Genomic DNA, 56318 nt, shown 5'->3' on the forward strand with positions numbered 1-56318 from the left:
CGCCTCCTCGACGAGGGCGAGCAGCACCTTCTCCGCCCCCGACACCTGCCCGGTGTGCGAGACGAACAGCGTCCGCTCCATCGCGCTCATCCCCTGCGCGCCTTGAGGATCGCCCACGGCCGGATGCCGTCGGTGAGCCGCAGCGGCTGGGCGAGCGCCAGCACCAGCGCGGCCGCCAGCGCGGACACCACCGGCCAGGGCAGCGGCGTGTGGGTGGCGACGAACTGTCCCGTCGCGGCGACCGCCGCCGCGACGCAGGCGAGCCCCAGCATGGCCCGCACCGGCAGCAGGCCGCGGATCGGCACGACGCGCGCGATCACGATCCACAGGGCGACGACCATCGCCGCCATGGTGGCCACGGTCGCGACGGCGGACCCCTCGAACGAGTACCGCGGGATCAGCACCAGGTTCAGCCCGATGTTGAGCACCAGGCCGCCCGCCGCCACCAGCGGGTACGAGCGCTGGTGGCCGGCGGAGGCGAGCAGGAACAGCCCGAGCAGCACCGGCGCGGTGAGCGCCGCGGCCACCACGAGGAGCTGCGCCGCGAAGGTCGACTGGCCGAACCGCTCGCCGTAGAGCAGTTCGATGACCGCGTTCGCCGAGGGCCAGAACGAGGCCACGGCGACCGCCCCCATCAGCCCGAAGGCGATGCCCGCGTCGCGGCTCCGGCGGCGGAACACCTCCGGACGGGCGGGCCAGGCGGCCACCAGCAGCGTGCTCACCGGCGCGACGACGGCCAGCGCCATCGTGTCCATGATGTCGGAGAACTTGTACCCGATCGAGTAGAGGCCGACCGCGTCGAAGGTGTCCATCAGGCTCAGCATCAGCACGTCGATCTTGGTCAGCGCGATCGTGAGCGCGAAGCCGATCGCCAACGGCAGTGCCTCACGCAGCATCTCGCGCCAGCGCGCCACCTCGATGCGCCGGGCCGGGCGCACGCCGAGCACCTTCCGGTGCACCCCGCGCGACTTCCAGCTCAGGGCCACCAGCTCGTTGACGATCGCCGGGATCACGAACACCAGCAGGTACGGGGCGAAGATCGCGGCCAGGATCGTCAGCGCGAGCTGGACCGCCTGGCCCAGGCTCTCCGCGACCGCCACGTAGGTCAGCCGGTGCCTGCTCTGGAAGAGCACCGAGAGCGCGTTGCCGGGGGTCGCGAACAGCACCACCAGTCCGGCGATCGCGGTGGCGCGCACCACCTCCGACGGATAGCCGAGGATCAGCACGTAGGCCACCGCCACGACGTACCCGACGACGCCGAGCAGGGTCCGCAGCGCGACGAAGGACGAGGCCGTCAACGCGACCTCGTCCGGGTCGTCGTCCATCAGGCGGGCCAGGACCACCCGCCCGACGCCCAGGTCGGTGACCACCGAGAGCAGCCCGAGCAGGACGAACACGAAGCTGAACTGGCCCCACTCGTCGGCGGAGAGCGACCGCGCGACGACAACGCTGCCCGCCCAGCCCATCGCGGCGATGGCGACCCGGCTGGCGAGCACCGTCGCGGTGCCGCGGGCGGCGGCGCGCGCGTCGGAGGCGATCTCCCTCGGCGCCGTGGTCACCAGCTCACCCCGGCGTCCCGGTAGGCCCGCGCGGTGCGCTCGGCGGTCCGGGCCCAGGTGAGCTTTCCGGCCACCCGCACCGCCTCCGCCGTCAGTTCCGCGCGCGCGGCCGGCTCGTGGATCAGCGGGCGCATCGCGCTCACCCAGTCCGCCGCGCGCAGCGAGTCGACGAGGACCGCGCCCGCGCCGACCACCTGCGGGAGGGCGCCGACCGCGCTGGCCACCACCGCGCCCCCGCACGCCATCGCCTCGACCGGCGGCAGCCCGTAGCCCTCGTACTTGGACGCGTACGCGGTCACCGTGGCGGCCGCGTAGAGGCCCGGCAGATCGGCGACGTCGACGTAGCCCAGCCCGATCGCGCCGGTCGGCGCGTCCGGCCCCCGCGTCCCGGCACCCGCCAGCACGCACGGCACCCCCAGCTCGTCGGCGACATCGGCCACCAGCCGGACGTCCTTCCTGGGCTCGACCGTGCCCACCTGCAGGACGAAGCGCTCGGGCAACCCGAGCCGGGCCCGCAGCCGCTCCACCTGATCCGGTGCGGGCGGGCGGGCCCAGGGTGCGGGCGCCAGCTCGACGACGGTCGCGGTCCGGCCGCTGACCGCGTGGATCCGCTCGGCGGTGAACTCGGAGACCGCCAGCAACACGTCGGCCCGGCGCAGGGCGCTGCGCACCAGCAGCGACTCGCCCGCCGCTCGCAGCCGGCTCGACGCCCACGGCACATCGAGCACGGACAGGTCGTGCACCGTCGACACGGTCACCGCCCGGGTGGCGATCGGCAGGTCCACGTCCAGGCTGTGGAACAGGTCGCAGCGGCCGATCGGCAACGCGCCGAGCGCGGCCCGGACCGCGCCGCCCGCGACCGGTCGTCGGACCGCGGTCACCGCCGCGGGCAGCTCGCCGACGGCATCGGATTGCACGAGCGCGGACAGCTCCGCGTCGCGCAGCTCGGGTGTCAGCGCGGTCAGCAGCTCACGGGCATAGGTCTGGACTCCGCTTCCCCCGGGGCGGAGGGCAAGGGCTCCGAATCTGATCTGTGTTGCGCTGCTGCGCATCCCACCACTCCCAACAGAAGCCAAAAGTAAAGGTCGAGCGGAAAGATCTCGAAGTAGGTCGCCACCACGCTGGCGGTCATCGCCGCGACGACGGAGGCGCTGACGCCGAGCGCGAACGCGCCGTCCCGGCCGGGCAGCTCGCGCCCGAGCCGGGTCGTCCACACCAGGGCGGTGATCAGCAGCGCGAGCACCAGCCACAGCCCGATCGGGCCGAGCTCGAGGAGCATCTTCACGTAGTAGTTGTCGGGCTGGTAGTTCGGCGAGGTGTTCGTCATCTCGGCGCCGTCGGCCAGCAGCATCCGGTCGGCGGCGGACCCGCTGGCGCCCAGCCCCCGGCCGAGCGGGTGTACCGCGATGCTGGTGAGGATGTCGTTCCAGCCCTCGCCGCGTTCGCCGAGGCTGCTCGAGGAGAACAGCGCCCTCGTCACGCCCACCGGGACGAACGGGAGCGCCATCGCGGCCAGCACCGCCGTGCCGCCGAGCACCACCAGCAGGACGCGGAAGCGGAGCACCGCGAGCCAGACCAGGCCGACGGCCAGGCCGAGGATGCTCGCGCGGACGATGGACGTGGTCATGGCGAACGCCATGATCGGGGTCAGGCACAGGAACACGGTGTTGCGCACCCGCCGCGGCTCGGCCAGCGCGACCGCGCCGCCGACGAGCAGGCTCAGCATCACGTAGAGCCCGAAGGCGAAGGGCTGGTTGAAGGTTCCGAAGGTGCGGAAGAAGCCGCCTGCGGCCCGGACCTGCTGGCCGTACTGGTACCCGAGCTCCACCAGGTAGGCGGGTCCGATCACCTGCTGCGCCAGGCCCGCCAGCGCGGCGAAGGCGCCCATCGCCATGATGACGGTGACGAGGTGATCGCGGTCGCGGGCGTCGAACGGCGCCAGCCAGAGCACGCCGACCACGACGAGGTAGAAGAAGGTCACCTTGATGGCCACCAGGCCCAGCACGCCGAACGAGACGAGCGCGGAGACCGAGCCGAGCACCGCGAGGATCGCGAGCGCGGGCCACCAGGGCATGTGCACCGGGATCCGGCGCGCGCCCCGAGGGTCCGCGGAGCGCGGGCGGCGGAGGAACGCGCACGCGAGGGTGAGCGCGATCAGCGCTTCCTTCCAGATGGTGAGCGAGGCACCACCGGGGACGATGGCCAGCACACCGTGCAGGGGGGTGAGCGCGGCGAGGAACAGCAGTCCTCGTTGCGGGCGGGCGTAGATCAGGGTCGCCACGACGGCCGCGACGATCAACGCGACGCCGCCCACCAGGGCGAGAGCCAGCGACATCCCTACCTCCCCCCATGCATCGCGACCTGGCGCGAACCCGTGATGTCGGCGGATCCGCGCAGACCACGATCTCACACCGGCGATCGCCACCCCCAGGTCAACGGGCCGTGACCGCCTCCGGCCCGTGTCCCCCGCAGTAACCTCCGCCACATCCCGCTCCTGCGCTAACGCCCAGTCGGGATCGGTCGATATGGTTCACGGCGGCGTCGGGAGGGAGATCGCACGCCCACCGGAGTTTCGGTCTCGGGCGATGGTGTGATTTCAGGCGATAGGGGGGTTCGATGTCGGCATCCGTCCACGTCGACCGGATTCGGAACGTGCTCGAGAAGTTCGGTCGGCTGCCGATCACCATTGCCGAGGTGGCCGCCGACGACGATCTCTACGACAAGGGCCTGACCTCGCACGCGAGCGTGAACGTCATGATCGGGCTCGAGGACGAGTTCGACGTCGAGTTCCCCGACGCACTGCTGCAGAAGTCGACCTTCGCGAGCATCGAGTCCATTGCGGCAGCAGTGGACTCGCTGCTCGCCGGATGAGCGGTCCGGTGGACCGGTCGGCGCCCGTCGACGCCCTCGACGGTCTCGACGAATGCGTGCGGGTCGCCGCGGTGTGGGCGGACGAGGTCGACCGCGACGCGCGGTTCCCGGCGGAATCCGTCGCGGCCCTGAAGTCCGCCCGGCTCCTCGGCGCCGCGGTGCCTGCCGCCCTCGGGGGCGCCGGGCTCCCGCTGACCCGGCTCGCCGAGGTCACCCGCGCGCTGGGCCGTTCCTGCGGCTCCACGGCGATGATCTTCGCGATGCACCAGACGCAGGCGCTCAGCATCGTCCGGCACGGCCGCGGCGAGGCGATGCGGGAACTGCTCAGCGCCATCGCGGCCGACCAGCTCCTGGTCGCCTCCGCCACCACCGAGATCGGCATCGGCGGCGACGTCCGCTCGAGCGGCTGCGCCGTCGAACGCGACGGCGACCGGGTCCGCCTACAGAAGAACGCGCCGGTGATCTCGTACGGCGAGTACGCCGACGTGGTGCTGGCGACCGCCCGCCGCACCGCCGCCAGCGCGCCGAACGATCAGGTCCTGCTCGCCTGCCCGAGGTCGGACACCACGCTGACGGTGGCCGGCACCTGGCAGACGATGGGCTTCCGCGGCACCAGGAGCCCCGGCTTCCTCCTCACCGTCGACACCGGCGCCGACGCGCTGCTGAGCGATCCGTACGCGGAGATCTCCGCGCATACGATGCTGCCCACGGCGCACGTGCTCTGGTCGGCCGCCTGGCTCGGGATCGCCGACGCCGCCCTGCGCAAGGCCAGGCGATCGGTGCAGACCGCCGCGCGTCGCTCGCCGGGCACACCGCCGACGACCGCGGTCCGGCTCGCCGAGCTGGTCGTCGCGCACCAGCAGCTCGTCGACACGGTGTTCGGGGCGGCGGCGCGGTTCGAGTCGCTCGCCGAGAACCCGGCCGCACTCTCGAGTGTCAAGGTCGCGCTGGAGTTCAACACCGTGAAGGTGAGCTCCTCGATGCTGGTCATCGACCTGGTCGGTCGCGCGCTGACCATCTGCGGGATCGCCGGGTACCGACTGGACCACGAGCTCGCGATGAGCAGGCACCTGCGCGACGCATACGGCTCCGCGGTGATGGTCAGCAACGACCGCATCCTGCACCACAACTCGCAGCTCGTCCTCGTGCACAAGGGGGACTGATGCAGGCCCCGAACCCGTCTCCGCTGGACAGCGCTCGCGAGCGCTTCCGCGCCGACCTCGTCGACGCGGGACTGCTGATCCCCACGGCGGTCCCCGGGTTGTACGGCCGCTCGGGCGTCCTCGAGTCGATCATCGACGCCGTCGACGCCCGGATCCGGCGGGCGGGCGCGGGCGCACACGGGTCCACCGCGCGCGTGCTGCGTTTCCCGCCGGTGTACCCGCGCGAGGCGTTCGACCGCACCGACTACATCGCCTCCTTCCCCAACCTGACCGGGTCGGTCGCCACCTTCCGCGGCGACGACCGCGCGCACGCCGAGCTGCTGGCGACCCGGGCCGAGGGCGGGGACTGGGACCACTTCCTCGAGCCCGCGGGCACCATGCTGGTCTCCGCCGCCTGCCATCCGGCCTACCCGACGCTCACCGGCACCCTGCCGGAGGAGGGCGCGCTGCTGGACGTGTACGGGTACTGCTTCCGGCACGAGCCGGCGATCGACCCGGCCCGGCTGCAGGCCTTCCGCATGCACGAGTTCGTCCGCGTCGGCACCCCCGAGCAGGCCCGGGCGCATCGCGAATCCTGGCTTCCCCGTGCGCTTTCGGTGCTCACGGAGCTCGGGCTCGACGCGGTGGCGGCGCCGGCGAACGATCCGTTCTTCGGCCGGGCCGGCCGGATGCTCGCGTCGAACCAGCGGACCGCCGAGCTCAAGACCGAGCTGCTGGTCCGGCTGTACGGGGACCTCGACGAGGGCACCGCGGTGGTCTCCTGCAACAGCCACCAGGATCACTTCGGCTCCGCCTTCGGCATCGACACCGCCGACGGGGCGGTCGCGCACAGCGCCTGCGTCGGCTTCGGGATGGAGCGCATCGCGCTGGCGATGCTGCGCACCCACGGCCTGTCCGTCGAACACTGGCCGGCGCCGCAGCGCGCGCTGCTCGCCGTGGGGTAGACCCGATGTCATTTCACGCGGGCGCCGGCGGGGTCCATCCCACCTGGTTCGGGCCGCAGGGCGCGCCGCTCTTCGGTCACGTCCATGTCCCCGAGGGCGGTCGGGCCCGCGGCGGCGTCGTGCTGTGCCCCCCGATCGGCATGGAGCACGTGGACTCGTACCGCGGGCTCGCCTACCTCGCGCAGCAACTGTGCGCCGAGGGCCTGCTGGTGCTCCGCTTCGACTACCACGGGTTCGGCGACTCGTCGGGCCACCAGGACGCGGCGGACGCGGCCTCCCGGTGGCAGGACAGTGTCTGCGCGGCAGTCGCATTCGTGCGGTCCTGCGGGGTGGACCGCGTCGCGCTGACCGGCCTGCGGGTGGGCGCCCTGCTCGCGGGGGTGGTCGCGCGGCAGTGCGGTCCGCTCACCGCGCTGGCCCTCTGGGATCCGGTGATCCGGGGCCGGACGTTCCTGCACCAGCAGCGCGCGCTGTACGCGATCAGCTTCGGGGCCGACGATCCCGCGGACCCTCGCGTCCCCATCACGGGGGCGGTCCTGCACGCGAACGCCGCGTCCGAGCTCGCCGGGCTGGACCTGCTCGCGGCGCCGCTCCCCGACCGGGTCCCGGTCCTGCTCGCCCGCAGGCCCGAGGACGCCACCGGTTCGAGGCTGCGGCGGCTGGCGGAGCGATCCGGGGCGGACGAGCTCGCCGTGCACGGGCAGGAGAAGTTCATCGAGCCGGGCGGCTTCGACGTCGTGGTGCCCACCGGCGACGTCGACGCCATCGGCCGCTGGCTCGCCGACCGGTTCCCCGCCGCCGCCGTGCCGGTCACCGTCGCGGCCCACGGTGACGCCCTGGTCGACGGCGGGCCGGTACGAGAGACGGTGTCGCGCCGCGGGTCCGACGGCCTGTTCACCATCGAGACCGCGCCGGTCGGGTCCGGCCCGGGAGGACCGACCGTGCTGCTCTACGCCACCGCCAACGAGCACCGCATCGGGCCGACCCGACTCTGGGTGGAGCTGGCCCGCGACCTCGCCGCGCTGGGACTGACCGTCGTCCGCTTCGACCGGCGCGGCACCGGCGACACCGACCCGGTCGCCGGCGCCGCCCCGGCGCCCCTCTACTCGGCCGCGCAGATCGCGGACGCGTCGAACGCGGTCCGGTCCCTCGCGGCGCCGCCGGCGGAGGTGCTGGTCGCCGGACTGTGCTCCGGGTCGTGGGGCGCGGCGCTCGGCGCGGCCGACAACGGTGTTCGCGCAGCCGTTCTCGTGAACCCGCTGATGTGGGCGACCCGGCCGATCGCCTTCACCCGGCCCGCACCTCCGTCGACGGCGGCAGGCCCGCTCGCCGCGGGCGGGCGGGCCGTGCGCCGCGCCGCGGTGGCGGTCCGGAACGTGGCGCGCGCGGCGATGCCGTACCGGCTGTGGCTGCTGCTCGGCGAGCTCGGGCTCACCCGGGTCCCGGAGGTGCTGTTGACGCGGCTCGCGGCGGCGGGGGTGTCGACCACCGTGCTGCTCGCCCCGGAGGACACGGCCGTCTTCGACAGCAATCGCGGGCCGGAGGGGCTGGCCCGGCTGCGCCGCCGGGGCTGGCCGGGCCGGGTGCGCGCCTTCGAGGCCGGCAATCACTCGCTCTACGACCTGGGGCTGCGGGAACAGGTTCGCGGGGAACTGATGTCGGCGATCACCGACGAGTTCGCGATGTCACCGTCCCCGGCGGTGTCCCGGGTGGCCTCGACCGGGTTGTGACGCCTACTCGCGGATCGTGATCGGCGCGGACACCCCCGAGTTCACCGCGCGCACATGCCCCTTCGGCCTGCCCGCACCGGCGATCGGGTGCAGCCGCAGCTCCCGCGAGGTCCCGGGCGCGAGGTGGAACCACGAGTCCTGGGCCCGCCAGCCGGTGGCGTCCACGCAGACGAAGGCCGCGGCGCGGGTGGTCTCGACGCGCAGCATCCACTCCCCCGCCGGTCCGGCGGCCGCCTCCGCCCGCAACCCGACGTCGCCCGCGTTCTCCAGCGGGCGCGGGCCGGGCAGACGGACGTCGCGGGCCAGTTCGGTGCCGCCCGGGCCGTGCAGCGTCGCGGTCACGCCGTGGTAGACCTGCGGCCCGAACCGGTGCGTGTAGGACACGTCGGTGAACCGCCCGATCAGCGCGTCGATCGACCAGTGCGCGGAACCGTGTGCGGGGAGGGAGATCTCGCGTTCGACGAGCAGCGGCGCGGCCCCCGTCTGCGAGTGGGCCTCGATCCGCAGCGTCGCGTCCAGGCGGGCGGGTCCGTCGTGGTGCACGTCCACCCGGATCCCGTCCATCCCGTCCTCGGTCAGGGTCACCGCGGTCGGCGCGGCCGCCCGCGCGAGGGCGTACCAGGGCGCCTTGGGCCCGCCCGACGAGTCGAGCAGGCCCCAGCCCGCACCGGGTGTCAGGTCCCGCAACGCCAGCACCAGCGCGCCCGCGCACCCCGAGTCCCGGCGTCGCCAGTAGCCCAGGCACTCCGACACCGCGTCGGCGACCGCGGCCCGGCCGAGGTCGAGATACCGCTCGGGGTCGGCGTGGCGCACCGAGGCCGGGTCCTCCCCGAACAGCTCCCGCACGTAGTGGTCGCGCACGTCCTCGAAGTCCCAGGGCGCGCCCCGATCCCGCGGCACCGCGGCCTTCCAGGCGGGCAGATGCCCGGCCGCCGCGGCGGACCCGAATGCGGCCTCGATCGCCGCCCGCTCAGGCGGGGTGGCGAAGGCCAGGCACTCGGCGGCGAACCGGACCCGCGCCGAGCGCACGTCCGAGACCGGGCGCCGGTATCCACCGACCCCGAAGTAGTGCGCGACGCCCACCGAGACGTGGGTCGGCAGCTCGCCGGATGAGGGCGGGCTCCACGGGCTCGACGGGAGGTAGGGCGTGCCGGGCAGCAGCTCTCGCACCGCGGCGGGCAGCACCTCGTCGAGGGCGCGGATCGTGCGGTCGGGCGCGGGCAGGCCGACCATGGTCGGCTGCTGCTCGGTCTCGCTGCCGCCGCTGACGACGGTGAGCGCCGGGTTCGCGCCCACCGCCGCGGCCAGCGCCGCGACCTCCCGTCGGAGCAGGTCCTCGAAGCGTTCGTCGGCGGGCGGGTCCACGGTCGCGAGCATCACGTCCTGCCAGACCAGGATGCCCAGTTCCGCGCACAGCTCCCAGAATTCGGGCTGCTCGTAGGCGAGGGTGCCGGTGACGCGCAGCATGTTCAGCCCGGCGTCGCGGACGGCGGTCAGGGTGCGGCGGAGCTCGTCGGGCTCGGCGACCAGGCGGACCGGGTCCGGCGGCACCCAGCAGGCGCCGCGACAGAAGACCCGCCTGCCGTTGACGTGGATCGCGAACCCGTCGTCGGCGGTGTCGAGGTCGACGGAGCGGAATCCGGCCGTGCCCCAGTGTGTGTCGAGCTCGCCGACCACCACCCGCACCGGGTACACGACGGGTTCGCCGTGCGTGTGTGGCCACCAGGGCCGCGCGCCGTCCACCTCGACGGTCGCGTCCAGCAGGGAGTGGTCCCCCGACGGGTCGGGGGAAAGCCGAACGACGGTGCGCTGCTCGCCGATCCACACCTGCGCCTCGGTCGGCGCGTGCCGCATCCGGATCTCGGCCCGTAGGTGCACCCGGGAGGCGTCGCCGTCGATCCAGGCTCGCATCGACCGGTCGACCATGGCGTCGCCGGCCAGCAGCCGGACCGGACGCCACGGTCCCACCGGGGCGGGTACCTGGCCGTACACCGGGGCCCGGCCGAGCATCGTGGTGCGGACCCAGCGGAGCCCCTGCTCGGCGACCATCGAGGACCGCCACCGCCCGCGGGGCCGCCGGGACCTCAGGTGTTCGGTCAGCGAGGCGAACCGCAGTGCGACGGTGACGGTATCGGCGTGGTCCGGGATGTCCACTGCGAGCGGCGCGAACATCGACTCGCCTGCCGCGCGCAGGGAGCCGTCGACCCACACCTCCGACAGCGTCGCCAAGCCGTCCGCCTCCAGTCGCAGCGGCCCCTCCGCGCCGTCGACCGGTACCCGCGCGACGAACCACCAGTCGGTGTCGTCGTAGCCGCGGCCGTGGGCGGCAGAATCGCCATCCCCGGCCCGCACCGCGGCGGCGGCCGTGCCGGGAACCTGCGCCTCCATCCAGTCCAGGTCGTCGAATTGTGTTGCGGTGAGCTCTGTTCCGGGTGCCACCTCCGCGCAGCGCCACGTCGCCCCGCGCAGCAGGTCGCGTCCCGCGGTCACAGCACCAGGCCGAGCCGGTCGATCGCGGTGGCCCAGTGCCCGGCCATCGAGTCCAGCTGCTCGTCGAGCGAGGCGGCCCGCCCGCGCATTGCCCGGGCCAGCCGGAACTGCGCGGTCTTGGCGCCGGTGGCGACGGCCGTGAAGGCCTCGGCGGCGTCGGCGGCCCCGGTCCGGCCGCGGGACTCGAGGTAGCGGCTCAGGTCGGCCGCCAGCTCGGCGCTCGCGCCGCACTGACGCAGCGTCCCGAACGACCAGAGGTGGAACTGTTCGGGGTCCTCGTCGACCAGCCACTCCACATCGGCGAGCACCTGCCCCCCGAGCTCGGCGACCGGGTTGCCCGCCGGGCGACGCGCGAAATGCCGTGCGATCAAGTCGATGTCGCGGTCGCCCTCGTGTGCGGGGCGGCGGACCAGGTCCGGGTCGAACCGGATCTGCTCGACGTACGGCGCCAGCGCGGGCGCGGGATCGACCAGGCCGAACGCGCCATCGAAGTCCTCGCCCGACAGCTCGTGGTAGCCGCTGTTGTGGAAGTACTCCATCCGGCGGGCGGCCCGGTCCACGAGGTTCGGCACCACCGTGGTCTTGGTGTGCTCCCGGCGGTAGCTCGTGCCCGCGGTGTCCGGCAGCCAGTATCCGTCGACCTCGACGGTGGAGAGCATGCCGTCGGCGAGGTTGTCGACGACGTGATCGAGGACGGGGCGCCAGACGTTCATCTCGGCCACTGAGATGCCGTAGAGCTCGCGCAGGTCCTCGGGCTGGAACTTCACGAAATCCCATTGCCTGCCGTCGAACCCGGCGCCGAGGACGAACGCGGTCGCGGGCACCGGGTCGGCGTCGAGCGCGTGCAGGACCTCGACCCACAGGTCGACGTAGCAGTTGGTCTCGGAGAAGATCCGCTCGTTCGAGTGCATGGGGTGGGGGCGGTAGCCGGGCACCGCGACGTCGAGCACGCCGGTGGTCCGGACCGCGGCGCCGGGGGCGAGCCGGCGGACGGTCACTGCGTCGGCGCCTTCACGAAGTTCAGGTAGGCCTTCGACGGCGTCGGGCCGCGCTGGCCCTGGTACTTCGACCCGACCGCGGCGCTGCCGTACGGGTTCTCTGCCGGGCTGGACAGCCGGATCAGGCACAGCTGCCCGATCTTCATGCCCGGCCACAGCGTGATCGGCAGGTTCGCCACGTTGGAGAGCTCGAGGGTGATGTGCCCGCTGAAGCCGGGGTCGATGAACCCGGCCGTGGAGTGGGTGAGCAGCCCGAGCCGCCCGAGGCTGGACTTGCCCTCCAGGCGCCCGGCCAGGTCGTCGGGCAGCGAGCAGAACTCCAACGTCGAGCCCAGCACGAACTCGCCGGGGTGCAGCACGAACGGCTCCCCCTCCGCCGGCTCGACGAGGCTGGTCAGCTCATCCTGCTGCTGAGCAGGGTCGATGTGCGTGTACCGCGTGTTGTTGAAGACACGGAACAGTCGGTCCAGACGGACGTCCACGCTGGAGGGCTGAACCATCGAGTCGTCGAACGGATCGATGCCCAGTCGCTTGGTGGAAATCTCGGAACGGATGTCACGATCGGATAGCAGCACAGCTAGAGGTTAGCGGTCTGCTAGAGTTGCCGCTCGCAGGGTCTTGCAGTGCCTCATCGGGCGCAAAACCCCTGCATGCCGATGTAGTTCAATGGTAGAACATCAGCTTCCCAAGCTGAATACGCGGGTTCGATTCCCGTCATCGGCTCAATCAATCCACCATCAATCGTCAACCAGCCAATCAGTTCCATGGCCTGCGCGCCACCAGACGCGAAGGCCAATCGGTGAGGGCAGCGACCGACCGCTCGTCGCTACCGATGACAGTAGATTCCCACGCCGACAGAGCAGCTCAGGACCGCAAGACTCTCAGCTGGACTCGGCCCGATCTGCCTGGGTCTCTGGTTCGTTCGGCCACCATCGTCCATCATCATCGACCGTGCATTTCGCGGCCTCCGCGTGATGCCGAGGGTCTGGAATGAGGCCACTCGCGATCCCCATCACGATCATCCGCGGAGATCGGTGTTGCTGATGCCCGGAGATGCCGCCACCGCTTCGCGGATCTGTACCGGGATCGGAGTCCGACCACGACGCATCCGGTCGAGCAAGACGTCCCGCTCATCCTCGGTGATCAACCCGGCAGCCCACTACGCCTCCGGCGAGGCGAGCCCCACCTTGATCCACGGCTGGCTGGTCCGGCCTCACTTCCGCCAGAACAGGTGGTGCGTCACGCCGCTCGGGCTGGACACGACGTCCTGGTGGAACCGGTCGAGCAGCTCATCGGGGGACTCCCACAGCCGGGCCCCGGAGCCGAGCTTCGTCGGCGCGACCGCCACATGCAAGGTGTCGAGGAGGTCGGCCTCGAGGAACTGCCGGATGATCGTGGCCCCACCGCCAAGCCGGACGTCCTGGCCCTGCGCTGCCTCCTTCGCCTGGGCGAGCACCGCGGCCGGGTCGCCGTCGACGAAGTGGAACGTGGTGTCGGAGAGCGTGAACGACGGGCGCTTATGGTGCGTCATGACGAACACCGGCGTGTGGAACGGGGGCTCGTTACCCCACCATCCCTGCCACTCGTGGTCCTGCCAGGGCCCGCGCTGCGGCCCGAACTTGTTGCGGCCCATGATCTCGGCGCCGATGTTGCGGGTGTGGTCCCGCGTGAAGTAGTCGTCCAGACCTCGGCCACCGGGCTCGGAGCGGTTGATGGGCGGGTGGTCGGTGGCAAAAGCCCAGGCGAGCAAGTTCCCCGGATCGGCATGACCGAACGGCTTCTCGAGGCTCTGGCCCTCGCCGGCGCCGAACCCGTCGCTCGAGACGGTGAAGTTCTGGACCCGCAGCAACTGGCTCATGTCGCTCCTCCTGTTTCGCACTTTCTGATCATCTGACGAACGGTAGACCAGCCGGGCCAGGAAAACTCATCGCCGCATCATGCAGTTCTCATCGGGCGCCCACAGCCGCGTGCCGGGCGACGACTCCCCGTGGTCATCCCCGGTGCGGCCGCGTACCCCTCGCCCGGCGAGCATCCAGCGGAAGCGGGGCTTCCGGCCCTTGCTTTCGCCGCGGGCGGCCGCAGCCTCGTGGGCCAGCGTCCGGTTGGCCACCAGCACCTCGATCACCTGGCCGTGCGTCAGCTCCGCCCGGGGATCGGGCGGGCAAAAGGGGCATCGACGATCCCCGCAACATCCAGCCGGCGCAGAGGCTCGGCAGCGACGGGCAGAGCACCCAAACGCTTGGTCCCCACGGACTCGATCATTCACTCCAATACGGGGGCGTTCCGTTCGTGGCCGCGGGGACGGGGGCCGAGGAGCGGGACTGCGAAAAGCGGCGCTGAGCCGATCTCTGGCACGGGACGCCATTCCAGGTGGCACCTGAAGCCAGCTACCGCAGATAATTTCGCGACTCAGACACCACGAGACAGGCTGTCAGGCCAGCAAGCGGACGAGGGTTGCCGCAGATAATGCGCCGTAATCTCGGCAGGCCAGCCGGCGAGCGCCCGGCCGAACGTGGTCTGGTACGCCGTCCGCATCGCATCCAACGCTCGGGCGGGAACAGGTCGTCGGTGTTCGAGTCCCGCAGCCGCTGCGCTTTCTCTTCCGACAGGTAGTCGACGATGTCCTCGTGCGTCGGGTCGAGCAGAACCAGCCCGGTGACCTCGCCGGGAAACCGCTTCGCGTAGAGCCGCGCATACAGGCCGCCGAGTGAGTGCCCGACCAGCACGTATGGGCCGGGTACAGCAGCAGCGTGCAGCAGCTGATGCAGGTCGTCGGTCACCTGTGTGCCGCTGCGCGGGAGGTCCACCGTTTCGCTCCAGCCCGTGCCGAGCCGGTCGTCGATCACGCTGGTGGTGAACTCCGCGACGAGATTGTGGACGTTCCAGTAGTAGAGGCTGAACATTCCGCCACCGGCCAGGAACACCACAGTCGGCCCACCGGCACCGGACCGGTGCAGCAGCATCGCGCCATCTTCGACCTCGAAGCGCCTCCCCAGCGGGGCTTCTGACAACCACACAGCGCGAGCTCTCCTTCGAAAGCCCGATCGACACCTGACCGCCAAGCTGACCGTCCCAACAACCTGGAACCCATCCAGATTTGTGTGATCTGGAGCCCTCGTCAAGTGTGATTACCGACTGGTCAACCTATCCAATCCACATACATCCCAGCGCGAACCGGCATAGGTGAACACCTCTCTCTAGTCGTCTCTCCATCTCTCCATGCGGCGTTCACCCATTAGCGCCCGTTGTGTTCACCTATTGGGCACGCGGGGTTCGGAAGTCGATTCAGGGCTGGGCCCCTCTGGTTGCCCGAAAAGCCGAACTGCGTGGCGGCACAGCCGAACTGACCGATATCCACTAGGCGGCGCACGCCTAGGGCTGCGACCGTCCAAGCCCGATCGCTAGAACCCGTGGTGGCGGGTTATGTGGACGTACCTAGGGATGCTGCCACGGCAGTAACGGCCGTGGCGGCAATCCCGCGAAGCTCGCCATCGGTTGCCCCCGCTCGATTCATGACCGCAAGGGCCTGGTTGGTGGCCACGACGAATCGCGCCAAGTCTTCGTAGCCTGTCGCGTCCCTGCTGCCACCAATCAGGCTCGCCTGAACTCGCTGCCGCTGGCGTTCGAGCAATTGCGCCACCTTGCTTCTGGCGCCCAGGCTGAGCGAACTCGCGTTTGCGGCCGAGAGTGCGACGAGGCACCCTCCGGGAAGCGTTGGATCGGCGATGCGTGCGAGGACGACGTCGAAGAACGCAGCGATGGCGGCGGCAGGATCGGTCGGATGTGCGGCCAGTGCCGACTCGTACTGGGCCCCGAAGATGGTTGCATAGCGGTCGAGCGCGCGTTGGAAAAGTTCGTCTTTGTCGCCGAAGGTCCCATAGATCGACCCCCGACCGAGACCCGTTGCCTCACTGAGCAGGTCGAGTGACGTCTCTGAGTAGCCCCGCTCCCAGAACACCTTCATTGCCTGATCCAGCGCCGTTTCCACGTCGAATTGCTTGCGTCCAGCCATTGCTTGCCTCCTGCCGTCAGGCTAGCAATCTTTGACTGACCAGTCCAACTATGCTGGACTGGTCAGTACAGGATGTGCGTTCGGATCATCCGCCATCCGGCCACGCCAGCGACTACGCCCCGAGAGGACAACACATGATTCCCGTTGACCCGGATTCCCCTGGATCGGTGACCACGGCATCGAATCTGCCAGAGGGCTTCACGACAACGTTCACCAGCTACATAGTGGACACCGGAACCGTGAATCTGCACGTCGTCCTCGGCGGTCAGGGGCCTACGCTTCTGCTTCTCTCTGGGTGGCCGCAGACCTGGTACGCGTGGCGATTGGTTATGCCCGCTCTCGCCGAACGCTTCACGCTTGTCGTCGCTGAGCCCCGGGGGGTCGGACTCTCCGACAAACCAGCCACCGGATATGACACAGCAACACTCGCCCAGGACATGGTCGATCTCATGGCCGCGCTCGGCCACAAGCGATTCTCGATGGCCGGCCACGACATAGGCATGTGGACTGCCTACGCTCTCGCGAGCGACCACCCACACGTTCTGGACCGGCTCGTCGTCGCGGAGGCCGCCATCCCTGGCCTCACTCTTTCTCCCTCGATCTTCAGCAGCGCGGCCGGCAACGAGAAACTATGGCACTTCGGCTTCAATCGCCTTCCTGCCCTCAACGAACTCCTCGTCCGGGGCAACGAGTACGCATTCTTCTCGGAGCAGTTCCAGACGAAGGCTGCGACGCGCAATGCAATCCCCGACCACGCCATCGACGCCTACGTCGACTCGATAGCACGTGACCCGAAGGCCTTGAGGTCGAGTTTTGAGTTCTACCGCGCGCTGGACGTCACCATGTCACAGAACGCAGCACGCCAAGACCGTCGCCTCTCACTACCGGTACTGGCCATTGGGGGCGCTCACGGCCTAGCCGAGGGCGTCAGCGCCACGATGCGGCTGGCAGCGGACGATGTCAGCAGCGTGGTCATCCCGGAATCTGGGCACTATCCCGCGGAGGAAAACCCTGCTGCCGTGGTCGAGGCAATTCTCGAGTTCTTCTAGGACAAGCGAGATTCGCCGGACGCCGGGTTGCCGCTCGCCCGTTTGTGGTTATCGACCGCCCCCGAAAGTGTCCTGTTTGACGATCGTCACGTTCGATGGCCACCTGGCCTTCTGGCCGCGAATCCGACTTCCCCCGGAGGCCGGCACAGGCATCCGATAACCGTCCCGCATCTCGGCCCGGGAGGGCCGGCCTATCCCGGACTCGCAAGCCGCGGCCTCGCCGCGGTGGGATTGCCAATCGGACACCTGACCGCGTACCTGATTGCCACCAACCTGGAACTCATCCAGAATTGTGTGATTAGGAGCCCTCGCTAAGTGTGATCACCGACTGGTCAACCTATCCAATCCGCATGCACCCCAGAACGAACCGGCATTGGTGAACACCTCTCTCTCCATCCACAGGGTGTTCACCCAAAATGCCCGTTTGGGTTCACCCATCGACATCGCGAACGGCCCGCCCGGATCGCGGCCAAGTACAACGTCGCGCGGTCCCGGTCGCGAAGCAAATCCCGGCGGGCGGGGTCGCCGTCCCGCATGGATGCCAGGCGTCGGCCGATCGCCGCGACCACCTCGGTGAGTTCCCCGTCGTCACCCACCCTGTCATGTTCCCCCGCTCGCCGGATGACCACAACAGCGGTCCGGCGGCGGTCCCCGGGCCGCGACCCACGTCGCCGATCCTTCCACGCGTGTACACCTCATGCGGCCACACGGATAGACCGCCGCCATAACGCCGCGAACCGCGCGTACGGCCGCGAACAGGCCTGCGCGGGCCTTTGGACGCCTAATGGGGAGCCAAGAGGAAGTCGCGCACAGATCGCTGGCCGGCACGCGCCGATGTGGGCTAGCTGCGGACGGGCCTACGAGATGCCGACACCGAGGCCGAGGCTGAGTGCAAGAAGGTGAAACAGCTTGACTGCCGCGTCAACCATGAGGGCGAAACCGACGGAACCCATTTGACGAACCTCCTGATGTCGAAGCAGTTCCAATCCCCGACACTTTTATGATACCCGCGTAAGGTTTGACAGCACTTTCTCGGGGAATGGGTATGAAAAGGGAGGGAACGACTGACCCTGAGGGGTCGGCTTTTCCAAACTTGGCCAGACTCGCCCCTGCCTCATTCCTGCCCGACTCGATGCGTCCCTAGGACCGTTTCGGTGAACCCGGCGGGGTGGGACAGGGCCCTCGAGACTCTGACGGAGCGGGAGATTGCGGCCACCGACAGCCGCTGGCGGACCGCCTCAAAGAGCCGCAGTTTTCGGCGGCCTCCGGGCGTCAACAGGGTTCCGCGCGGAGGTGCGGGCAGGTGCCCGAGAGCGCGGAAACAGCTGAGTAGACCCGGGGCGACAGAGGCGCAAAAGGCATTGTCGAGTTCTGTGGCGACGGCGGGCGCGGCCCGAGACCGACGCGGCACGGCCCTGGCTAAACGAATGCCACAGTGGCGTAAGGGTTCTCCTCGACCGCTTCGAGCCGCACACGATGGATGAGCCGGCGGTCATCGGCTGAGATCCCGGCGACCTACCGCACCCCTGGGCGCGCAATACGGTGATTCGACGCCGCTGGGAGCCGCGCTCCACGCTGGCGGGACGGTGGCTGATGAGCTGTGGCGCGACCTAGCTCCCTGACCGGAACGCCCGGCGGCGGGCGATCCGGGCGCAGGGGATCAGCCTCGGTGGCGTCGGAACGCGGGCGGCGCGGCGAGCAGCAGGCCCAGACCCAGCCCGTAGAGGACGTGTTCGAGCAGGAAGGTGGGGTAGCCGACCATCGAGGCCATGTCGCTGATCGGGTCACCACCACCGAACAGTGCCGCGACCAGTGGCAGACTGATCCAGGTGCTCAGCGCGAACACGACCAGCCCCCACACGGTCGCCGCAGCAACCAATGCCGCGCCGCGCAGACGCGCCAGGCGTGCCCCGACCGCGAAGACCGCGCCATACATAGCGCCGACCATCATGTGGATCACCGCGCCGGCGGCCGCGGGCCCGAGCGCGACGGTGAACGCGCTGCCGGTCATCGCGTTCTGCATCGACGTCATCATCGAGTCCGACGCCGCGAACGTCGATGCGATGTGGTGGAGCGGGGTGAAGAACCCGGTGTCCTGATAGGTCCACGCCGCGATCATCGCGTACAGCGCCATCAACACCGAGGCCCCACCCCGGCCGCGGCGCCCCACCCCGCCGCGACCCCCCCCACGCCCGGCATCTGACCACCAAGATGTCGGACCTAGCCGCGCCGCGGGTGTCCGACCCGCTGAGCAGCTCAACGCCGACGAACTTCACCAGGGCACCTCGGGGACGACACAATCCCGCGACTCTAGGACACGGAACGCGAAAAGAGACCTGTCTCACTCCGTGGCGAGCCGGACGCCGAAGGCGACCAGGACACCGGCGGTCGCCACGTCCAGCCGACGCCGGATCCGCGGCGTATTCATCCAGTCGGTCACCTTGCCGGCGAGCGCGAGCAGCAGGAGCCAGTACAGCGCGGTCAGCAGCACGAAGGTGGCACCGAAGGCCACGGTCAGCCAGCCGACCGACGATCCCTCCGGCACGAACCCGGGCAGGAAGGTCACGAAGAAGACGCCGACCTTCGGGTTGAGCAGGTTGGTCAGGATGCCGGCCCGGAACCCGCTGCCCAGCAGCCCGGCTCCGGCGACGTCTTGGTCGGTGGCCACGGATCCGCGAGAGCGCCAAGCCTGGATACCCAGGAACACCAGGTACGCCGCCCCGACGATGCGCAGGGCGTCGTACCCGACCTCGCTGGCGCGGAGCAGGGCAGCGATGCCGAGCGCTGCCGCCGAGACCCAGATCGTCAGGCCGACCAGGTTCCCGGCCGCGGTCAGGATGCCCTGGCGGCGGCCGCCGCGCAGGATGGCACGGACCACCACGAGGGTGTCCGGACCGGGGAGCAGGACGATGAGCGTCGCGGAGCCGACGAAGGCGAGAAAAGTGACCAGCACCCGCTAAGGCTAAGCCCGGGCGGGTGCTGGCAACAGCGACTTTCGGAGCGGTCGGCCCGGATCTTCTCCGGGCGAGCGACGGTCTCCTCGTACTCGGCGATCAGCTCGGCGACTGGACGGACCTCGTTGGTGCGACCGATGATCTGTCCGGCCGGCATGGCGACGGCGTCCGCGTCGTCGGCCATGTTCATCCGGTTGTGCGCGTCGGAGACCAGCAGGTTCTGCAGCGGAATCGGGAGCGGCGCCGGCGCACCCTCCTCCTCCCGGCGGTCCACTTGTTCTTGAGCAGGCGAGCGGCTTGCCGGTGTAGACCCGGCTCCGGACGGTGTCGCCCGAACTGGCCTTGAGCAGCGGCAGCTGCCACTGCTCCAACGGAACGTCTGCGCTGTTTAGCGCAGGCTTGCACATTTGCATGGATACCGCCGGGTCTTCGAGTCCCGGGATCCTGTCCAGTCGCCGATGGTCCGTACCACCTTGCCCTGGAACCTGATCCGGTCGCCAAGCCCGCCATATCATGGGCAAATGAGCACTAACCCTGCTGCGGATCAAATTGCTCGCCTACTGGTTGTGCGGGAGGAGCTCCTGCTCAGAGTCCGCGAACTCGAGGCACTCCTGGACCGATCGAGACGACAGCTCGACGACATAAGCACAGAGATCTCCTCGCTTCGCCGAGTCGAGAGCGAACTACTCCGGCGCCACCCTGAGCTAAAGCAGGAATGACTGCGAAACGGCGTCGCAGAGGACATCTCGGCCGTCAACAAGACCACGTTGGTTGCCGTGGATGACAATCCTAAAACTGGACAACGGTAGGGGCGGTCACCGGCGCGCCGAGACGTCTGCGTGGTGCGGCCTCCCAATGCCATCGCTGGACAGATTGGGTGAGAAAACACTTGCGACACTGGCACGATAAACAGAATCGCCTTCGCAGCGATATGAGTGCTCGAACAAGCTGGCGTGGGACTTACTCCTAGCCTGACTGCCACCGAAATCCGTTCGGTACGTGAGTGATTCAGGCTCGAGTTCAACCAGAATCGCCTTCGCAGCGATATGAGTGCTCGAACAAGCTGGCGTGGGACTTACTCCTAGCCTGACTGCCACCGAAATCCGTTCGGTACGTGAGTGATTCAGGCTCGAGTTCAACCAGAATCACCTCGATCTACTTTCCTCAGCGATGCCGATGGGCGATCGATCGCCCGACTGGCGCGACGGCGACGATTCTGAACTGAAACAGATACTCGACTGGCCGATCGACGGCTTCGTGTGGGACGCCCTTCACCAGGAGCCCCCTTCTGGCCACCACCTTGGGGTAGTCGACCGAACAACGCTCAGGAGGTTGAGCGCACCACCCGCAGCAAACTCGCTGAATGGCCGACCCTGGTGCCGATCTACGGGCACCGGTACACGCCCGCTACCCCCGCCCCCCGCCGGTTCTCCGGTGTTCTCGGCGTACCAGACCGACGTCATCTACTACGGCCCCGACCTGGTCGAGTACCTCCGGAACGAACTCGGCATCGGGGCTGCACCGAGGGAAACGTGGTCGTTTCGGACCAAGGTGCCGTTCTGGTCGTGGTTCGTTGAATCAGCGAACCACGCTGAGTCCATCTGACCGACCGATGTTGTGGACCCCAGCAGCAGCGGCCCCATCCACGGCCGACCTGTTTGCCGTCGAGGACCACGACGTCGCGTTGCTTGCGCCAATCGCTGATCAACGACGAGTACAGGCCCTCACAACGCAGATAGGCGCCGCCTGCGTTCTACTTGCAGGCCTGCTCGTACGCGGCCAGATGCCCGAGCTTGTCCTCCGGTGCGAACGTGCGCCGCCGGCGCGGGCCGCCGGAACGCGGATGTGAGGAACCCATGCGGGCATTGTCCCCGGCCACGGCCAGGCTGGAAATCGTCATCGTCGGCTTGATCCGTATCTCGCCCTGCAGGCGGGGTTGCTGTGAACCGCTGGACTCACCTCACCCTGACACGCAGGGGGCCGACTCGGTCAGGTCCGGAAGCCGTAGTGTGCTGGCTCGCATTCGAACAGATCTGACCTCAGCGCGGGGCCGCCGCGCGGCGGGCCCGGGTCCTGCCTGCCACGGCCGGCTCTTCGGCGATCACTGTCGCCCGCCAGACGTCGGTCAGCGTGTCTATCGCGGCCTCCCGATCGTGCGGCCACCCGCGGACCAGCCAGGTGTTGAGGAACAGCTCCAACCCGCTGATGAGCAGCAACGCCCGGCGCTCCGACTCCTCGGCCGAGAACCGTTGCCATAACTGCTCGTTGGCGGTGAGCGCGTCCACATAACGCCGGTGGTACTCGAGGTAGAAGTCGTCGTATTCGACCAGGCGAGCCGCGCCGACGCGCAGCCGGTCACCGCTGTTTTCCCAGGATTCCACGACCGATTCCATCCAGCCCCGCACGGTCGGCCGCGACCACTCCGTCAACCGGCCGAACTCCATGTAGAGCTCCTCGGCCGCGTCCCACATCGCGACAACGAGCGCCCGAACGATCGCCTCTTTGCTGGGGAAATACGAGTACACGGTCGCTCGACTCATCCCCGCCGCCTTCGCGATGTCCTCGATGGTGCTTTCCTGGTAGCCATGTTCGCCGATCAGCCGCGCCGAGGTCTCCAAAAGGTGCGCTCGCGTCTGACGCTTTTGACGCTCACGCAGCGATAGCGGAGCATCGGGTCCAGTATCCATACCCGGAGTCTATACTCATGACAGCCGGGCAGATATCGGCAACCAACGGGCCGTGAGCGGAACCGCGGCAGCGGTAAGGGGTAGGCCACGGATCACGCAGTCCGCCACGCCGCTGACGACAGCGCCGGGCTGAATCGCATCCGGCGCAACCAGCCCGATTACACTGATCTGCAGTCAGTTTCGACCGGCCTCCTCGAATACCGAGTCAGGGCGCAGTTGCCGAGTCAGTACCTTCGCGCGCTTCGTGGCGAGCCGCTCGAACGCCTCCCGATGAGTCAGGATCCAGAATTCACCACGCTGCAGCCCGTTGAACAACACTTCTGCTGCAGCGTCCGGTGTGATACCGGTGTCCTGGATACTGCGTCGCCAGAAGGCCACGTCGTCATTCGCCTCCGCACGGACCGAGACGTCTTCGAAGATGCGGGTCGCGACGTGGCCGGGGCTGAAAACCGAAACCGCGATCTGCGGATACGCCTCGGCGCACTCGAGATACAGGCACTCGGTCAATGCCTGCACGGCGTGCTTCGACGCCGCGTACGCCGTCATCCGAGGTGTTATCGCGATACCACCGACGGAGCAAGTGTTCACGATGTGTGAGCGGCGCGGATCGGCCCCCATGCGGGGCACGAAGGACCTGATTCCGTGATGCATGCCGTTCACATTGACGGCCAAGACGCGCTGCCACTCGTCGGCCGGCACATCCCAGGTGTAACCGAGTGATTCGAGTCCGGCATTGTTGTGGAGGATTGTGACAGAACCGAACTCCGCATACGCGGCGTTCGCGAGTGCTTCGACCTGGTCCGCATCCGATACGTCGGTCGGCACTGCCAACGCCCGATGCCCATCCGCACGAAGCTGCGCCTCGATGGCCACGATTCGGTCCATAGCCACATCTGCCAGAACCACATTCATGCCAAGTGCGGCGGCCCGACGGGCGACGCTCTCGCCGATTCCACTGCCTGCGCCGGTGACGACCGCGGTCTGTCCGGCCAGTTCCTCAAGCCTCATCTACCTGTCTCCTCTTACCTGTCTTCTCGTGTCACCGGTTCCGCCGGAACAGTTGTCTGCCTGCCGGCGTCTCATGAGCGCAATAGACCGAGCCAGGATCGAGTCGATCTGAATGTCGTCATCGCCCCCGACCCCGGCCCCGGGCGAGAGGGAGCAAGCCCGCTCGAACCATTGGTGCCAGCGCGGGCGACCATGGTTCGGGATGCCGATGATCTTCGGCGGTCACCCCCTGGTTTAGTCGAACTTCGCGCGGGCGATGCCGCCGATCTCCGCCAGCGCCAGCCGGGCGCGGGCGTGCGAATCGGCGTGCATGAGGAAGCCGTGCGCCACACCGGGATACCGCAGCAGGGCGGTCTGGACGCCCGCATCGCGCAGTCGCCGCCCGTAGTCCTCCGCGCCGTCGCGGGCCACGTCGTGGGAGGCGGTCACGACGATAGCGGGTGGCAGCCCGGACAGGTCGTCGGCGAGGCTCGGGACCGCGTAGGGGCTGTCCCGGCTCGGGTCGTCGCCGAGGTACATGTTCATCGACCAGGGGATGTCGCCGGCGGTTACGATCGGGCCGTCGGCGAACTCGCGCACCGAGGGCCAGTCGAGGCTCCGGTCGATGCCCGGGTAGATCAGCAGCTGGAACGCCGGCATGGTGGACCGTTCGTCGCGGGCGCGTAGCGCGACCCCGGCGGCGAGCGTCGCGCCCGCGCTGTCGCCCGCCACCGCGACCCGGTGTGGGTCGGTGCCCAGTTCAGCCGCGTGCTCGATGACCCAGCGCGTGGCGGCGAACGCCTCCTCTGAGGCGACCGGGTACGGGAATTCGGGGGCGAGCCGATAGTCGACGCTGACGACCATCGCGCCCGTCGCGTCGGCGAGGAAGCGGGCCATCGAGTCGAAGGATTCGATGCTGCCGATAACCAGCGCGCCGCCGTGGAAGTAGAGCATGGCGGGCAGGATCGCCGCCTCGCGCGGTCGATAGATCCGGACGGGAATCGTCCCGTGCGGCCCGGGCAGGGTCCGGTCTTCGACGCTGTGCATCTCGGGAGCTGCGACGCGGGGTAGCGACTCCATCATCGTGCGCGAGGCCTCGACGCCTACCTCGTACATGGGCGTCCAATACTGCTGCCGAGCAGCCAGATACGAGGCGACATCGGGGTCGAGTTCGGTCATGGTGGCTCCGATTTCTTGGTTACGTTCGGGGTGGTCAGCTGCCGACCTTGGCCGCGACCGTCGTCGAGATGCCGATCGCGGACCACTGGGCGTATACGTCGGGGCCCATCCGGTGCGCGAAGGCGTCGAGCTGGGCCCACATCGTCGGCGAGATGGTGATGTCCGAGGGATCCATGACCTGGTCGATAAGCGATGGCCAACTCTCGGGGGTGGGGTCGGGTGCGACCACACCGCGCGTCTCCGCCTGGACGACGCGCGAGACCAGCCCGCCACCCACGGTGAAGGCCTCGCCGCTCAGCGCGGTATCCCGGTGCAGCAGATAGAGCGCGAAGGCGCCGACGGCCTCGGGCGGGAAGTGCTCCTGCATGAATTCCCGGAACCCGGCGGCTTCGACATTCGCCGTCGAGCGGGTCCAGGCCGCCGGCAGGATCGCGTTGCTGCGCACGCCGGCACCTGCGCCGACGATCGCCTGGGTGCGGGTGAGGGCGAGGATCGCCCCCTTCGCCGCACCGTATCCGGGCATCGCCGGCGAACCCCACGTCGCGTTCGAGGCGAGGTTGAGGATGCGCCCGTTACCGGCGGCCGTCAGATGAGGCCACGCGGCCTCGCTGATCCGATGGGCGCCGTGCAGGTGCACATCGACCTGGGTGTCGAAGTCGCCGCCCGCGCCGGCGTTGTTGATCACGATGTCCAGGCGACCGAAGGCGTCTACGGCCTCGGCGACAATTCGGGCGGACTCGGTGACCACGTCGCCGGTGACACCCGTCGCAGATCCGCCGGACTCGGTGATCAGCCGCACCGCGTTCTCCGTGCCGGGTTCGTTGGTGTTGCCGGCCCAGTCACGCCCGAGGTCGTTTACGACGACCGCGCAGCCGCGCTCGGCGAGCATCGTCGCGTACGTGAGTCCGAGGCCGAACGTCGATACGCCGGTGACCAGTGCCACCTGACCGTCAAATCGCAATGTGCTCATGATCCTCGGACGCTAGCCGATATCAGGAGCTTTGGGTAGACCCATCGGAAAAAAACCAGACTCGTAGTTCAATAATCATGCTAACGGTATGGACATCAAGAAGTTTCTGTCCTAGGGTGCCTTCATCACACCGGTACCGGTATCGCGATACCGCCCTCGAGGCACGGAGCGAGCCGCGTTGGTTGCACGCCGGAACCCATTCCCCGACAAGGAGAGTCGATGTCACCCTTCCCCTCAGCGCTGCAATCCGTGTCAGCACCGGACCGGGTCGACCCGGATCGGCTGCGGCGATGCCTTGAGCTTGCTGATCCGGCGGTACTGCTCGCGGTCCTGGTGCAGGTGACCGGTGATGACGCGTTGCTCGACCGGTACACCGGCGAGATCTCGCACGTGCCGAACCCGCCCGAGATGGCGGGGATCGCGCCGCGGCGCATTGTCGCCGAGATCGTGGATCGACTCGTCGAGGCGGTGACCGCAGCCGCGCCCGCGGCGACCACGAATGGCACTGTCGACCCCGAGCTCTTCGCGCGCCTGGCGCCACTCGCGTTGGGCGTTCCGGTCGGCGCCGAGTTCCTGCCGATGCTGCTCGAGCAGGGCGGGTTCCGCTACTTCCAGCCTGTTGTGCCGCGCACGGCACTGATGCCGGCGACGATGTCGGTCGCAATCATCGGGGCGGGGTTGGCCGGAATCGCCGTCGCCATCGCCGCGGACAGGGCCGGTATCGAGTACGAGATCTTCGAACGCAACGACGAGGTGGGCGGGACCTGGCACATCCAGAACTATCCAGGCGTCGCGGTGGACACGCCGTCCTCGTACTACTCGCTCTCGAGCGAGCTGAACCCGGACTGGTCCAGCTACTACCCCAAGGGTGGGGAGTATCAGGAGTACCTGCGGGCCGTGGTCGACAAGCACGGAATCGCTGAGCACACCAGATTCGGGACCGAGGTCGAGGCGCTGGTGTGGGACGAACCGAGCGCCCGGTGGGAGATCCGGTGGCGGTCGGCCGATGGCAGTCGCGGCAACTCGTACGCCGCCGCGGTCGTCACGGCCGCCGGCTACCTCAATCGGCCCAAGTTCCCGGACGTGCCCGGAATCGGCGAGTTCGCCGGGATCAGCGTCCACTCCAGTCAATGGGATCCCGACCTCGACCTGAGCGGTAAGCGGGTCGCGGTGATCGGCGCCGGGTGCACATCGGTGCAGATCGTCGACGCCATCGTCGAAGACGTCGCGCACCTGACGCTATTCCAGCGGCAGCCGCACTGGGTCGCCCCGCGTAAGCGGCTCGGCGACGAGGTGCCGGACGAGCAGAGGTGGTTGCAGCGTCATGTGCCGTTCTATGCCAACTGGCTTCGGCTCAAGTCCTTCTGGGGCTCGTCGGACAGCGCCTACCCGGTGGTCGTCGTCGACCCGGAATGGGCCTCGGATCACCTGTCGATCTCGCCGGCCAACGACCTGCTGCTGCAGGACTGCCTGAAGTACATCGACGAGACCTTCGGTGCCGGTAGCGAACTGGCGGCGAAGGTCACCCCGGACTTCGCACCGTTCGGCAAGCGGATCATTCGGGATCCTGGCGCCTACTACCGGGCGCTGACCCGCCCCGATGTGGACGTGGAGGTCGAGGCGATCGACCGGATCGTGCGGGAGGGGATCGTGACCGCCGACGGGCGCCTCGTCGAGGTCGACGCCATCGTGTACGCCACGGGATACAACCTGGACTTCCTGTCCACCATGGATATTCGCGGCCGCGACGGTGTGACCCTCCGGCAGGAATGGGACGGCAACAACCCGCGCGCCTATCGGGGCGGCACCGTGCCCGGCTTCCCCAACCTGTTCATCACCTCCGCGCCCAACGCGAACCCCGGCCACGGGGCGGGCAACAACTTCGCCATCGAGGTCACCGCGCACTTCCTCATCGAGTGCCTGCAACTGCTCGCCGAACGCGGCGCGACGTCTCTCGAGCCGACGAGGGAGGCATACGAGGACTACAACGCCCGCATCGACGAGGCCATGGAGCGCACCGTCTGGCGGCACACCCCGACCGCAAACACGTACTACCGCAATGACTCCGGGCGGGTGATCGTCGCCAGCCCATGGCGACTGATCGACGTATGGTCCGAGCACCGGGCTCCCATCGAAACGCATTTCGTCCTCCGACAGAAGAGCATCCACGGTGAGGCCGGCGCCATCTCGACCCGCGGGCGCAGCCACTGTTGAGGTAAGCGCCGAAACACGATCCACAGTTCAAACACCTGGGAAGGCGCAGGCGCTATGCATCTGGAAGTCGATACCCGAACCGGCCAAAGTTCGGTGGCGCTGACTTCGGTCAACGATTTCAACCGCCTGGCCGTTGTCCTGCAGGGAAATTACGAGCCGGCGTGCACCGCGGCCGCGCTCACTGACTGGGGCGTGGTCGACGGCGACCTTGCCTGGCTCGACATGGCCGTGCTCGAGAACGCCTTGCGGACTCACCCCGAGCGACCCGACGACTGGCTGCGCCGGTTTGTCGACATGATTGATTTCGCCGAGTCCAAGGGCTGGGTGGACGGCGACACGCCTCGAGTACGCGCGCATCTCACGACAGCTAACTTGCCGGACGAGGGTGGCCACCGCGCCTACGGCGAGATGATCGGCGATCCGGATGCCAGTGAGCGCCGCGGTGCACACCCAACATACGTCCAACCGTGCAGCACCCTCCAAGATCACAAACCGATCGGAAGGAATTTCATGTCTCACCGCTCCAAGATCGCCGGCCTTCTCCTCGTGGCGAGCGTGGCGCTGCCCACGATCGTCGGCACTGTCGGCGTAGCCCAGGCCGAGCCCGCTTTGCCCCCCGTGGTTGGCGAGCTGCTGCAGACGGGCTCCGCCGCGCTCGGCAGCTCCGACCAGCCCGCCCCGGACGCTCCGCGGCTCGGGAGCGTCCCCAACTTCCGTGACGTCGCCGGCACCGGGGCGGGCTACCAGGGCGCGCACGGCGAGAACCTCAACAAGGGCGTCTTCTACCGCGCGGACGCCATCGTGCCGAACGATGCGGACCTGGCCACCCTCGAGGGCCTCACGCTCACCGCGATCTACGATCTGCGCTCGGACCAGGAGGTCCACGACAAGGCCGATCGGGTGCCCGCGGGTACCGAGTACATCCGGATCCCGATCGGGTCCGGCAACTTCAACGACATCTTCGGCCAGATCAAGTCTCCTGACGAGGCTCGCAATGTGATGCGGCAAATCAACCGCACCTTCGTCAAGGGTGCCAACGAGCAGGCGGGCTTCAAGCGGCTGCTCACCGAGCTGGCGAACACCGACGGCGCCCAGGTCTACCACTGCACCGCGGGCAAGGACCGCACAGGGTGGGCGTCGATGCTGCTGCAGAGCATCGCTGGCGTCGACGACGCGACCGTCATGAGCGACTACCTGCTCACCAACGAGTACAACAAGGAGTGGATTGCGAAGACCCGCGCGTACATCGCCGCCACCCAGGGGGAGCCGGCCGCCAAGGTCTTCGAGCCGCTGCTCGGCGTCGAGGCCAACTACCTGCAGGCCGGCCTCGACGAGATCAAGACCAGCTACGGCTCGATCGCGAAGTACCTCACCGACGGCCTCGGCCTGAGCGGCGACACCATCCACGCATTGCGGGCCAAGCTGCTCAGCTGATCCAGCACACCGGACGCTGGTGGAAGGTGGCCCAATAACCACCCACTCGCCCACGTCTCGCGTCGCCATACCTGGGCGCGAGCACCCCACCGGGATCGGCCGCGAGGGGGTCGCTGGTAGCCGCTGTTCTTCCTGCACGCGGACGAACTGGTCGCGATGGCCGGCCTCTATGAGCCGTGGCCGAACCGCGAGCTCGGCGGGGACGACCGACCCCGCCTACGGATGTGCACCGTGTTGACGAGGCCGGCCACCGCCGCGAGCCAGGCGAAGAGTAACGAGCTGACGTAACCACCCGTGACACGAAAGGCTGACAATGGATTTCACCTTCGACGAGCGGACCGAAGAGCTTCGCGATCGATTGCTCACGTTCATGGACGAGTTCGTGTACCCGGTCGAGCACCTCTTTCACGACCAGGCATTGCGCACGGACGCGCGGTGGGAGCGACCGGCCGCGATGGCCGAACTGAAACGGCAGGCGCGGGCCCGCGGTCTGTGGAACCTCTTCCTCGGCGGAGACCAGGGAGCGGGGCTCACCAACGCGCAATACGCACCGCTCGCCGAGATCACCGGATGGAGCCCGGAAGTCGCACCCGAGGCGCTCAACTGCAATCCCCCCGACACAGGCAATATGGAACTTCTCACCCTGTTCGGCACCGAGGATCAGCGCGAGCGCTGGCTGGCGCCGCTGCTCGAGGGCAGGATCCGATCGGCCTACTGCATGACCGAGCCCGCCGTGGCCTCGTCCGATCCCGCCAACCTGCGCACCACCATCACCGACGACGGCACCCACTGGGTGATCGACGGAGTGAAATGGTGGTCGACCGGCGCGATGAGCAGCGACTGCAAGTTGCTGGTCGTCATGGGGACCACCGACCCCGACGCAGACTCTCGCAACCGCCACAGCCTGGTCCTTGTGCCGCGGGACACACCAGGGGTGACCGTGCGACGCGGCCTGCAGATCTTCGGCTTCGAACACGGCGCGCACGGCGGCCACGCGGAGATCCAATTCAAGGGCACGCGCGTGCCCAAGAACTACCTGCTCGGTGAGCGCGGGCGGGGTCAAGCACTGGCGCAAGCTCGCCTCGGTCCCGGTCGGATCCACCATTGCATGCGGATGGTCGGCATGGCCGAGCGGGCGATCGATCTGATGTGCCGGCGCGCATCCGAACGGATCGCGTTCGGCTCGCCGCTCGCCGACCAAGGAATCATCCAGCACTGGATCGCCGAATCCCGCGTCAAGGTGGATCAGCTGCGACTCTACGTACTCCACGCCGCATGGCTGATCGACACCGTCGGCGCACAACAGGCACGAAACGAGATCTCGGCGATCAAAGTTGCCGCGCCCGATGTCGTGGGCTGGATCATCGACAAGGCGATCCAGGTTCACGGCGCCGCAGGACTAGCCCAAGATCATCCGCTGGCCATGCTGTGGGCTCAGGCGCGCACCATGCGGTTCATCGATGGCGCCGACGAGGTGCACCGGATGGTGGTTGCCGCGCGTGAGCTGCACCGCCACGGCGGTGCCGATGCAGTGCGTGCTGGATCGGCAGGTGTTCGATGTCTGACCGGTTGACCGGGGCGACGCCGGTCGCGGCCCATCACCACCGCGCGATCGGCCGCAACACGATCTCGGCCCCTATGGCGAACACGTTCTGGCAGAACAAGATTGGTAAGTGCCGTGATCGGCATCACCGCGGCCCAGCCCGGCCGCTGAACGAGAGGACGCTTCATGACCACCGTGGCCATTGAGGACGGCGAAGAAGTTCGCATCATCGAGCAGGGGGTGCCACCCGAGCGTTTCGCCCGCGGATGGCACTGCCTGGGGTTGGTGAAGGGATTCCGGGACGGCAAGCCGCATTCCGTCGAGGCGTTCGGGACCAAGCTGGTGGTATTCGCCGACAGCAAGGGTGAGGTCAAGATCCTCGACGCCTACTGCCGACACATGGGCGGGGACCTGAGCCAGGGGTCGATCAAGGGCGATTCGGTGGCCTGCCCGTTCCACGACTGGCGCTGGGGCGGCAACGGCAAGTGCACCGGCATCCCGTACGCCCGCAGGGTGCCCCCACTGGCGCGCACCCGCGGCTGGCAGACGATGGAGAAGGACGAGCTGCTGTTCGTATGGCACGACCCCGAAGGCAACCCGCCCCCGCAGGAGGTGGCCATCCCGGAGATCCGCGACCCCGAGGCCGAGTGGACCGAGTGGACGTGGAAGAAGATCGAGATCGACACGAACTGCCGGGAGATCATCGACAACGTGGTGGACATGGCCCACTTCTACTACGTGCACTACGGAATGCCGACGTACTTCAAGAACATCTTCGAGGGTCACATCGCCATCCAGGAACAGTCGGGCGAGAGCCGTGAGGACGTCGTCGAGTGGGAGGGACCCGACGTGCCGAGGTTGCTCGGCAACCGGTCGGTGGCCGCGTACTACGGGCCCTCGTTCATGACCGATGACCTGGTCTACGTGTACGACCGGTACGAGGTCGAGTCGATGCTGATCAACTGCCACTACCCGGTCAGCCCCGACAAGTTCGTGCTCATGTACGGCATCGCGGTCAAGAAGACCGAGCAGGTGCCGGCGGACATCGCCGACCAGCTGATGGAGGCGATGATCGGCTACATCGGCATGGGATTCGAGCAGGACGTCGAGATCTGGAAGAACAAGACCCGGATCGAGAACCCGCTGCTGTGCAGCGAGGACGGCCCGGTCTACCAGCTGCGCCGGTGGTACGAGCAGTTCTATGTGGACGTCGCGGACATCACCCCGGACATGGTGGACCGTTTCGAGTTCGAGCTCGACACCACCAAGCCGGTCGAGGCGTGGAAGGCAGAGGTCGCGGAGAACCTCGCGCGCAAGGCCGCCGAAGGAGCGACGGTCTAGTCATGGAGCCCCTGGAATGTGACCGCTGCGGTAACTGCGTCTTCGTCGAGAAGAACAGCTGGCAGCACACCGCCATCCAGTGGACGTCGTGGTCGGAGGAGGCGTGTGCCGAGTTCCGTGAGGACACCCGGCCGCGGAAGGCGGGCATCCACTTCAACAGTTGCTCGGCGCTGCGAGAAGCGATCCACAGGGCCTCCGTCGAGGGGCGAATCCCCGTCCCCGACTGATCGGTCACGCAGGCCGGCTGCGGGCACGGCGCGGTCACCGCGCCGTGCCCGTCGTGGGTCGCGCACCCGCGAGGGCTGGCGTCGCCGCCCGACCACCACGTGGCCTGGCTTTCGACCGTCGCCACCGGCATACTTTTCGTCCGCCCCCGACACATGACCGTTGACCGCGACGGGTCTCAGCCAAGGACTGATGTGGCACTCCGGCCCGGAGAGGGACAAGGCGCCTGGGCCGCTAATCGTGCACTGCATGGGACAGAAACGGGCGAAGAGCCGATGCGGACACGGCGGGGACTGCCCCCGGTTTGGTTGGCACGGCACCGATTACTCAAACCGGCACTTCGGCCGTGAAGCTGGCAGTCGCGCGAATCTGGAACTCCTCCAGATTTGTGTGATCAGGAGCCCCCGTTAAGTGTGATCACCAACTGGTCAACCTATCCAATCCGCGTGCGGCCCAGCGCGACACACCATGGGTGAACACCCCTCCATCCATTCCATCCATCAATCAATAGGGTGTTCACCCATCAGGCGCAGTTGGGTTCACCTATCGGCGCGCTGTTCGCTCGTATCCCGTTCTCTCGGCCGGGATGGTGTGACGACCGCGCCCGTCGGCGCAGCGCCCGGCGGCCTGGATCCTCTGGTGCGGGACACTCAGCGCCAACGCAATGAGCAACGCTGCAGTTAAGTTTGCCGGCCAACGAACGATCACGGATGGCCGCTCGAACGCCTGCGCTTGATCAGCTGGTCACCAGCGTTCGTCATCTCGTTTCGTGTCAGTCCGAAGCTCAGGCCCGCGCCAAACTCCGCGAGGGCGGCCGGATCAGGGCGGGCGGCGCTGAGCTGGGCTGACGCTCCGGACCGGCGGGCTACACGGTTGACCGCGAGTAAGATGACCTACTGGTTGGGATCTGGCGATCGGACATCGATAGGAGGACCACCACGTTCCGCAGTTCGCTTCGCTCGCCCCTGACAGTTCTCGCCGCGGCGGCAGCCTGTTGGGGAATCATCGCGGCCACCGCATCTGCCCAGGCGCCCGCGTCGGTCACGGTCGAGCCCGAACTGACCTACAACGTCACCACGTTGACCATTCGCGGGACGGCCACCTGCCATGGCGGCGGCACCGCCGGAGTCGACGTCGTGGACGGCTCGCTGGAACAAATGCTCCGAGGTGGCGGCGGCGGCCCGATCGCCGTGCAACTCGACGACCCCGTCCTGGTCGACTGCGACAGCACCCAGCACATCTGGTCGGGCGACCTCGTCGCACCCGGCCGCGTGCTGCCTGACGAATCCGGTGGCATGGTCACGGTCAAGCTCACCCAGGGATCGACCGTGATTGCGACCACCGGTTCCCAGCCAGTCCGCATCGTGCGCTGACCGCGTTCGGCGGTGAGTATCGGTGGCCGGCCACCCTTCCGGCCGCGGGCGCGGGCGGCGGCCAGCCCGTCGCGGGTGTTGGCCACGACTAACTCGCGCTGGAGTCGGATTGTCCGATCGATGTCGTCGACCCCAGCAGCAGCGGCCCATCCGCAGCAACTGGACTCATCCAGATCTATGTGATCTAGAGCCTCCGTCAAGTGTGACTACCGACTGGTCAACCTAGCCAATCCGCATACAGCCCAACGCGAACCGGCATCAAGTGCTCTTGAGTTGAACTTGCCGCAGGTGGGATGCTGGGGCGGATCGGCGTCGGCTGCCCGACCAGGGACAGCGATGCGCAAACGCAGCCGGAGACCCGATCTTGTGTCACCAGTTCGCAGTGGACTTCTTCGCGTACCCGCTCAGATCGGTCAACGGCGCACCCGATAGCTCAGGTGAAGCACCCGGTTGCCCTGAATCACCACGTCAGGATCCTCCAACAGGTGCTGCGCGTGGACCGACCCGAAGTAGCGCTTGCCGGACCCGAACACGACGGGTACGACGTCCATGCGCACCTCGTCGATCAGGCCCGCGGCAAGCACCTGGCCACCGACGTCGCCAGCGGCGACCTCGACGATGCGGTCACCCGCAAGCTCCTGCGCCTTGGCCACGGCTGCCTCGACGCCGTCGACGAAGTGAAACGGCGCCTCGGGGTCCCAGCCCTCGGGCTTCGGCCGGTGCGTCACGACGACCACGTGGTCGATCCCGCCCGGAGGCTTCCCGTCCCAGCCGTCCGTCATGTCGAAGACGTGGCGGCCGACGACGGTCGCCCCGATCTGGTCCCAGTACGGCCGGGTGTAGTCGTAGGACGTCTGCGACACCTTCAGCTCGCCGCTCTCGTCCAAAGGGACGTCGCCGCTGGACAACCAGTCGAACAGCGGTCCGGGCTGGTCATTCTCGTCCGCGACGAAGCCATCCACCGACACCGAGCTGTACATGACCACCTTGCCCATGGGCCTCTCCCTTGCTTTGGGGTGCCCACAAGTTAGCGCGTCGTGAGCTGTCGCTACACCCTCATCTGCGTAGAGCCTGATTTCGCGAAGGTGGTCGATCGACATCCGGTGCTCCGCAGACATGCGAACGTCGTGGACGCCTTCTGGCTGTGCCTGCCATCCCAAACTTGTCCGCGAACAGTGAATTCAAAGCCAAGTTTGCCCGCGCCTCCGTAGTCGCTCCACACGGCCGAGAAGGGCCGCTTTCGGTGAATGCGACACGACCGACCACCGGGAGGAGGTGTCCCGGTGGCGGGGGCGTACGAGACGGGTTGATCGCTCTGACTATTCCGGGTGGGCTAATCGGTTGCTCCGTAGAGGAATCGGGTGGCAGTCTTGACGTGATGTCGTCGTCGTGGCGATCGCGAGCGGCAGGGACGGAGCGCACATGGGGCTCATCTGCATCGACCTGTTCACCACGCTCGACGGCGTCGCGCAGGCGCCTGGCGGGCCGGGCGAGGACGCCGACGGCGGGTTCGCGTTCGGCGGCTGGCAGGCCCCCCTCATCGACGAGGTCGTCGGCGAGCAGATCGACTCCGGGATGGCGGGGATGGACGCGCTGCTGCTCGGGCGCCGCACCTACGACATATTCGCCGCGTACTGGCCGAAGGCGGACGGGAGCATCGCGGAGTTGTTCAACCGCCTCCCGAAATACGTGGCATCGCGCCAGGCTCGCAACCTCGAGTGGGCCAACTCGACGCTGCTCGGTCCGGATGTCTCCTCAGCGGTCCGCGAGCTGCGCGGCCGGCACGCGGAGGTCCACGTCATCGGCAGCCTCGACTTCGTGCAGACCCTGTTCGCGCAGCGGCTCTTCGATCGGCTCACGCTCTGGGTGTACCCGATCCTCCTCGGCGGTGGGAAGAAGGTCTTCGCCGACGGGGTGGTTCCGACGAACCTCAGACTCGTCGAGCCGGTCGTCTCCTCACCGAAGGGCGCGGTGCAGCTGCGCTACGTGCTCGCCGACGGGACGCCAGGTGTCGGCGACATGTCGGCCGGCGCCCCCTCGGGCTAGCTGACGAACGGCTCGAGCGCGGGGCCTACGTCAGATTGGCTGGCATGTCGCGTTCCGGAAGCCCCCAGACATGCCCGCATTCGGAGGGTTCCACTACCTGACTGTCCCATTAGGCCGGCCTAGCTCGTGGCCGGGTCAGGATTGTCGGTCGGGGTTGCGGCCGGCAAGGCCTAGCAGCGCTTCGAGTGCGGTTGCGTCGGTGCGGGTCTCGATGATCGGCCCGTACAGGCCCTCGCGGCTTTCGAGCATGTCGGGTGTCGACATTGCGGCGGCGAAGCCCATGCAGATCGCGACGTCGTGGTCGGTCGCGGTGAAGTCTTGGCCGGTGGCCTGCGCGAGGTCCCATCCGTGTAGGACGAGCTCGTCGAGAACGACGGTCGCGAGCTCAGTCGACGGCATGGTGATGCCGCCAGCCACGGCCTCGCCCCGCCACGCCGACGGCTCGCGCCAGGCCGCGACGAGTGTGTCGAGGTCGTGGCTGAGCTGTTCGCGCCAGTCGTCAGGCAGCGTCGGACCGGTGGGCGACGGCGTGCCTGAGCGCTCGTGACGCGCGGTATGTGTAAACGCTTTGGTCAGCCCGCACACATGCGCGGCGAGGTCACGCACATTCCAGTCGGAACACGGCGTCGGGCCGTCGAGCTGGTCGTCGCGCACGCCCGCCGCGACCCGCCGCATCTCGGCCGCGGCGTCTGCAAGGTCGAAGCCGACTCCGGCTGAGGGAAGCTCGTCCGACGATGTGCCGCCGTCCAAGTACGCGACCAGCCGATCGGCGAGCTCGGCCGGACGGCTTTTCGCCACCAAATGCCCGCCAGGCATAACGTCGGCCTCGACGCCGAGCCTGTCGTGCGCGACCCGCACTTGGAACTCGGCCGGGAACAGCCGATCGTCAGCGCCGACCAAGACGTGGATCGGGACGTCCGGCCACGCCTCGAAGCTGCACGGTTGCCCGAATGGCGTATCGGCCGGCTCACGATCACCCTCGGCCATCTCGGCCTTCACCTCGTCGGGGACGTCATGCAGGAAGACCTCCTCGAGGTCGAACTCGTTCGACCGTCCGGCGGCCTCATTGGCCGCTTGGCGAGCCGCGCCCGAGCCGGTGACCTCGAACCACTCCCCGGGGGATTCGCCCGGGATCGGGATCATCGCGTTGAGCAGCACGATGCGGGCGATGGCGCCGCGCTTGCTGATCATCGGCGGCGTGAAAGCGCCCATCGACTGTGCGACGAGCACGACGTCACGGTGCTCGCCGATCGCGTTGTCAGTGATGGACGCGTACTCAGGCAGACCCAGCGCTGGGTCGTCTCCCTCGATCTCGACCGGGATCGCGGTGTGTCCGCGCGCCTCGAGTTCAGCGGCGACCTCGCGCCAGTAGACCTCCCCGGCACCTCCGGCACCGGGGATCAGGACGAACGTCGCCATGCCCTCTCCTAGGGTGATAGTCCTAACTTAGTACCACGTAGTCGGTCGCCCGGGCGGCGGCTATGCCAACCGTCAGGGGCCCACCTGACGGAGGAATTGGCATTGGACGTCATGGCATCGGCGCGGCCATCATCGCTTCACGACCGAGCTGATCCGACGAAGCTCGACCAGCAGAAGGAAAGGACTCGCCGCCATGTCACTCGCCCGCGTCCACAACTTCTCCATCTCGCTCGACGGCTTCGGCACCGGTGAGGGTCAGAGCCATGACGCGCCGTTCGGCCACGCCGGCGAAGGGCTGCACGAGTGGATGTTCGCCACCCGGTTTTGGCACAAGATGGTCGGCCGGCCCGGCGGGACCAGCGGCCTCGACGACGCCTTCGCGCGGCAGTTCACGCCCGGGATCGGCGCCGAGATCATGGGCGCCGGGAAGTTCGGCCCGCCCGGATGGCACGAGGACCCGGAATGGACGGGGTGGTGGGGGCCCAACCCGCCCTTCCACACACCGACCTTCATCCTCACCCATCACCTGCGCCCGTCGACCGAGATGGAGGGCGGCACGACGTTCCACTTCCTCGACGCCTCGCCTGCCCAGGCGCTCGAGGCAGCCCGCGAGGCCGCGGGCGGCCAGGACGTACGCATCGGCGGGGGTCCCACCGTGATCCGCGACTTCCTTGCCGCCGGGCTCATCGACCACATGCACATCGTGGTGGTCCCGATCCTGCTCGGCCGAGGCGTACGCCTCTGGGACGGACTGGAGGGCATCGAGAAGGACTACGAGGTCGAGGCCACCTCCTCGCCCAGCGGAGTCACGCATGTGACGTTCACCCGTGCGGGTCTGTGAACCACCTCGGTCCGAAATCGGGGCGCGGGGTAGGGCTCGAGACCGCGTTCTATATGTGTCCGTTCCAGGTCACGCGGTCAGGTGTTGATCGAGGCGACGTGAACGGTGGCTTCGTAGCGCACGGCGAGCTTGTCGAACCGGGTGGCCACCGCCCCGCTGTTTGAGCTGGGGGCACCGGCCCGGGACGGGTTCGACTCACCCTGCGGACCGACCACCCGAGCATTCCGGCCTCGACGGAGGTGGTCGTCCCCTGACGTCACGGCGCATGTCGTGACGGCCGTCATCGGACTCTTCTGTGGACGACGTGATGACCGGAGACCGGTCGGAGTCGCACGCTAGACGGCCGCGGCGGCGGGGCACCGAACGCGGACTCCGTCCTACCCACCAACTCGTGCGGGACCTCAGCGTGGGTTGACGAATTTGGAAGCGTCCCGGGTTTGATGCCACCCTCCCCCGGCGATGTCGACAGCATCGAAGCGGTAAGAGACCCGAGGCGGTTCCCGGTTCAGTTGTAACTGATGCGATCCAATGTGCGATGTTCCGAGCAACACCCAATTCAGGAGGTTCGGAATGCGATCCGCGAAGCGACTTGCTGCCAGCGCCGTCATTGCCACCGCAACTGCGGCCAGTGCACTCTTTGGTGGTGGCGTGGCTCAGGCTGACGTGCCGGTGGGGCAGGCCAACTGTCACCTTTACCCCATCTTCAACACCGGCGGGATGGCCAATTGCGAGCTGCCAACCTGGCACCAGGTGAAGCTCACTTGCGTTGCGTGGCCGGTCCCGTTCGTCTACTGGAAGTACGGCCCGGTGCAGTATGGGCAGAACCAGTCTTGGGCCAGTTGCGACTCGCTGAACGCGCTGACGCGAATCGAGGTTATCCAAGCGTAAGTCGTGCTCGGCGAGGCCCTAGGGGCTCTGCCAGCTTGACTGAACGTGACTGGGGATCAACAGCATTCGACCACGCAATGGCGGAATCTGTTGGTGGGACATCGGTTCAGGCTGCGGGCGGGTAGCACTGCCGGTCAGGCCTTAGCCAAGGCACGTATCGAAATGATCGAGCATCGGCACGTTTACGACATCAACGTGTTGGGTTCGCCCACTACGAAGTTCGTGACCGTGGGATCAATCACCCCGGACACCTTCTACGTCCGATCCGGCAGCTTCGATGGCACGATCAGCGTCAACAAGCGAGGAGGTTCGTCGGGAGAACATCGCGATGCCGATGGCGGTGTTCGACCCCGCGCCCCCAAAGTTCAACGACGGCCAGCTCGTTCAGATATCCGATGGCGAGCCGAGTGTGGGTATCGCTCTCGTCAGGCAGCGAACCGTCGAGCCGACCAGTGCCCCTCACGTCCCAACGTGAGGGGCACTGCTCATTGGACGATCCAGCCACTGTCGCGCTTAACCAGTGGCGCAGCCGACGAAGGCGTCGAGTTCGACTACGACGCGCTGCGGTCCGAACTCATCGACCGCCCACACTCATGCAGTACCGTAGTCCGGCGACGTCGCGGCTGGTCTCGACACTGCCGGGGACGCGCCGAAAGCGTTGGCCGTACGCCGAGCGCCTGTTCAATCTCCTCGAGAGGCGGAACCAGCACTCCTCGAGCAGACGTTTTCACGATCCCCGGCACTGACTTTTCGAGTTGCGGTTCATCACTACCGGGGCGACACCGGGCGGTGAACCTCGACAAGGTTCGAGGCCCTAGAAGTCCGATCTCGTGATCTCGACTCAAACCAGATGCTCGTCGCCGATAGTCTGATCTCGCGCCCCGGCCGGTACCGGATTCGGCTGTATGCCACAGGGCGGGCTTCGGGTGTCGAACTGCAAGAGGCAGGTGACGATCTGGTCGAGCGATACCTGATCCAACTGTGGCCGGAGGACCAGGCGAGGCCCACGGCGCCACGGCGCCGAATCGACTGACAACCCAATCGCCGAGCGAAGTGGCATGGTGTACACCGCTCCACACCCCATCCACCCGCGATCCTGCACGCTGGGATTGGTTCCCGGCTGTCGACAGCCACAGCGTGATTGCCGCGAGACCTGCTGTTCCCGACGGGCGTAACTCGGGTTGGACTACCGCGTGCTCTCGACGGAACGATCCGATTCGATGAATCCGTCGGCTACCAATGGCGCCGCCTTGTACAGCTACAACTGACAGCGCACTACACCGAAGTGACCGAAACGCTGGTAGGCATGATCGGGACGGTAGTCGAGGAGCCTGAGGTGGTGAGCAGATGAGTACAGCGGACGCATTGTTGGCTGGCCCACGTGGGCGTCGGATGCTGCTCGCCTACGCGAGGGAGGCCGAACGAGCTCTGCAACCCGAGTTCCACACCGACTCCTTCAATCAAGCGGTGTTCCTGGCGTCGTATCACCTCGAGTCCGGTCGAGAAGGCGCACGCGTGCTGTACGGGCCCGGCGCAGAAGAGGCTCGGCTGACCGTACTCACTGCAGACGATGTGGCACACCGCCTGTCCCAGGTGCCGCTTCCCGAGGTGACGGCGGTTGCACTCCGTTCGGCCCTGGCCGACGCGGTGGACGCGGCGCGCTACTGGCAGGACCCGGACGGTGAAGACATCCTCGTCGACGCCGAGCCTGTGCGGCGTGAGCTTCGACGGGTCGCCGAGCACATCGCACGATCCCCGCATGCGCAGTGGTGGATCACAGCGCTCGCCGCGACCGATCAGTGGTTGGTGGGCTGGAGTGAGGACGGTACGGATCCCGTCGACTTGACTGCCGCAGAGCTGTTGCGTGACTACCGTGATCGCACCGTCGAGGAGGAAGTGCGGGCTGAACACGATCGTCCGGCGGATCCGTCGGCGAACTGGTCCGGCTGGTGGTGGTCGACTCCACCTACACGGTGTTCGACCCGGTCGCTGTTCGATGGGACCCCTGCGGGCTTGTGGTTCGTCGAGGACAGCATGGGATGGGAGCGCGCCAACACGCGACGAGTGAACATCCCCGCCGGCGCTCGCGTGTTCGAGGTCGACGGCGCGCAGGCGTGGGCAGAACTGTGCAGGCAGTTCCCCGTCGAGGTCACCGCACAGAAACGACACGACTGGTACCGCACCACCGGACGATCAGGACGCTGGGTCATCCCCGACTGGCCGCGGCTCACGGAACAATACGAGGGCGTGCATCTCACAGTTGCGGGATACCTGGCCGCAGCGGGGACCGCGATCGACGTCGATGCCGAGACAGCAAGCGTCATCTCGGGATGGGCGCCCGACGAAACCTTCTGGCTCACCGATACCGCCTGGATCGGCGCCGATACCCTCACCTGGGTGCTCGACGACAGTCAGGCGCAGCCCGCATGGGTCGAAGAAACGCACTAGGGACAGCGAACCGCCCGACCGCCACTGGAACTGATCCAAATTTGTGTGATTTCGAGCCCTCCCAAAGTGTGATCACCAACCGGTCAACCTAGTCAATCCGCATGGAGCCCAGTACGGCCCACCATGGGTGAACACCCCTCCATCCATCCATCCATCCATCCCCACCAGATTCCAAGAGGTAGAGGACGTTTCCGTACTCCGGAGCGCCCTTCTTACTCAACGGGCGTCATGTGGGACACCGCGCGGTGTCCCACATCCTTGGCTTTTGAGACGGCCCTCATACCCGCCATCGTGCGACGCCCCGAGGTCCGTCCGCGTCCCGGATCCGTCGGGGTGACCTCTTTGACCCTGGCGGACACGTGCCAAGACTTTCGGCGGTGACCGTCGGGTTCGGTGGTCACATGTTGTTGCCAGGGCTGCCGTCATTGCCTGTTTACCAAGCGGAGCGCGACTGCCACCCTGGAAGGATGGCGACGATCGCTGTGAACGGGGTAGCTCTCTACTACACGCGCGAGGGAACGGGACCCGGTCTCATCCTCGTCCACGGTTCTTGGGGTGATGCGGACAACTGGGCGCCGGTCGTGCCCCTGCTCGCCGAGCAGTGCACCGTCATCGCCTACGACCGGCGAGGGCACAGCCGCAGCGAACGCCCGCCAACCCAGGGCTCGGTTCACGAAGATGTCGCAGATCTCGCCGCGCTGATCGAGGCCCTCGAGCTGGCACCGGTCTTCGTCTGCGGCAACTCCTACGGGGCGCTGATCGCGCTCCGTCTCGCCGATACTCGTTCCGAGCTGGTCCGCGGTATCGCAGTGCACGAGCCGCCCGGGGTGCAGCTGCTGATCGACGACCCGGCGCTCGAACCCCTCGCGGAAACTTTCGGGCAACGTATCGCCCCGGTGCGTGACCTGTTAGAGGTCGGCGAATACACCACCGCGGCGGAGCGGTTCGTCGAAACGATCGCCCTTGGCCCGGGACAGTGGGCGCAACTTCCTCCGTCGGTGCAGCAGACGTTTGTCCGCAACGCCCCGACGTTCCTCGACGAGATCCGCGACCCTGATGCTCTCGCGCTGGACCTTGAGGCGCTGGCGCGCTATACGAAACCTGCGCTGCTCACGCAGGGAGGTCAGAGCCCGCCGATGTTCGCACCGATCCTCGACCGTATCGCGCCGGTGTTGCCGCAGGCCGAACGGCATCGGTACGCCGGGGCTGGGCATCTGCCCCACATGACCCACCCGACCGAATACGCGCAGGTGACGCTGACCCGCGCTATTCGGTGAGGACCTGGGCTCGTGTGCTGCTTCGTGCAGCACTCGGGTCGCAGCTTCGGGCACGCCGTGCAGGGGTACACCGTTAGACGGGCCCTCGTCCCCGGTCTCGTTCGGTCGCCGTCAACTGTCCACCGTCCATGTCGATGTGGTGTCGAACGCGGTCCCGGCCCAGCAACAATCACGGCCACCACACGCGGCAGCCGGGCGGAGTGCACGGGCCCCGACCGCCGCACGCCGGCCGTCGAGTCCGAGGTGCGAGCCGGTGTGCCGCGCGGCGGTGGTGGTCGCTACCGGGCGGAGACCAGCATCGGCTCACGCAGGTCGAAGTAGTCGACCTCGCCCATCAGCGGCCCCTCCTCTTCGAACAGCGAACGCAGGTCGTCGGGGACGGTGATCTTCTCGTGTGCGCGGGCCTCGGACTCGGTGGTGAAGTACACGGCCTCGACGTATCCGCCATCGCCGGCGGCGGCGAACGTGCCGCCGATGATCTCCGGCCGCACCCCGGGCAGCTTGTCGCCGGCCTCGATCATCAGCTCCTGCAACCGGTGCGCGTCGGTGGTGTGGCCCTCCATGATCTGCACGAACCCGGCATCGTCGGAGCCGCCGCCGAGCCAGGTGGTCGCGTCCGGGCAGTCCATGAAGGAGACCGGGCCGTCGAAGCACCGCTCCGTCTCGGTCCACCAGGCGCCCTGCTCGGGACGCTCGCTGTTGCGGCGGGCGGCCTCCTCCGAGTCGAACCGAACTAGCGCGATGAACGTGCCGTCCGCGCGGGTGCCGGAGGTGGACCCGAGGTAGCCGGTGGCCCCCGGTTGCAGCTCCTCGGTCCAGCGGTCCATGCATTCGCGCAGCCGCGGCTGATCCGAAACCTTCCCCTGGATGACTTGGATGAACATCAGATGCCTCCTCCCGCGGGATACATCCCCTCGGCGAGTGCAACGGTGGCTGGCCCGTCGCGGTCAACCGCCGGCGAGCACCGACAGCCCACGGCCGCAGCCACTGCGTACCCAATTTTTCTCCGCCCCACCGCGCGGGGCAAGGGCCCCGGCAGTGCCAGACCCGGGTGGAAGTCGAACGGGCCGTACGCGTCTCGCGGTGGGAACAGGTCGCTGCCGATGACATTTCGAGACGCTGCGACCTGAGCTTTTGGCATTTGTCCTGGTATGGCCGCCGCAATCTGTTCCATCTCCTGGCACTTCTTCAGAACTACCCTCCACCCGATGTGATCGAAGGCGGACCTGCCCCGCACCCGTTGGTCGTCCGCCCCTGTCGGCGGCCGACGGAACGGACGATTCTGGAGGCAGGCACGACACTGCAGGAGGACCTCATGACGCACCAAAACGACCCTCTCGCCCGCGCCCAGCAGACGGCACACGAGTGGCTGAAGGTTGTCGCCGAGCGGCTCGGGACCGAGGATCGCACCTACACCCATCGGGTGCTGCGGGCATGGTTGCATCTGGTTCGCGACCGGCTCACCGTGGACGGCGCGGTACACCTCGCCGCCCAGCTGCCCGAGTTCCTGCGTGGGATCTATTTCGAGGGGTGGGTACCGAGCAGGGTGCCCATCCGCTACGACACCGCCGAGTTCACCACCCTGTTCGCACACGAAGGCGGCATCAGTCCCGCCGACGTCCCCGCCACCGCCGGTGCCATTTCCGCCGGGCTGGGTGTGCTGTTCTCGCCCGGGCAGCTCGACCATGTGTTCGCGCAGATGCCGACCGGCCTCCGCAGCGAACTCGCGGGCGGGGGCCCCACCCCGGTCGCCGCGCCGCGTGATTCCGCCGAGCAGCTGCGGCTGAACGCCCTGGAGGACAGGGTGCACGCGCTGACTGACGCGGTTTCGGCACTGGCCCACGGCTTCGAGGAGCTCCCGACGGAGGAACCGTCCGGTAGCCGGGCGGCACGGGCGGCTCAGGAAGCGCACCGCATCCTGATGGTGGCAGGCACGGCGGAGACGTAGGCCGGCCCGAGAGCGACGCCACGATGCCCAGCCCCGAGAACGGGACCCGATCTTCCCCCGCGGACCTCATCCGTGCCGTGCGGGCAGCCGGTGTCCGGGATGAGCGGGTGCTCGAGGCTCTCCGACGAACCCCGCGGGCAGGGTTCGTCCCGGTCGGCCACGTCGCATCCGCCTACTTTGACGAGCCCCTGCCGATCGGCCACGGCCAGGTGACCACGCAGCCTTCCCTGTCGGCCCGAATGTTGGAAGGTCTCGCCCTGGGCGGAGGCGAACACGTGCTCGAGATCGGCACCGGACTGGGATTTCAGACCGCGTTGCTGGCCCGGATGGCCGCGGACGTGGTGAGCATCGAATGGTGGCCCGACCTGACACGACAAGCGCGGGAGAGCCTTGACCGGCAAGGGATCGGCAACGCGGAACTGTTCGTCGGCGACGGCAGCCGCGGTGTGCCCGGGCGCGCCCCGTACGACGCCGTCATAGTATCGGCCGCCTTCCCCGAAGTCCCGGCCCCATTGGCGGAGCAACTACGAATCGGCGGCCTCCTCGTGCAACCCATCGGGCCCGGGGGAAACGAGGAGGTCGTGCTCTTCCGGCGCACCGCAGACGGGCTGGCACGCCGACAAGTCCTGACGCTGGCCAGGTTCGTCCGCCTGCACGGCCGCTACGGCTTTCCGCTGTAGTTGAGCTCGCACAGCCCGGCATGGCCGGTGCCGGAACCACCGCGGGACAACGGACCAGGCGGACATCACCGAGTCGAAAAGCGCGCTCAGCTCGCACCTGAGGTGATCACCATCCAGCCCGGTCGGCTCCTTCGGGACGTTCGGGGGCGGCCGTGAGGCGGGTCGTCTCGACGGCCTTGTCCGCGACGGCATGAGCGAGGATGTCGAGTTCGCGCCCGATCACGTCGCTGTCGCGGTCGACAAGCCAGCGCAGGACCAGCCCGTCGAGGGCGGAGAGTCCCAGGCGTGCGACGGAGGGGACGGGTTCGGTCCATGCGGTGTCGGTCCGGTGGGCGCACTCATCGAGGAACGCGGTGGCCTCGGCGGCGATGATCCGGTATTGCTCGTCCGCGACGGCACCGGCCAGTGGGGAGCCGGCGGCGCGGTGCCGCAGAGCGTGGGTGGTGATCTCGTAGGTCAGCAGGCGGCGGTTCGGGTTGGCCTCGATCGTCGCCCACGCGCCGGCCAGCCCGGTGCGGATCAGCTCGCACAGACCCTGCCGGCCGGTGACCTGCGGGGTGTCGCGTGCGGCGGCGTAGGTGCGGTGGGCGGACTCGCTCAACTCGGCGATGAGGCGTTCGGCCATGGCGGTGAGCAGCTGTTCCTTGCCCTCGAAGCAGTAGTGCACCACGCCCGTCGACACGCCGGCGGCGGCCGCGACCGCGCGGGTGGTCACCTCGCCGATCCCGCCGCGGTCGGCGAGCTCGAGCGCGCTCTCGAGCAGTTGCGCGCGACGCTCGTCGAGCGGGAGTTTGCTGCTCATCCGCCGACCCTAGGTTCGCGACAACCCGGATGAACCCCGCTCTGTCCACCCCGTGGGAGAGCGTGGGTGATGGGCGCAACGGGCGATCGTCGCGCTGCGAGCGGATTCCCAGCCCGGCCGTCAGCTGTCGGGCGGTCCCAGCGGCGTCGGCAAAGTCCGATCGCCACCCGAGATCCACTCTCGCGCAGGGCGATTACTGAACGGTTGCCCTGTTTACCTGGACGTTTGCGTAGTTGCCGCGCCCCCGGTGGATGCCGTAGATATGGACCACAGGCGCCACCTGTTCGTGATCTACCTCACATCAGAATGTTGGGGGTATGGGTCCACGAAACGGCGTCTCAATCACAGTTCTTCCGGGGGCTGGACTGCGTTGTGGGTCCTGTGGCGGGGAAACGGGAAGGTTCGAGAGTTCATGCTTTTGCCGATGTCACCGGCCGATTCGATGTTTCTGCTCGCCGAGTCGAGTGAGCACCCGATGCACGTGGGAGGCCTGGCGCTGTTCACGCCGCAGGACGGTGCGGACGCGGCCGACGTGCTGGCCACGCTCGAGGAAGCGCTGACCCATGACAGCGTGGCGCCGCTGCTGCGCCGGCAGGCTCGCCGCTCGCTCACCTCGCTGGGCCAGTGGGGCTGGGAATCCGACGCCGAGGTCGACCTCGACTATCACGTCCGCCGCGACGCCCTGCCCGCGCCGGGCGGGATCACCGAACTGCTCGATCTGGTCGCCCGCCTGCACGCCGGGCTGCTCGACCGCGACCGCCCACTATGGGAAATGCACCTGATCGAGGGCCTCTCGGACGGCCGCCTCGCGGTATACATGAAGGTCCACCACGCCCTCGCCGACGGCGTAGCCGCGATGAAGCTGCTGCGCAGCACCCTGAGCGAGGACCCCGGGCGGCGGGGAATGCCCGCCCCATGGGAGCCGCCGATGCGCGAGCGGCGCCTTGCCGCGGCCGGCGACCCGGCCTCCGACCCGGCGCCCGGCGGACTGAACCCGCTCGACCTGCCCTCGGCGGCGCTCCGCGTCGCCCGCGGCGTCGTCGGCGAGGTCGTCGGTCTGGTGCCCGCCCTCGCCGGCACCGTCGACCGCGCCCTGCACCAACGTGGCGGAGCGCTCTCGCTCACCGCGCCCCAGTCCATGCTCAACGTGCCGATCGGTGGCGCGAGGCGGTTCGCGGCCCGGTCCTGGCCGATCGAGCGGCTGCGCCTGGTCGCCAAGCACGCCGACGCCACCGTCAACGATGTCGTCCTGACGATGTGCTCCGGCGCCCTGCGCGTCTACATGGCAGGCCTCGACGCGCTGCCGGAGAACCCGCTGGTCGCGATGGTGCCGGTCTCGCTGCGCGGCGAACAGGGCGAGAACCGGGCCGGCAACGCGATCGGGACGCTGATGTGCAACCTGGGCACCCACCTGGCCGATCCCGTCCGGCGGCTCGAAACGGTGCGCGCCTGCATGCGTGAGGGCAAGGACGCGATGCGCACCAGGAGCCGGGCACAGGTCCTGGCGATGAGCGCCCTCGGCGCCGCCCCGCTGGGGCTGGGCATGTTCGGGCTCGGCGGGCCGATCCGGCCGCCGAACGTGATGATCTCCAACGTGCCCGGCCCCGCGACGCCTCTGTACTGGAACGGCGCCCGCCTCAGCGCGCTCTATCCGCTGTCGATCCCCGTCGACGGGCAGGCCCTGAACATCACCTGCACCAGCACCGACGACGAGATCGCGTTCGGGCTGACCGGCTGCCGACGCAGCGTTCCCGACCTCGAGCCAATGCTCGGCCACCTCGACGACGCACTCGGCGCCCTCGAGCAGGCGGTCGGCCTCTAGGACAGGCCGACCGCTGGATTCCCCCAGCACATACGGCATGACCCCGGACCATCGGAAGGACAACGCATGCACGACCCCGATCGCAACACCCCTCCCGCGGCGGCTGCCCGGTTCCGGACGACGTCGGCGATCGCGCTCGGCTCCGGAGTGCCCGCCTCCGCGCCGGCCCTGATACTGACCGGATCGATCGCGCTGTGCGCGCTGATCGCGGTCCTCACCGTCGCCTGCGTGGGCCTCGCCGCCCTCATGATCTGACGAAAACGAAACCACCCAGACCACGACACAGGATTCACGACTCGACGAATAGGACGACCACGCATGCAGGCACCGACGACGGCGGCGACAGCCCGGCCCACCCCGCGGGGCGCGGCGATGAGCACCGAGGAGATCAAGGCCCACCTCGAGGCCATGTTCGCCCGCGACGAGACCGACGCGACCGACCGGAGGTCGGCATGAACTCCAACGTGGCACAACTGCTGCTCCTGCTGGCCGCCGGCATCGGCGGCACCTCCGCCCTGCAGGCAGCCCTACGGCGTCATTCCGGCGACCGCCGGTCGTTCCGCGTCGGGAGGCATCTGATGCGGCCAGACGGATAAGCCAGTGCGCCCACCGCCACGAATCCCGGTCCACGCACAGATCCCGCGCGTACCGTTGCCGTGGCAGGCGAAACCAGCAGGCCCAGGGGGAAAAGACGATGACGCGGATCACCCACATCCGGCGGACCGAGGCCACCGACGACGACGGACACATCACCATCCCCGCCCACGTCGACGGCCACCCCGGTTCACTCACCCTCACCGAACACGACGCCGTCGAACTCTTCCGTGCCCTCGCGGCCATCTACAACGGACACCAATCGCAGCATCCCGACCCTCGACAGCGAACGGAACGCCGCGGTCCCCACCGACCTTGGTCCACAGGTTGATCAATCGTCCCGGGCACGACCCCCAACCGCGCTGACGCCGCGACGGGCAGCCGCGGCAGACCCGCCGGCGGGGCCGCACCCGACCAACCTCGGAGGTGCGCCGCGTGCCGAATACCCCTCACCCAGCACGAGCCAGATCCGGGCGTCGACCACACCCCACCACCCAAGCACAGAACGCCGTGATCTGGCCCGACCCCAGTCCCCTGGACTCGTGGTGGGCCGCCATCGTCTTCCCAGGCCAACCGCCGGCCCCCGCGACGACGATCAGACCCTCGCCCCGACCTGCACCACAGCAACGGGCCCGCACCGGACAGCAGCTCCACCGCACCGGATAGCGGCCTCGACCACGGCGTTCCAGATCCCGGTCACGTTCCTCTCGGGTTGCGGGGTCGGGTCCGCAGTCCGTAGAAGCTAGTGATCGTCGAAGGCTGCGCGCACATGGACTTCTACGACATCCCGAAGTACGTCGAGCGGGACGTCGCGGAGGCCACACCGTTCGAGGAAACCTCACCGACGTCGACGGGCAGAGCCAGCCGCTCTCGCTTCCTGGTGTCGACACGCGAGGCTGAGAATGAACTGCCAGGCGACGGCACCGTTCTAGCCTGAAGACTCGGTCGGTACCCAAGCGAGAGGATGCCCATCATGGCACTGCCCACCTTGACCCCCGAACAGCGCGCCGCGGCCCTGGAGAAGGCGGCCGCGTCCCGAAAAGCCCGTTCGGAACTTCGCGAGGGTCTCAAGTCGGGGAAGCTCACCTTCACCGACATCCTGGACAGAGCAGAGTCCGACGAGCTCGTCGGTAAGACGAAGGTGCTCTACCTCCTCGAGTCGCTGCCGAACATCGGCAAGATCAAAGCTCGCGACATCACCGAGTCGGTCGGGATCGCGGAGACGCGGCGCGTATCCGGCCTCGGTGCGCGTCAGCGCGCTGACCTGCTCGCGAAACTAGGCTGACCGCAACACCACTCGCACCATGGGTGCGCACCGGCAAGCCTCATTGCCGGTGCGCACCAACAGCTCGCAATGCCCGGCGGTGCTCAGCAGCTCGTCGGCCAAACGGGACTGCCCCCGTTTTGGTTGACATCTGATCTGCGTTACTCAGGCCACTGAGCTGCTGGTCTGGGCGATGAGGTGTTCGACGAGCGTTATCAGTACGGACTTGCACGATTCGCGATCACGAGCGTCGCAAAGCACGACGGGGGTTTTGGTGTCGAGGTCGAGCGCCTCGCGAACCTCGTCGGTTGTGTAGGCCTGGGCGCTGTCAAAGCAGTTCACCGCGACCGTGAACGAGACACCGCGGCGTTCGAAGTAGTCGATGGCGGCGAACGAGTTCTCCAGCCGACGGGTGTCTGCGAGAACGACGGCGCCGAGGGCCCCGCGCACCAGTTCGTCCCAAAGGAACCAAAAACGGTCCTGCCCGGGCGTGCCGAACAGGTACAGAACCAAGCTTTCATCGAGGGTGATACGACCGAAGTCCAGGGCCACGGTGGTCGTGGTCTTACCCTCCACGCCCGACAAATCGTCGATGCCGGTGGACAACTCGGTGATCATTTCCTCGGTACGCAGTGGTGTGATCTCGCTGACGGAGGACACCATCGTGGTCTTACCGACTCCGAAGCCGCCGGCTACGAGGATCTTGACCGAGGCAGCCAGGTCGGCTGAGGACGCATTGTCATGCATAGTTGTCTACAGCTTTCGGATTCCATCGAGTACTGCTTGCAGAATGTTCACGTCGCCGATCCCGGCAATGTCGTTGTAGGAGTCGCTGGTGGCGGGAGCCCGGAAGTTCAGCATTCCTTCGGTGATCAGATCACCGACCAGGATCTTGGTCACCGCCAGAGGCAGTTTCAGGTGCGCCGAGACCTCGGCCACCGACTGCACGGTAGAGCACAACTGAACGATCTCCGCGTACTCCGTTTCGCTGTGCTGCTGCCGCGGAGTGGGGGACACGGTCACTACCAGCGTGAGCATGTCGAGATCGTGTCCCGCGCCCATCGTGCGGCCCCGAGTGACAGCGTAGGGGCGGACCAGAGGACCGGCCGCATCGTCGAACCACGGTTGGCCTATACGTGTCACGGCAACCTACGCTCCACGCTCGGCCACACCGTTACGAGGATGGGCGGACAGATAGGTACCGACACGCTGCACAGTCAGGTTCATTTCGTACGCGACCATACCCAGATTCGCGGTGTCGACGGCTTGCAATGCGATACACGCGTTGCTTCCGGCCGCCGTCACGAACAGCACCGCCTTCTCGAGTTCGATGACGGCCTGGCGAACGCTGCCGCCTTGAAAGCGCTGTCCCGCGCTGCGTGCCAGCCCGTACAGAGTGGCCGACATGGCGCCGAAGTGCTCGGCGTCCTCCCGGCTCATGGACGTGGATCGGCCCAGCAGCAGCCCATCGGTGGAAAGCACGACTGCGTAGCGAACCCCGGCAAGACGATTGACCAGATCGTCGAGAAGCCAGTTCAGATCACCTGAGTTAGAAGTCGTCACCGTCACCTTCCTTCACCTTCCATTTCGTCCCCGGTTGTGCTCCCGGGAGTGGGTTCCGAATGCCGAGCCTGCTGGGTACCGTACGCGATGGCGGACATCAGATCTCGCGCTTGCTCCGCCGTTCGTTGCGGCTGCTGCGGTTCCACCTCGAGTTGACGATCGTGCGCCAGCTCCGGCGCCAAGCTGGCCTGCCGACGACGGCGAGGCAGGCTTGGACGAGCGTCACCGCCGTTGTCGGGCAACGACTGTGGGGTGAGGGACTCCGATTCGACAGCGGGAGTCGGCAGCTCGTGCCACGGGGTTTCCACAGGAGGTTCCGTGTACTCGGTGTGTGGCGCGTCATCGATGTGCTCGAGGTGCGCCCACGCCCGCGGCGGGGCCACCGACTGCGCTGGCTGTTCGGTGGGCGGAACTGGAGTCGGGGGTGCCAGTGTCGCGACACCTACTGCAGCCGAACCTGATTCGGCGGAATCGAGGTCAGGCATCGCGCTGGCCATACGCCTCTCGGGCAGACGTCCGGCGAACCGATCTGGCAGATCGCCGGCCATAGGTGTCGCATCGGCGGCGACCACCGAGTTCGGCACCAGCACGATGGCGCGAATGCCGCCGTACTCGGATTCGGTTAGCTGCACACTGATTCCGTGCCGTGCACCCAGCTGTGAAACGATGAACAAGCCAAGGCGTGACGTCGCCGAGAGCGTATCGACTCCGAAATCCGGTGGATTGCGCAGCATCTCGTTGACGCGGTCAATTTCTTCGACGGACATTCCCATGCCCTGATCGGTGATCTCGATCGCGACCCCCTTGCCGACCACGTTGCCGCTCACTTCGACGCGCGACTGCGGCGGGGAGAACGCCGTCGCGTTGTCGACCAGTTCGGCGAGCAGGTGGATGAGGTCGGCGACCACGTTTCCGACGATGAACACCTGAGGCATGCGGCGGGTGTGCACCCGCGTGTAGTCGAGGCTCTCGCCGACCGCGCTGCGGGCCAGATCGACCAGTGGCACCGGACTCCGCCACTGGCGGCCTGGCTCGCCGCCACCGAGGATGATGAGATTCTCGGCGTTGCGGCGCTCGCGGGTCGCCAGGTGGTCGAGGCGGAAGAACGTCTCCAGCAGGGCGGGATCCTCTTGGCTTTGTTCGGCCTCGTCCAGGACCTCGAGTTGCCGGTGCACCACCATCTGGCTTCGGTGGGCGATGTTGAGGAACACCGCGCGCACGCCCTCGCGGGTGCGGGCCTCGGCGACCGCGGCGGAAACGGCCGCCGTGTGTGCGCGGTTGAAGGCCTTTGCGACCGAGCCGATTTCGTCGTCACCGAAGTCCAGATGCGCGGCTTTGGGATCGATTTTCTCGCCCGCGCCCAGCTTGCGCATGGTTTCGGGCAGTTCGACCTCTGCCAGGTCCAGTGTCTCCTTGCGTAGTCGCGTGAGCCGCCCGATCAGTCGGTTGGCCAGCCACAGCGACAGCAGGAACGCCAGGAGCGCAAGCGCGAGCACAGCGGCACCCGCCCACAGTGAGTTCGCCGCGGTGCGCTTGCCCTCGTCGGCAGCGATCTGGTTCGCATGGTCGTTCAGGCCTTTCCATGCGCCGATCACGTTTTCGGACAGCTGTTCCTGCGCGGTATGCCACTCGTCGAAGGTCATTGGCGGCGACGGGACGACACCACTTTTGTCCGGCTTCGGCGGATTGATGAGGTAGTCCTCCATCGCGGCCACCTGCTGCCAGCTGGGAGAGGTCAGTGCTGCCCGGATCTTCTCGGCTGCTGGATCGGCGCCCAGGTCGGCGGCGAGCTGCGGAAGTGCGCTCCGGTAGAACCCGACCAGATTTCGATAGTCGTTACGCAGTGGACTGCTGCTGAGCTTTCCCTGTAGTTCGGCAGCGGTGAGCGCGGCGGAACGTGACATTCCCTCCATCGCGTGCAGGATGCGCACGCCATTGATGAGTGCGACGCCGACCTGGGCGTTGGGCGCGTTGGAGGTGATGAGGTTGGTGCCGAGCGCAACTGCATCGAGAATGCTGTTGTAGAGGGCGTATGTGTCCTCGATCGGCATTCTTCCTGCATCGATCAGACCGCGAATCTGGGGCAGGCGAGTTCTCAAGGTACTGAATCCACCCGTGTCGGCACCGACGGTGCCCTCCGACACGCTCTGCAGCCTTGATTCGTAGGGAGCCAGTTCCGCGAACGCGGTGTCGAGCCTGTTCCGTGCTGCGCCGAGCGCGGCCGGATCGCTCTGTTCACCGGACAGATGCCACAGCGACAGCATCCGTTCCTGCTCTACCCCGGCAACCACGTCGCGAGCGTGGCTCACGGCCTCTCGGTTCACTGCCGCCCATTGTTCGGACTGTCGACCCTCACGTATCAGGTATCCCGCGGTGCCTACGCCGATTCCGAGCAACGCCAGGCTTGGAACCAATGCGATGGCCAGGATCCGGGCTCGGATCCCGAGGCGCACTTTCAACATCGGGGGAATATAGCTGGCCGAATATCCACCGCGTACTTCGGCCTCGCCACCCCGATCTTTCTTGATTCGGCCGGGCCGCTTGGTGTTTAACCCTATCCTCGGGCGGGCCGACGTGGATTGCAAGGCTAACGAATTTCTCCATTCGTAGTGCTTCTAGAGACACCTGGACGAGCGATCTATATGGTTTCCACGACGTCGCTCGGCGTCGAACAGCACTAGCGGAGAGGATCATCTTGAAGCGTTCAATCATCGTTGCGTTGGCCAGCGCAACCATCGCCCTCGGCACCGTGGCTTCGGCGTCGGCCGCGCCCGTCAACCTCGGAAACCCGGCCGATGTCGCCGATTCCGGCAGCAGCAATTTCTTCCACGCAGCCCCTGGCCAAAACTCCGGATCCACCGACCTCGCGAACGCTGTGGCCCTGGCTCCGTTCGAGGTGCTGTGCAGGCTGCTCACCGGCGAGCCGCTACTAGCCTGTATTCCAGACGATTTGTGACCCCATGGATGGGTTGTGAAGCCCATGCCATAGCGCGCATTCTCGCCGTGTCCGCACAGAACCGACTCCGCGCTGAGTCACCACAATGGTGTCGGTGAACACCCTCCGCCCCTGCCCCACCACCCTGGGGGCAGGGGCGTGACGAGATGCTCGAACCGGACCGGTTCAACGCACTCGCCATCGTTGGCCCTCGTCCCGCGAGTCAGACTGCCCGTCCGCCGACGGGATGGGACAGATCTCGGTCTCCCCTCCCGAATGCGTGATCGTCGGTCAGCCCTATCTGGAACTCTTCCAGATAGGGGTGATCGGGAGCCGTCAAGTGTCGCCCCTGGTGCCCAGCCCAGCCCTGCCGACAGCGATATCCTGGGAACACGCCATCGAGAGGCTGATCGTGCGGATTTCATCGAACGAGTCGCGAACCGGATGAATCGCCCTGGACAATGCCCGACACCGATCCGTTCGAGACCCAGCGCGATGTGACCCCATCCGTCACCTCGGAGCTGAGAGCTGACGGATTCGACAACGCCCGGGAGATCGGGCGTGGTGGTTTCGGTGTCGTGTATCAGTGCACGCAATCCTCGCTCGACCGGACCGTCGCCGTGAAGGTGCTCACCAACGCTCTCTCGAAGGAGAACCGGGAACGATTCATTCGCGAACAGCGCGCAATGGGCCGTCTCACCGGCCACCCGAACATCGTCAATGTCCTTCAGGTCGGGGTCACCGACAGCGGACAACCCTTCATCGTGATGCCGTACCACCCGCAGGGCTCCCTGGACACCCGGATCAGGCAGCACGGCCCGCTACCTGTGGAGGAAGTGCTGCGGCTCGGCGTGAAGCTGGCCGGCGCGTTGGAGGCCGCTCACGGTCAGGGCATCGTCCACCGCGACGTCAAGCCGGCGAACATTCTCCTCACCGATTACGGCGAGCCGGCGCTCACGGACTTCGGGATCGCGCATGTTTCCGGCGGGTTCGAGACCGCCGCTGGAATCGTCACCGGTTCTCCCGCGTTCACTGCGCCCGAGGTTCTCGGCGGCGCGGCCCCGAGTCCCGCCTCGGACATCTACGGACTCGGAGCCACCCTGTTCTGCGCAGTCACCGGCCACGCCGCGTTTGAACGCCGCAGCGGCGAACAGCTGATCGCCCAATTCATCCGTATCACAAAGGATTCCGCCCCGAATTTGCGTGATCACGGCCTCACAGATGATGTCGCCACCGTGATCGAGCAGGCAATGGCCGGCCGCCCCGAGGACCGGCACCCTTCTGCCGCCGCACTGGGCGAATGCCTACGTGAAATCCAACGCAGCCGCGGACGTCCTGCAGACGACATGGCTCTCCATGTGGGTGCCACGCCGGAACCAGAACCGATACCGAATGGCCAGTTTCCACCCACAACTTCTCATCATGAGCGGGGGAACCTCCCCCTGGAACTGTCCAGCTTCGTCGGTCGCAGGCGCGAAGTCACCCAAGCGAAGAATCTGCTGGCATCGTCACGCTTGCTGACATTGGTCGGGATCGGCGGAGTCGGGAAAACACGTCTCGCACTACGACTTGCAACCAGCGTCCACCGCGAGTTCACCGACGGAGCCTGGCTCGTCGAGCTCGACGAAGTTCGCACTCCCTCTCGTTTGATCGAAAAAATGGCCGCAACCCTCGGCTTGCGGGACCAATCCAACCGTCCGCTACGCGAAATTCTGCTCGACGTCCTGTCGTCGCGAGAACTGTTGCTGGTACTGGACAACTGCGAGCAAGTGGTCGACGCCGTCGCCGACCTCGCCGCAGAACTGCTGCAGCACAACCCGAATCTGCGCATCCTCGCCACAAGCCGTGAACCCCTTGCAATATCCGGGGAGGCAGTGCTGCGCGTTCCCCCACTCACCGTCCCCGACCCCGACCGCGAGCCGTCACTGCAGGGTCTGCCTCGTTACGACGCCGTGTCGCTATTCGCCGAACGCGCCACCACCGCGGTACCGACCTTCACGTTGACCGAGGCCAACAAATCCGCGGTGACTCGGATCTGTCACCGGCTGGACGGGTTGCCGCTGCCGAT

General features: G+C 67.6%; 54 protein-coding genes, 1 tRNA gene and 1 pseudogene (2 of these 56 running past the window's edge). 28 read left to right on the top strand and 28 right to left on the bottom strand.

Annotated features, from left to right (window positions below):
• The 4 genes in view from ACFQS9_RS01045 to ACFQS9_RS01060 are tightly spaced (each overlapping or abutting the next) and all read right to left on the bottom strand, a layout consistent with a single transcriptional unit that may run on beyond the window.
• Positions 1-90, bottom strand: the 5' end (the start) of a protein-coding gene (locus ACFQS9_RS01045) for a glycosyltransferase family 4 protein (protein WP_378400656.1). 996 nt of this gene lie to the left of the window's left edge; only the first 90 of its 1086 coding nucleotides appear in the window; it begins with the start codon at positions 88-90; its stop codon lies off the left edge, out of view.
• A complete protein-coding gene (locus ACFQS9_RS01050; RefSeq protein WP_378400659.1) occupies positions 87-1559 on the bottom strand; it encodes an oligosaccharide flippase family protein in 1473 nt (490 codons plus the stop codon). The genes ACFQS9_RS01045 and ACFQS9_RS01050 overlap by 4 nt, the downstream gene beginning before the upstream one ends.
• The gene (locus tag ACFQS9_RS01055) at positions 1556-2611 is read right to left on the bottom strand and encodes a glycosyltransferase family 4 protein (protein ID WP_378400661.1); all 1056 of its coding nucleotides are present in this window, start codon (positions 2609-2611) and stop codon (positions 1556-1558) included. Before ACFQS9_RS01055 ends, ACFQS9_RS01050 begins: the two co-directional genes overlap by 4 nt.
• Complete coding sequence (locus tag ACFQS9_RS01060) at positions 2521-3894, bottom strand: O-antigen ligase family protein (protein WP_378400663.1); 1374 nt, start codon at positions 3892-3894, stop codon at positions 2521-2523. The genes ACFQS9_RS01055 and ACFQS9_RS01060 overlap by 91 nt, the downstream gene beginning before the upstream one ends.
• Positions 3895-4175: 281 nt before the next feature.
• On the opposite strand from ACFQS9_RS01060, the gene ACFQS9_RS01065 reads away from it, so the two are divergent.
• The 4 genes from ACFQS9_RS01065 to ACFQS9_RS01080 are packed head-to-tail and all read left to right on the top strand — an operon-like array spanning position 4176 to position 8267.
• The gene (locus ACFQS9_RS01065; RefSeq protein WP_378400665.1) at positions 4176-4430 is read left to right on the top strand and encodes an acyl carrier protein; all 255 of its coding nucleotides are present in this window, start codon (positions 4176-4178) and stop codon (positions 4428-4430) included.
• Complete coding sequence (locus ACFQS9_RS01070; protein ID WP_378400667.1) at positions 4427-5593, top strand: acyl-CoA dehydrogenase family protein; 1167 nt, start codon at positions 4427-4429, stop codon at positions 5591-5593. The genes ACFQS9_RS01065 and ACFQS9_RS01070 overlap by 4 nt, the downstream gene beginning before the upstream one ends.
• Entirely contained in the window at positions 5593-6537 is a 945-nt protein-coding gene (locus ACFQS9_RS01075; RefSeq protein ID WP_378400669.1) for an amino acid--[acyl-carrier-protein] ligase, read from the top strand. Before ACFQS9_RS01070 ends, ACFQS9_RS01075 begins: the two co-directional genes overlap by 1 nt.
• 5 nt (positions 6538-6542) lie before the next feature.
• Entirely contained in the window at positions 6543-8267 is a 1725-nt protein-coding gene (locus tag ACFQS9_RS01080) for an alpha/beta fold hydrolase (RefSeq protein WP_378400671.1), read from the top strand.
• Positions 8268-8270: 3 nt separating this feature from the next.
• On the opposite strand, the gene ACFQS9_RS01085 is transcribed toward ACFQS9_RS01080, so the two are convergent.
• From ACFQS9_RS01085 to dcd, 3 genes are read right to left on the bottom strand one after another with little or no spacing between them, the layout of a single operon-like run.
• Positions 8271-10757 (bottom strand): glycosyl hydrolase 2 galactose-binding domain-containing protein, encoded by a 2487-nt coding sequence (locus ACFQS9_RS01085; RefSeq protein WP_378400673.1) that lies wholly within the window; start codon positions 10755-10757, stop codon positions 8271-8273.
• Positions 10754-11755, bottom strand: coding sequence for a DUF1839 family protein (locus tag ACFQS9_RS01090; protein ID WP_378400676.1), 1002 nt, complete (start codon positions 11753-11755; stop codon positions 10754-10756). Before ACFQS9_RS01090 ends, ACFQS9_RS01085 begins: the two co-directional genes overlap by 4 nt.
• Complete coding sequence (gene dcd / locus ACFQS9_RS01095; protein ID WP_378400678.1) at positions 11752-12330, bottom strand: dCTP deaminase; 579 nt, start codon at positions 12328-12330, stop codon at positions 11752-11754. Before dcd ends, ACFQS9_RS01090 begins: the two co-directional genes overlap by 4 nt.
• A gap of 77 nt (positions 12331-12407) precedes the next feature.
• On the opposite strand from dcd, the gene ACFQS9_RS01100 reads away from it, so the two are divergent.
• Positions 12408-12478, top strand: a tRNA-Gly gene (locus ACFQS9_RS01100).
• 490 nt (positions 12479-12968) lie between these two features.
• Here the strand turns inward: ACFQS9_RS01100 and ACFQS9_RS01105 are convergent.
• From ACFQS9_RS01105 to ACFQS9_RS01120, 4 genes are all read right to left on the bottom strand, one after another.
• Positions 12969-13613: a dihydrofolate reductase family protein gene (locus ACFQS9_RS01105; RefSeq protein WP_378400680.1), complete on the bottom strand. Its 645-nt coding sequence runs from the start codon at positions 13611-13613 to the stop codon at positions 12969-12971.
• A 66-nt stretch (positions 13614-13679) separates the two neighbouring features.
• Complete coding sequence (locus ACFQS9_RS01110) at positions 13680-13880, bottom strand: hypothetical protein (RefSeq protein ID WP_378400682.1); 201 nt, start codon at positions 13878-13880, stop codon at positions 13680-13682.
• 262 nt (positions 13881-14142) lie between these two features.
• Positions 14143-14772 carry an alpha/beta fold hydrolase gene (locus ACFQS9_RS01115; RefSeq protein WP_378400684.1) on the bottom strand — a complete coding sequence of 210 codons (630 nt, stop codon included), beginning with the start codon at positions 14770-14772 and terminating at the stop codon, positions 14143-14145.
• Positions 14773-15176: 404 nt separating this feature from the next.
• Complete coding sequence (locus tag ACFQS9_RS01120; protein ID WP_378400687.1) at positions 15177-15767, bottom strand: TetR/AcrR family transcriptional regulator; 591 nt, start codon at positions 15765-15767, stop codon at positions 15177-15179.
• A gap of 134 nt (positions 15768-15901) precedes the next feature.
• Between ACFQS9_RS01120 and ACFQS9_RS01125 the strand changes: the two genes are divergently transcribed.
• Positions 15902-16816, top strand: coding sequence for an alpha/beta fold hydrolase (locus tag ACFQS9_RS01125; RefSeq protein WP_378400688.1), 915 nt, complete (start codon positions 15902-15904; stop codon positions 16814-16816).
• A gap of 1660 nt (positions 16817-18476) precedes the next feature.
• On the opposite strand, the gene ACFQS9_RS01130 is transcribed toward ACFQS9_RS01125, so the two are convergent.
• The 8 genes and pseudogenes from ACFQS9_RS01130 to ACFQS9_RS01165 all read right to left on the bottom strand — a co-directional run bounded on the left by ACFQS9_RS01130 (position 18477) and on the right by ACFQS9_RS01165 (position 25593).
• Entirely contained in the window at positions 18477-18950 is a 474-nt protein-coding gene (locus tag ACFQS9_RS01130) for a hypothetical protein (RefSeq protein ID WP_378400782.1), read from the bottom strand.
• A gap of 207 nt (positions 18951-19157) precedes the next feature.
• The gene (locus ACFQS9_RS01135; RefSeq protein ID WP_378400690.1) at positions 19158-19769 is read right to left on the bottom strand and encodes a LysE family translocator; all 612 of its coding nucleotides are present in this window, start codon (positions 19767-19769) and stop codon (positions 19158-19160) included.
• Between the two features lie 56 nt (positions 19770-19825).
• Positions 19826-20129: pseudogene (locus ACFQS9_RS01140) on the bottom strand (nitronate monooxygenase); the annotation flags it as partial.
• A gap of 1394 nt (positions 20130-21523) precedes the next feature.
• A complete protein-coding gene (locus tag ACFQS9_RS01145; protein WP_378400692.1) occupies positions 21524-21670 on the bottom strand; it encodes a hypothetical protein in 147 nt (48 codons plus the stop codon).
• Positions 21671-21809: 139 nt separating this feature from the next.
• Positions 21810-22457, bottom strand: coding sequence for a TetR/AcrR family transcriptional regulator (locus ACFQS9_RS01150; RefSeq protein ID WP_378400694.1), 648 nt, complete (start codon positions 22455-22457; stop codon positions 21810-21812).
• 174 nt (positions 22458-22631) lie between these two features.
• Positions 22632-23465, bottom strand: a complete 834-nt coding sequence (locus ACFQS9_RS01155; protein WP_378400697.1) for an SDR family NAD(P)-dependent oxidoreductase — start codon at positions 23463-23465, stop codon at positions 22632-22634.
• A gap of 234 nt (positions 23466-23699) precedes the next feature.
• Positions 23700-24623 carry an alpha/beta hydrolase gene (locus ACFQS9_RS01160; RefSeq protein ID WP_378400699.1) on the bottom strand — a complete coding sequence of 308 codons (924 nt, stop codon included), beginning with the start codon at positions 24621-24623 and terminating at the stop codon, positions 23700-23702.
• A gap of 34 nt (positions 24624-24657) precedes the next feature.
• Positions 24658-25593, bottom strand: coding sequence for an SDR family NAD(P)-dependent oxidoreductase (locus tag ACFQS9_RS01165; RefSeq protein ID WP_378400701.1), 936 nt, complete (start codon positions 25591-25593; stop codon positions 24658-24660).
• A 219-nt stretch (positions 25594-25812) separates the two neighbouring features.
• Between ACFQS9_RS01165 and ACFQS9_RS01170 the strand changes: the two genes are divergently transcribed.
• The 6 genes from ACFQS9_RS01170 to ACFQS9_RS01195 all read left to right on the top strand — a co-directional run bounded on the left by ACFQS9_RS01170 (position 25813) and on the right by ACFQS9_RS01195 (position 33723).
• Complete coding sequence (locus ACFQS9_RS01170; RefSeq protein ID WP_378400703.1) at positions 25813-27807, top strand: flavin-containing monooxygenase; 1995 nt, start codon at positions 25813-25815, stop codon at positions 27805-27807.
• A gap of 93 nt (positions 27808-27900) precedes the next feature.
• Positions 27901-29241, top strand: coding sequence for a tyrosine-protein phosphatase (locus ACFQS9_RS01175; RefSeq protein WP_378400705.1), 1341 nt, complete (start codon positions 27901-27903; stop codon positions 29239-29241).
• Positions 29242-29554: 313 nt separating this feature from the next.
• Positions 29555-30814: an acyl-CoA dehydrogenase family protein gene (locus tag ACFQS9_RS01180; protein WP_378400707.1), complete on the top strand. Its 1260-nt coding sequence runs from the start codon at positions 29555-29557 to the stop codon at positions 30812-30814.
• 156 nt (positions 30815-30970) lie between these two features.
• Positions 30971-32125: a Rieske 2Fe-2S domain-containing protein gene (locus tag ACFQS9_RS01185; RefSeq protein ID WP_378400709.1), complete on the top strand. Its 1155-nt coding sequence runs from the start codon at positions 30971-30973 to the stop codon at positions 32123-32125.
• A gap of 2 nt (positions 32126-32127) precedes the next feature.
• Positions 32128-32352 carry a hypothetical protein gene (locus tag ACFQS9_RS01190; RefSeq protein ID WP_378400711.1) on the top strand — a complete coding sequence of 75 codons (225 nt, stop codon included), beginning with the start codon at positions 32128-32130 and terminating at the stop codon, positions 32350-32352.
• A 1077-nt stretch (positions 32353-33429) separates the two neighbouring features.
• Positions 33430-33723, top strand: coding sequence for a hypothetical protein (locus ACFQS9_RS01195; RefSeq protein WP_378400713.1), 294 nt, complete (start codon positions 33430-33432; stop codon positions 33721-33723).
• 413 nt (positions 33724-34136) lie between these two features.
• Here ACFQS9_RS01195 and ACFQS9_RS01200 read toward each other — a convergent pair whose 3' ends face one another.
• Positions 34137-34718 carry a dihydrofolate reductase family protein gene (locus ACFQS9_RS01200; RefSeq protein WP_378400715.1) on the bottom strand — a complete coding sequence of 194 codons (582 nt, stop codon included), beginning with the start codon at positions 34716-34718 and terminating at the stop codon, positions 34137-34139.
• 427 nt (positions 34719-35145) lie between these two features.
• Between ACFQS9_RS01200 and ACFQS9_RS01205 the strand changes: the two genes are divergently transcribed.
• Positions 35146-35769: a dihydrofolate reductase family protein gene (locus tag ACFQS9_RS01205; RefSeq protein WP_378400717.1), complete on the top strand. Its 624-nt coding sequence runs from the start codon at positions 35146-35148 to the stop codon at positions 35767-35769.
• Positions 35770-35904: 135 nt separating this feature from the next.
• Here the strand turns inward: ACFQS9_RS01205 and ACFQS9_RS01210 are convergent, their stop codons facing one another.
• On the bottom strand, positions 35905-37188 hold the full coding sequence (locus tag ACFQS9_RS01210) for a TIGR03086 family metal-binding protein (RefSeq protein ID WP_378400718.1): 1284 nt from the start codon (positions 37186-37188) through the stop codon (positions 35905-35907).
• Between the two features lie 193 nt (positions 37189-37381).
• Between ACFQS9_RS01210 and ACFQS9_RS01215 the strand changes: the two genes are divergently transcribed.
• Entirely contained in the window at positions 37382-38029 is a 648-nt protein-coding gene (locus ACFQS9_RS01215) for a dihydrofolate reductase family protein (RefSeq protein ID WP_378400721.1), read from the top strand.
• A 77-nt stretch (positions 38030-38106) separates the two neighbouring features.
• Here the strand turns inward: ACFQS9_RS01215 and ACFQS9_RS01220 are convergent, their stop codons facing one another.
• On the bottom strand, positions 38107-38244 hold the full coding sequence (locus tag ACFQS9_RS01220; RefSeq protein WP_378400723.1) for a hypothetical protein: 138 nt from the start codon (positions 38242-38244) through the stop codon (positions 38107-38109).
• Between the two features lie 355 nt (positions 38245-38599).
• Between ACFQS9_RS01220 and ACFQS9_RS01225 the strand changes: the two genes are divergently transcribed.
• The 3 genes from ACFQS9_RS01225 (at position 38600) to ACFQS9_RS01235 (ending at position 42642) form a co-directional block, all read left to right on the top strand.
• A complete protein-coding gene (locus ACFQS9_RS01225; protein ID WP_378400725.1) occupies positions 38600-38917 on the top strand; it encodes a hypothetical protein in 318 nt (105 codons plus the stop codon).
• A gap of 1392 nt (positions 38918-40309) precedes the next feature.
• On the top strand, positions 40310-41365 hold the full coding sequence (locus tag ACFQS9_RS01230) for a hypothetical protein (RefSeq protein WP_378400784.1): 1056 nt from the start codon (positions 40310-40312) through the stop codon (positions 41363-41365).
• 467 nt (positions 41366-41832) lie between these two features.
• Positions 41833-42642, top strand: a complete 810-nt coding sequence (locus ACFQS9_RS01235) for an alpha/beta fold hydrolase (protein WP_378400727.1) — start codon at positions 41833-41835, stop codon at positions 42640-42642.
• A 278-nt stretch (positions 42643-42920) separates the two neighbouring features.
• Here the strand turns inward: ACFQS9_RS01235 and ACFQS9_RS01240 are convergent, their stop codons facing one another.
• Positions 42921-43526, bottom strand: a complete 606-nt coding sequence (locus tag ACFQS9_RS01240; protein ID WP_378400729.1) for a hypothetical protein — start codon at positions 43524-43526, stop codon at positions 42921-42923.
• 431 nt (positions 43527-43957) lie between these two features.
• Here ACFQS9_RS01240 and ACFQS9_RS01245 point away from each other — a divergent pair, with 431 nt between their 5' ends.
• Entirely contained in the window at positions 43958-44590 is a 633-nt protein-coding gene (locus ACFQS9_RS01245) for a DUF2267 domain-containing protein (RefSeq protein ID WP_378400731.1), read from the top strand.
• Positions 44591-44613: 23 nt separating this feature from the next.
• On the top strand, positions 44614-45270 hold the full coding sequence (locus ACFQS9_RS01250) for a protein-L-isoaspartate(D-aspartate) O-methyltransferase (protein WP_378400733.1): 657 nt from the start codon (positions 44614-44616) through the stop codon (positions 45268-45270).
• Positions 45271-45376: 106 nt separating this feature from the next.
• On the opposite strand, the gene ACFQS9_RS01255 is transcribed toward ACFQS9_RS01250, so the two are convergent.
• Positions 45377-46072 carry a TetR family transcriptional regulator gene (locus ACFQS9_RS01255; RefSeq protein ID WP_378400735.1) on the bottom strand — a complete coding sequence of 232 codons (696 nt, stop codon included), beginning with the start codon at positions 46070-46072 and terminating at the stop codon, positions 45377-45379.
• 412 nt (positions 46073-46484) lie between these two features.
• Between ACFQS9_RS01255 and ACFQS9_RS01260 the strand changes: the two genes are divergently transcribed.
• The 7 genes from ACFQS9_RS01260 (at position 46485) to mihF (ending at position 49773) form a co-directional block, all read left to right on the top strand.
• The gene (locus tag ACFQS9_RS01260) at positions 46485-47894 is read left to right on the top strand and encodes a WS/DGAT/MGAT family O-acyltransferase (protein WP_378400737.1); all 1410 of its coding nucleotides are present in this window, start codon (positions 46485-46487) and stop codon (positions 47892-47894) included.
• A gap of 66 nt (positions 47895-47960) precedes the next feature.
• The gene (locus ACFQS9_RS01265) at positions 47961-48149 is read left to right on the top strand and encodes a hypothetical protein (protein ID WP_378400739.1); all 189 of its coding nucleotides are present in this window, start codon (positions 47961-47963) and stop codon (positions 48147-48149) included.
• Between the two features lie 63 nt (positions 48150-48212).
• Complete coding sequence (locus ACFQS9_RS01270; protein WP_378400741.1) at positions 48213-48350, top strand: hypothetical protein; 138 nt, start codon at positions 48213-48215, stop codon at positions 48348-48350.
• Positions 48347-48490, top strand: a complete 144-nt coding sequence (locus ACFQS9_RS01275) for a hypothetical protein (protein WP_378400743.1) — start codon at positions 48347-48349, stop codon at positions 48488-48490. The genes ACFQS9_RS01270 and ACFQS9_RS01275 overlap by 4 nt, the downstream gene beginning before the upstream one ends.
• Positions 48491-48588: 98 nt before the next feature.
• On the top strand, positions 48589-48819 hold the full coding sequence (locus ACFQS9_RS01280; RefSeq protein ID WP_378400745.1) for a hypothetical protein: 231 nt from the start codon (positions 48589-48591) through the stop codon (positions 48817-48819).
• Between the two features lie 438 nt (positions 48820-49257).
• Positions 49258-49425 (top strand): hypothetical protein, encoded by a 168-nt coding sequence (locus ACFQS9_RS01285; protein WP_378400747.1) that lies wholly within the window; start codon positions 49258-49260, stop codon positions 49423-49425.
• A gap of 36 nt (positions 49426-49461) precedes the next feature.
• Complete coding sequence (gene mihF, locus ACFQS9_RS01290; RefSeq protein WP_072753242.1) at positions 49462-49773, top strand: integration host factor, actinobacterial type; 312 nt, start codon at positions 49462-49464, stop codon at positions 49771-49773.
• A 144-nt stretch (positions 49774-49917) separates the two neighbouring features.
• Here the strand turns inward: mihF and ACFQS9_RS01295 are convergent, their stop codons facing one another.
• From ACFQS9_RS01295 to ACFQS9_RS01310, 4 genes are read right to left on the bottom strand one after another with little or no spacing between them, the layout of a single operon-like run.
• The gene (locus ACFQS9_RS01295) at positions 49918-50499 is read right to left on the bottom strand and encodes a GTP-binding protein (RefSeq protein ID WP_378400750.1); all 582 of its coding nucleotides are present in this window, start codon (positions 50497-50499) and stop codon (positions 49918-49920) included.
• Between the two features lie 6 nt (positions 50500-50505).
• Entirely contained in the window at positions 50506-50895 is a 390-nt protein-coding gene (locus ACFQS9_RS01300) for a DUF742 domain-containing protein (RefSeq protein ID WP_378400752.1), read from the bottom strand.
• A gap of 6 nt (positions 50896-50901) precedes the next feature.
• A complete protein-coding gene (locus ACFQS9_RS01305) occupies positions 50902-51315 on the bottom strand; it encodes a roadblock/LC7 domain-containing protein (RefSeq protein WP_378400786.1) in 414 nt (137 codons plus the stop codon).
• Between the two features lie 2 nt (positions 51316-51317).
• On the bottom strand, positions 51318-53777 hold the full coding sequence (locus ACFQS9_RS01310; protein ID WP_378400754.1) for a sensor histidine kinase: 2460 nt from the start codon (positions 53775-53777) through the stop codon (positions 51318-51320).
• A gap of 233 nt (positions 53778-54010) precedes the next feature.
• Here ACFQS9_RS01310 and ACFQS9_RS01315 point away from each other — a divergent pair, with 233 nt between their 5' ends.
• A complete protein-coding gene (locus tag ACFQS9_RS01315; RefSeq protein WP_378400756.1) occupies positions 54011-54271 on the top strand; it encodes a hypothetical protein in 261 nt (86 codons plus the stop codon).
• 440 nt (positions 54272-54711) lie between these two features.
• Positions 54712-56318: the 5' end (the start) of a protein kinase domain-containing protein gene (locus ACFQS9_RS01320; RefSeq protein WP_378400758.1), read on the top strand. It continues 1648 nt past the right edge of the window; only the first 1607 of its 3255 coding nucleotides appear in the window; it begins with the start codon at positions 54712-54714; its stop codon lies beyond the right edge, outside the window.

It is taken from the genome of Rhodococcus daqingensis (assembly GCF_042665615.1).
Taxonomy (GTDB): Bacteria; Actinomycetota; Actinomycetes; order Mycobacteriales; family Mycobacteriaceae; genus Rhodococcus_G; species Rhodococcus_G daqingensis.

What these genes read in the sequence shown, in the direction of transcription:
- ACFQS9_RS01055 (WP_378400661.1), bottom strand. Translation starts at nt 2,611, where the DNA reads ATGCGCAGCAGCGCAACACAGATCAGATTCGGAGCCCTTGCCCTCCGC.
- ACFQS9_RS01060 (WP_378400663.1), bottom strand. Translation starts at nt 3,894, where the DNA reads ATGTCGCTGGCTCTCGCCCTGGTGGGCGGCGTCGCGTTGATCGTCGCG.
- ACFQS9_RS01065 (WP_378400665.1), top strand. Translation starts at nt 4,176, where the DNA reads ATGTCGGCATCCGTCCACGTCGACCGGATTCGGAACGTGCTCGAGAAG.
- ACFQS9_RS01070 (WP_378400667.1), top strand. Translation starts at nt 4,427, where the DNA reads ATGAGCGGTCCGGTGGACCGGTCGGCGCCCGTCGACGCCCTCGACGGT.
- ACFQS9_RS01075 (WP_378400669.1), top strand. Translation starts at nt 5,593, where the DNA reads ATGCAGGCCCCGAACCCGTCTCCGCTGGACAGCGCTCGCGAGCGCTTC.
- ACFQS9_RS01080 (WP_378400671.1), top strand. Translation starts at nt 6,543, where the DNA reads ATGTCATTTCACGCGGGCGCCGGCGGGGTCCATCCCACCTGGTTCGGG.
- ACFQS9_RS01105 (WP_378400680.1), bottom strand. Translation starts at nt 13,613, where the DNA reads ATGAGCCAGTTGCTGCGGGTCCAGAACTTCACCGTCTCGAGCGACGGG.
- ACFQS9_RS01120 (WP_378400687.1), bottom strand. Translation starts at nt 15,767, where the DNA reads ATGGCTGGACGCAAGCAATTCGACGTGGAAACGGCGCTGGATCAGGCA.
- ACFQS9_RS01125 (WP_378400688.1), top strand. Translation starts at nt 15,902, where the DNA reads ATGATTCCCGTTGACCCGGATTCCCCTGGATCGGTGACCACGGCATCG.
- ACFQS9_RS01130 (WP_378400782.1), bottom strand. Translation starts at nt 18,950, where the DNA reads ATGGCGCTGTACGCGATGATCGCGGCGTGGACCTATCAGGACACCGGG.
- ACFQS9_RS01145 (WP_378400692.1), bottom strand. Translation starts at nt 21,670, where the DNA reads ATGACGATTTCCAGCCTGGCCGTGGCCGGGGACAATGCCCGCATGGGT.
- ACFQS9_RS01150 (WP_378400694.1), bottom strand. Translation starts at nt 22,457, where the DNA reads ATGGATACTGGACCCGATGCTCCGCTATCGCTGCGTGAGCGTCAAAAG.
- ACFQS9_RS01155 (WP_378400697.1), bottom strand. Translation starts at nt 23,465, where the DNA reads ATGAGGCTTGAGGAACTGGCCGGACAGACCGCGGTCGTCACCGGCGCA.
- ACFQS9_RS01160 (WP_378400699.1), bottom strand. Translation starts at nt 24,623, where the DNA reads ATGACCGAACTCGACCCCGATGTCGCCTCGTATCTGGCTGCTCGGCAG.
- ACFQS9_RS01165 (WP_378400701.1), bottom strand. Translation starts at nt 25,593, where the DNA reads ATGAGCACATTGCGATTTGACGGTCAGGTGGCACTGGTCACCGGCGTA.
- ACFQS9_RS01170 (WP_378400703.1), top strand. Translation starts at nt 25,813, where the DNA reads ATGTCACCCTTCCCCTCAGCGCTGCAATCCGTGTCAGCACCGGACCGG.
- ACFQS9_RS01180 (WP_378400707.1), top strand. Translation starts at nt 29,555, where the DNA reads ATGGATTTCACCTTCGACGAGCGGACCGAAGAGCTTCGCGATCGATTG.
- ACFQS9_RS01185 (WP_378400709.1), top strand. Translation starts at nt 30,971, where the DNA reads ATGACCACCGTGGCCATTGAGGACGGCGAAGAAGTTCGCATCATCGAG.
- ACFQS9_RS01190 (WP_378400711.1), top strand. Translation starts at nt 32,128, where the DNA reads ATGGAGCCCCTGGAATGTGACCGCTGCGGTAACTGCGTCTTCGTCGAG.
- ACFQS9_RS01200 (WP_378400715.1), bottom strand. Translation starts at nt 34,718, where the DNA reads ATGGGCAAGGTGGTCATGTACAGCTCGGTGTCGGTGGATGGCTTCGTC.
- ACFQS9_RS01205 (WP_378400717.1), top strand. Translation starts at nt 35,146, where the DNA reads ATGGGGCTCATCTGCATCGACCTGTTCACCACGCTCGACGGCGTCGCG.
- ACFQS9_RS01210 (WP_378400718.1), bottom strand. Translation starts at nt 37,188, where the DNA reads ATGGCGACGTTCGTCCTGATCCCCGGTGCCGGAGGTGCCGGGGAGGTC.
- ACFQS9_RS01215 (WP_378400721.1), top strand. Translation starts at nt 37,382, where the DNA reads ATGTCACTCGCCCGCGTCCACAACTTCTCCATCTCGCTCGACGGCTTC.
- ACFQS9_RS01225 (WP_378400725.1), top strand. Translation starts at nt 38,600, where the DNA reads ATGCGATCCGCGAAGCGACTTGCTGCCAGCGCCGTCATTGCCACCGCA.
- ACFQS9_RS01230 (WP_378400784.1), top strand. Translation starts at nt 40,310, where the DNA reads ATGCTGCTCGCCTACGCGAGGGAGGCCGAACGAGCTCTGCAACCCGAG.
- ACFQS9_RS01235 (WP_378400727.1), top strand. Translation starts at nt 41,833, where the DNA reads ATGGCGACGATCGCTGTGAACGGGGTAGCTCTCTACTACACGCGCGAG.
- ACFQS9_RS01240 (WP_378400729.1), bottom strand. Translation starts at nt 43,526, where the DNA reads ATGTTCATCCAAGTCATCCAGGGGAAGGTTTCGGATCAGCCGCGGCTG.
- ACFQS9_RS01245 (WP_378400731.1), top strand. Translation starts at nt 43,958, where the DNA reads ATGACGCACCAAAACGACCCTCTCGCCCGCGCCCAGCAGACGGCACAC.
- ACFQS9_RS01250 (WP_378400733.1), top strand. Translation starts at nt 44,614, where the DNA reads ATGCCCAGCCCCGAGAACGGGACCCGATCTTCCCCCGCGGACCTCATC.
- ACFQS9_RS01255 (WP_378400735.1), bottom strand. Translation starts at nt 46,072, where the DNA reads ATGAGCAGCAAACTCCCGCTCGACGAGCGTCGCGCGCAACTGCTCGAG.
- ACFQS9_RS01260 (WP_378400737.1), top strand. Translation starts at nt 46,485, where the DNA reads ATGCTTTTGCCGATGTCACCGGCCGATTCGATGTTTCTGCTCGCCGAG.
- ACFQS9_RS01265 (WP_378400739.1), top strand. Translation starts at nt 47,961, where the DNA reads ATGCACGACCCCGATCGCAACACCCCTCCCGCGGCGGCTGCCCGGTTC.
- ACFQS9_RS01270 (WP_378400741.1), top strand. Translation starts at nt 48,213, where the DNA reads ATGCAGGCACCGACGACGGCGGCGACAGCCCGGCCCACCCCGCGGGGC.
- ACFQS9_RS01275 (WP_378400743.1), top strand. Translation starts at nt 48,347, where the DNA reads ATGAACTCCAACGTGGCACAACTGCTGCTCCTGCTGGCCGCCGGCATC.
- ACFQS9_RS01280 (WP_378400745.1), top strand. Translation starts at nt 48,589, where the DNA reads ATGACGCGGATCACCCACATCCGGCGGACCGAGGCCACCGACGACGAC.
- ACFQS9_RS01285 (WP_378400747.1), top strand. Translation starts at nt 49,258, where the DNA reads ATGGACTTCTACGACATCCCGAAGTACGTCGAGCGGGACGTCGCGGAG.
- mihF (WP_072753242.1), top strand. Translation starts at nt 49,462, where the DNA reads ATGGCACTGCCCACCTTGACCCCCGAACAGCGCGCCGCGGCCCTGGAG.
- ACFQS9_RS01295 (WP_378400750.1), bottom strand. Translation starts at nt 50,499, where the DNA reads ATGCATGACAATGCGTCCTCAGCCGACCTGGCTGCCTCGGTCAAGATC.
- ACFQS9_RS01310 (WP_378400754.1), bottom strand. Translation starts at nt 53,777, where the DNA reads ATGTTGAAAGTGCGCCTCGGGATCCGAGCCCGGATCCTGGCCATCGCA.